This is a genomic window from Neorhizobium sp. S3-V5DH, assembly GCF_004343065.1.
GTDB lineage: Bacteria > Pseudomonadota > Alphaproteobacteria > Rhizobiales > Rhizobiaceae > Neorhizobium > Neorhizobium huautlense.
In genome coordinates this window covers 1-57,671 of record NZ_SMCL01000019.1, presented here as the reverse complement: position 1 = coordinate 57,671, position 57,671 = coordinate 1, and the positions used below count along the sequence as shown (strand labels likewise).

47 protein-coding genes and 1 other RNA gene (1 of these 48 running past the window's edge) are annotated in these 57,671 nt (G+C 61.8%); 25 read left to right on the top strand and 23 right to left on the bottom strand.

Annotation, left to right across the window (positions count from 1 at the left end; genetic code table 11):
* Both serB and EDE09_RS21550 read left to right on the top strand, forming a co-directional pair.
* A protein-coding gene (gene serB, locus EDE09_RS21555; RefSeq protein ID WP_132412841.1) for a phosphoserine phosphatase SerB crosses the window boundary here: on the top strand, positions 1–396 show its end. It extends 495 nt beyond the left edge of the window; the window shows 396 of its 891 coding nt (coding positions 496–891); the start codon falls outside the window, past its left edge; the stop codon is at positions 394–396.
* Complete coding sequence (locus EDE09_RS21550; protein WP_132412839.1) at positions 393–986, top strand: GNAT family N-acetyltransferase; 594 nt, start codon at positions 393–395, stop codon at positions 984–986. Before serB ends, EDE09_RS21550 begins: the two co-directional genes overlap by 4 nt.
* Before the next feature lie 4 nt (positions 987–990).
* On the opposite strand, the gene EDE09_RS21545 is transcribed toward EDE09_RS21550, so the two are convergent.
* From EDE09_RS21545 to EDE09_RS21525, 5 genes are all read right to left on the bottom strand, one after another.
* Entirely contained in the window at positions 991–2,625 is a 1,635-nt protein-coding gene (locus tag EDE09_RS21545; RefSeq protein ID WP_132412837.1) for a Do family serine endopeptidase, read from the bottom strand.
* A gap of 225 nt (positions 2,626–2,850) precedes the next feature.
* The gene (locus EDE09_RS21540) at positions 2,851–3,789 is read right to left on the bottom strand and encodes a protease modulator HflC (protein ID WP_105373811.1); all 939 of its coding nucleotides are present in this window, start codon (positions 3,787–3,789) and stop codon (positions 2,851–2,853) included.
* Positions 3,786–4,880, bottom strand: coding sequence for an FtsH protease activity modulator HflK (hflK, locus tag EDE09_RS21535; RefSeq protein ID WP_105373812.1), 1,095 nt, complete (start codon positions 4,878–4,880; stop codon positions 3,786–3,788). Before hflK ends, EDE09_RS21540 begins: the two co-directional genes overlap by 4 nt.
* A 136-nt stretch (positions 4,881–5,016) precedes the next feature.
* On the bottom strand, positions 5,017–5,547 hold the full coding sequence (locus tag EDE09_RS21530; RefSeq protein ID WP_132412835.1) for a dihydrofolate reductase: 531 nt from the start codon (positions 5,545–5,547) through the stop codon (positions 5,017–5,019).
* Positions 5,548–5,729: 182 nt separating this feature from the next.
* On the bottom strand, positions 5,730–6,179 hold the full coding sequence (locus EDE09_RS21525; RefSeq protein WP_112798111.1) for a hypothetical protein: 450 nt from the start codon (positions 6,177–6,179) through the stop codon (positions 5,730–5,732).
* A gap of 188 nt (positions 6,180–6,367) precedes the next feature.
* Between EDE09_RS21525 and adhP the strand changes: the two genes are divergently transcribed.
* Entirely contained in the window at positions 6,368–7,405 is a 1,038-nt protein-coding gene (adhP, locus tag EDE09_RS21520) for an alcohol dehydrogenase AdhP (protein ID WP_132412833.1), read from the top strand.
* A gap of 37 nt (positions 7,406–7,442) precedes the next feature.
* Here adhP and EDE09_RS21515 read toward each other — a convergent pair whose 3' ends face one another.
* Both EDE09_RS21515 and EDE09_RS21510 read right to left on the bottom strand, forming a co-directional pair.
* Positions 7,443–8,948, bottom strand: a complete 1,506-nt coding sequence (locus EDE09_RS21515; RefSeq protein ID WP_132412831.1) for a bifunctional aminoglycoside phosphotransferase/ATP-binding protein — start codon at positions 8,946–8,948, stop codon at positions 7,443–7,445.
* 89 nt (positions 8,949–9,037) lie between these two features.
* A complete protein-coding gene (locus EDE09_RS21510) occupies positions 9,038–10,540 on the bottom strand; it encodes a pyruvate kinase (protein WP_132412829.1) in 1,503 nt (500 codons plus the stop codon).
* Positions 10,541–10,704: 164 nt separating this feature from the next.
* On the opposite strand from EDE09_RS21510, the gene EDE09_RS21505 reads away from it, so the two are divergent.
* The 8 genes from EDE09_RS21505 (at position 10,705) to EDE09_RS21470 (ending at position 22,865) form a co-directional block, all read left to right on the top strand.
* Positions 10,705–10,881, top strand: coding sequence for a hypothetical protein (locus tag EDE09_RS21505; RefSeq protein WP_348631330.1), 177 nt, complete (start codon positions 10,705–10,707; stop codon positions 10,879–10,881).
* Entirely contained in the window at positions 10,878–12,074 is a 1,197-nt protein-coding gene (locus EDE09_RS21500; RefSeq protein WP_132412827.1) for an acetate/propionate family kinase, read from the top strand. The genes EDE09_RS21505 and EDE09_RS21500 overlap by 4 nt, the downstream gene beginning before the upstream one ends.
* Positions 12,075–12,097: 23 nt before the next feature.
* Positions 12,098–14,488 (top strand): phosphoketolase family protein, encoded by a 2,391-nt coding sequence (locus EDE09_RS21495; protein ID WP_132412825.1) that lies wholly within the window; start codon positions 12,098–12,100, stop codon positions 14,486–14,488.
* Between the two features lie 116 nt (positions 14,489–14,604).
* Positions 14,605–17,271, top strand: coding sequence for an HAD-IC family P-type ATPase (locus tag EDE09_RS21490; RefSeq protein ID WP_132412823.1), 2,667 nt, complete (start codon positions 14,605–14,607; stop codon positions 17,269–17,271).
* 27 nt (positions 17,272–17,298) lie between these two features.
* A complete protein-coding gene (locus EDE09_RS21485; RefSeq protein WP_132412821.1) occupies positions 17,299–17,778 on the top strand; it encodes an NUDIX domain-containing protein in 480 nt (159 codons plus the stop codon).
* A gap of 181 nt (positions 17,779–17,959) precedes the next feature.
* A complete protein-coding gene (locus tag EDE09_RS21480) occupies positions 17,960–18,985 on the top strand; it encodes an HlyD family efflux transporter periplasmic adaptor subunit (RefSeq protein ID WP_245422978.1) in 1,026 nt (341 codons plus the stop codon).
* A 16-nt stretch (positions 18,986–19,001) separates the two neighbouring features.
* Positions 19,002–21,749: a ribosome-associated ATPase/putative transporter RbbA gene (gene rbbA, locus EDE09_RS21475; RefSeq protein WP_132412819.1), complete on the top strand. Its 2,748-nt coding sequence runs from the start codon at positions 19,002–19,004 to the stop codon at positions 21,747–21,749.
* A gap of 3 nt (positions 21,750–21,752) precedes the next feature.
* Positions 21,753–22,865, top strand: coding sequence for an ABC transporter permease (locus EDE09_RS21470; protein WP_132412817.1), 1,113 nt, complete (start codon positions 21,753–21,755; stop codon positions 22,863–22,865).
* 30 nt (positions 22,866–22,895) lie between these two features.
* On the opposite strand, the gene thyA is transcribed toward EDE09_RS21470, so the two are convergent.
* Both thyA and EDE09_RS21460 read right to left on the bottom strand, forming a co-directional pair.
* Positions 22,896–23,810: a thymidylate synthase gene (gene thyA, locus EDE09_RS21465; RefSeq protein WP_105373824.1), complete on the bottom strand. Its 915-nt coding sequence runs from the start codon at positions 23,808–23,810 to the stop codon at positions 22,896–22,898.
* A 162-nt stretch (positions 23,811–23,972) separates the two neighbouring features.
* Positions 23,973–24,866: an NAD(P)-dependent oxidoreductase gene (locus EDE09_RS21460; protein ID WP_132412815.1), complete on the bottom strand. Its 894-nt coding sequence runs from the start codon at positions 24,864–24,866 to the stop codon at positions 23,973–23,975.
* A gap of 350 nt (positions 24,867–25,216) precedes the next feature.
* Between EDE09_RS21460 and EDE09_RS21455 the strand changes: the two genes are divergently transcribed.
* The 7 genes from EDE09_RS21455 to EDE09_RS21425 all read left to right on the top strand — a co-directional run bounded on the left by EDE09_RS21455 (position 25,217) and on the right by EDE09_RS21425 (position 30,541).
* Positions 25,217–25,930 carry an AprI/Inh family metalloprotease inhibitor gene (locus tag EDE09_RS21455; RefSeq protein WP_105373826.1) on the top strand — a complete coding sequence of 238 codons (714 nt, stop codon included), beginning with the start codon at positions 25,217–25,219 and terminating at the stop codon, positions 25,928–25,930.
* A 223-nt stretch (positions 25,931–26,153) separates the two neighbouring features.
* A complete protein-coding gene (locus EDE09_RS21450; RefSeq protein WP_105373827.1) occupies positions 26,154–26,585 on the top strand; it encodes a hypothetical protein in 432 nt (143 codons plus the stop codon).
* 88 nt (positions 26,586–26,673) lie between these two features.
* Complete coding sequence (locus EDE09_RS28740; protein WP_132412813.1) at positions 26,674–26,895, top strand: hypothetical protein; 222 nt, start codon at positions 26,674–26,676, stop codon at positions 26,893–26,895.
* Positions 26,895–28,355 (top strand): TolC family protein, encoded by a 1,461-nt coding sequence (locus EDE09_RS21440; protein ID WP_132412811.1) that lies wholly within the window; start codon positions 26,895–26,897, stop codon positions 28,353–28,355. The genes EDE09_RS28740 and EDE09_RS21440 overlap by 1 nt, the downstream gene beginning before the upstream one ends.
* A 14-nt stretch (positions 28,356–28,369) precedes the next feature.
* Positions 28,370–29,728, top strand: coding sequence for a copper oxidase (locus EDE09_RS21435; RefSeq protein ID WP_132412809.1), 1,359 nt, complete (start codon positions 28,370–28,372; stop codon positions 29,726–29,728).
* A gap of 34 nt (positions 29,729–29,762) precedes the next feature.
* Positions 29,763–30,239: a plastocyanin/azurin family copper-binding protein gene (locus tag EDE09_RS21430; protein WP_105373831.1), complete on the top strand. Its 477-nt coding sequence runs from the start codon at positions 29,763–29,765 to the stop codon at positions 30,237–30,239.
* A gap of 17 nt (positions 30,240–30,256) precedes the next feature.
* On the top strand, positions 30,257–30,541 hold the full coding sequence (locus EDE09_RS21425; protein ID WP_105373832.1) for a copper-binding protein: 285 nt from the start codon (positions 30,257–30,259) through the stop codon (positions 30,539–30,541).
* A 37-nt stretch (positions 30,542–30,578) separates the two neighbouring features.
* Here the strand turns inward: EDE09_RS21425 and EDE09_RS21420 are convergent, their stop codons facing one another.
* Positions 30,579–30,944, bottom strand: coding sequence for a hypothetical protein (locus EDE09_RS21420; protein ID WP_132412807.1), 366 nt, complete (start codon positions 30,942–30,944; stop codon positions 30,579–30,581).
* Positions 30,945–31,147: 203 nt separating this feature from the next.
* Between EDE09_RS21420 and ssrA the strand changes: the two genes are divergently transcribed.
* The 4 genes from ssrA to EDE09_RS21400 all read left to right on the top strand — a co-directional run bounded on the left by ssrA (position 31,148) and on the right by EDE09_RS21400 (position 32,711).
* Positions 31,148–31,529: a transfer-messenger RNA gene (gene ssrA, locus EDE09_RS21415) on the top strand.
* A 124-nt stretch (positions 31,530–31,653) separates the two neighbouring features.
* Positions 31,654–32,172, top strand: a complete 519-nt coding sequence (locus tag EDE09_RS21410) for an SspB family protein (RefSeq protein WP_105373834.1) — start codon at positions 31,654–31,656, stop codon at positions 32,170–32,172.
* A 16-nt stretch (positions 32,173–32,188) separates the two neighbouring features.
* Positions 32,189–32,401: a DUF4169 family protein gene (locus EDE09_RS21405; protein WP_112798133.1), complete on the top strand. Its 213-nt coding sequence runs from the start codon at positions 32,189–32,191 to the stop codon at positions 32,399–32,401.
* A gap of 94 nt (positions 32,402–32,495) precedes the next feature.
* Positions 32,496–32,711: a ribbon-helix-helix domain-containing protein gene (locus tag EDE09_RS21400; RefSeq protein WP_132412805.1), complete on the top strand. Its 216-nt coding sequence runs from the start codon at positions 32,496–32,498 to the stop codon at positions 32,709–32,711.
* A gap of 15 nt (positions 32,712–32,726) precedes the next feature.
* On the opposite strand, the gene EDE09_RS21395 is transcribed toward EDE09_RS21400, so the two are convergent.
* The 4 genes from EDE09_RS21395 to EDE09_RS21380 all read right to left on the bottom strand — a co-directional run bounded on the left by EDE09_RS21395 (position 32,727) and on the right by EDE09_RS21380 (position 43,075).
* Positions 32,727–36,422 carry an AsmA family protein gene (locus EDE09_RS21395; RefSeq protein ID WP_132412803.1) on the bottom strand — a complete coding sequence of 1,232 codons (3,696 nt, stop codon included), beginning with the start codon at positions 36,420–36,422 and terminating at the stop codon, positions 32,727–32,729.
* Between the two features lie 74 nt (positions 36,423–36,496).
* Positions 36,497–37,912 (bottom strand): FAD-linked oxidase C-terminal domain-containing protein, encoded by a 1,416-nt coding sequence (locus EDE09_RS21390; RefSeq protein WP_112798137.1) that lies wholly within the window; start codon positions 37,910–37,912, stop codon positions 36,497–36,499.
* 772 nt (positions 37,913–38,684) lie between these two features.
* The gene (locus EDE09_RS21385; RefSeq protein ID WP_245505216.1) at positions 38,685–41,885 is read right to left on the bottom strand and encodes an efflux RND transporter permease subunit; all 3,201 of its coding nucleotides are present in this window, start codon (positions 41,883–41,885) and stop codon (positions 38,685–38,687) included.
* A complete protein-coding gene (locus EDE09_RS21380) occupies positions 41,882–43,075 on the bottom strand; it encodes an efflux RND transporter periplasmic adaptor subunit (protein WP_132412801.1) in 1,194 nt (397 codons plus the stop codon). The genes EDE09_RS21385 and EDE09_RS21380 overlap by 4 nt, the downstream gene beginning before the upstream one ends.
* Before the next feature lie 277 nt (positions 43,076–43,352).
* Here EDE09_RS21380 and EDE09_RS21375 point away from each other — a divergent pair, with 277 nt between their 5' ends.
* Positions 43,353–45,830 carry a UvrD-helicase domain-containing protein gene (locus EDE09_RS21375; protein ID WP_112798141.1) on the top strand — a complete coding sequence of 826 codons (2,478 nt, stop codon included), beginning with the start codon at positions 43,353–43,355 and terminating at the stop codon, positions 45,828–45,830.
* Between the two features lie 3 nt (positions 45,831–45,833).
* On the opposite strand, the gene EDE09_RS21370 is transcribed toward EDE09_RS21375, so the two are convergent.
* From EDE09_RS21370 to EDE09_RS21360, 3 genes are all read right to left on the bottom strand, one after another.
* A complete protein-coding gene (locus tag EDE09_RS21370; protein ID WP_112798143.1) occupies positions 45,834–46,595 on the bottom strand; it encodes a phage Gp37/Gp68 family protein in 762 nt (253 codons plus the stop codon).
* Positions 46,595–47,485: a three-Cys-motif partner protein TcmP gene (tcmP, locus tag EDE09_RS21365; RefSeq protein ID WP_165924252.1), complete on the bottom strand. Its 891-nt coding sequence runs from the start codon at positions 47,483–47,485 to the stop codon at positions 46,595–46,597. Before tcmP ends, EDE09_RS21370 begins: the two co-directional genes overlap by 1 nt.
* Before the next feature lie 84 nt (positions 47,486–47,569).
* Complete coding sequence (locus EDE09_RS21360; RefSeq protein ID WP_112798147.1) at positions 47,570–48,433, bottom strand: NmrA family NAD(P)-binding protein; 864 nt, start codon at positions 48,431–48,433, stop codon at positions 47,570–47,572.
* 114 nt (positions 48,434–48,547) lie between these two features.
* Here EDE09_RS21360 and EDE09_RS21355 point away from each other — a divergent pair, with 114 nt between their 5' ends.
* Positions 48,548–49,693, top strand: coding sequence for an amidohydrolase (locus tag EDE09_RS21355; RefSeq protein ID WP_112798149.1), 1,146 nt, complete (start codon positions 48,548–48,550; stop codon positions 49,691–49,693).
* A gap of 10 nt (positions 49,694–49,703) precedes the next feature.
* On the opposite strand, the gene EDE09_RS21350 is transcribed toward EDE09_RS21355, so the two are convergent.
* From EDE09_RS21350 to rpiA, 6 genes are all read right to left on the bottom strand, one after another.
* The gene (locus EDE09_RS21350) at positions 49,704–51,083 is read right to left on the bottom strand and encodes a DUF2778 domain-containing protein (RefSeq protein WP_112798151.1); all 1,380 of its coding nucleotides are present in this window, start codon (positions 51,081–51,083) and stop codon (positions 49,704–49,706) included.
* Between the two features lie 309 nt (positions 51,084–51,392).
* Positions 51,393–52,019 carry an isochorismatase family cysteine hydrolase gene (locus tag EDE09_RS21345; protein ID WP_112798153.1) on the bottom strand — a complete coding sequence of 209 codons (627 nt, stop codon included), beginning with the start codon at positions 52,017–52,019 and terminating at the stop codon, positions 51,393–51,395.
* A gap of 164 nt (positions 52,020–52,183) precedes the next feature.
* Complete coding sequence (locus EDE09_RS21340; RefSeq protein WP_105373846.1) at positions 52,184–53,557, bottom strand: 3-deoxy-7-phosphoheptulonate synthase class II; 1,374 nt, start codon at positions 53,555–53,557, stop codon at positions 52,184–52,186.
* Positions 53,558–53,763: 206 nt separating this feature from the next.
* Positions 53,764–55,152, bottom strand: coding sequence for a glutathione-disulfide reductase (gor, locus tag EDE09_RS21335; protein ID WP_112798155.1), 1,389 nt, complete (start codon positions 55,150–55,152; stop codon positions 53,764–53,766).
* Between the two features lie 113 nt (positions 55,153–55,265).
* Positions 55,266–55,970, bottom strand: coding sequence for a DUF2059 domain-containing protein (locus tag EDE09_RS21330; protein WP_112798157.1), 705 nt, complete (start codon positions 55,968–55,970; stop codon positions 55,266–55,268).
* 18 nt (positions 55,971–55,988) lie between these two features.
* Entirely contained in the window at positions 55,989–56,684 is a 696-nt protein-coding gene (rpiA, locus tag EDE09_RS21325; RefSeq protein ID WP_112798159.1) for a ribose-5-phosphate isomerase RpiA, read from the bottom strand.
* A 180-nt stretch (positions 56,685–56,864) separates the two neighbouring features.
* On the opposite strand from rpiA, the gene EDE09_RS21320 reads away from it, so the two are divergent.
* Complete coding sequence (locus EDE09_RS21320; protein ID WP_112798161.1) at positions 56,865–57,578, top strand: HAD family hydrolase; 714 nt, start codon at positions 56,865–56,867, stop codon at positions 57,576–57,578.
* Positions 57,579–57,671: the final 93 nt, after the last annotated feature.

Here is a 57,671-nt window from a genome sequence, read left to right as displayed (position 1 = left end):
GCCAAAGGGTTCTATACGGCGCTGGTTTCCGGCGGATTCACCGTCTTCACAAGCCGCATCGCGGAAACATTGGGTTTCGACGAGAATCAGGCGAATATCCTCATTGAAAGAGACGGCATTCTCACCGGCGAAGTCGCCGAACCCATTCTCGGCAAGCAGGCCAAAGTCGATGCACTTCTGGTGATCAGCGAGAAACTCGGCATTTCGCCGGACGAAGCCCTAGCCGTCGGTGACGGCGCAAATGATCTCGGCATGCTCGGCATCGCCGGTTCGGGTGTTGCGCTGCATGCCAAGCCGACCGTTGCGGCCCAGGCAAAAATGCGGATCGACCATGGCGACCTCACCGCCCTTCTCTATATCCAGGGCTATCGCAAAACGGATTTCGTGATGCCGTGAAAGAAGCAAAGATCATCCTCGAAACGGAACGCCTCCGGCTGCGGAGTTGGCTCGACACGGACCGCGACCTGTTTCGCGAGATCAATGCCGATTCCAAGGTCATGGAGTTCTTTCCGTTTCGACGAACCCATGAGGAGGCGGATGCGCTTCTCAAACGGCTGAACGCGTCGATCATCGAAACCGGCCTCGGCTTTTATGCGCTGGAACTGAAGGCGACCGGCGAGCCGATCGGCTTCTGCGGCCTGTCGCTTGCCAACATGCCGGAGATCTTTCCGGCGGAAACAGTGGAAATCGGCTGGAGGCTTGCCACGCGTTTCTGGGGCAAAGGCTATATTTCGGAAGCCGCTTGCGCGCTCCTCGATTTCGCCTTCGACAAGAAGCATCTGGACGCCGTCGTGTCCTTCGCAGTCGCCGAAAATCACCGGTCGACCGCGGTCATGAAGCGGCTTGGCTTACACCGTGTCGCAAGCCTCGACTTCGATCACCCACGCGTGCCCGACACCCATCCGCACTTGAAGCGCCACATCGTCTACGCTGTGACGCTGGACGAGTGGCAACGCCAGAAGCAGCATAGGCGTAGAAACCCGTAGCGGGCTATTCCAGCGGCAAGGCCACGAAACGGAGGTTGCCGGCAGAATCTGCGATCATCACATGCGCGTTCCGGCGGCCTTCCGCCTTCAGTGCATTGATCCTCTTGACGACATCGGCGGGGTTCTCAACGAAGTCCTGCCCCACTTCCACGACAACTTCGCCGACCTTCAGGCCTTTCTGTGCCGCAGGCGAATTGGGTTCGACAGCGGTAATCACCACGCCCTCGACGCTTTCGGCGATGCTGAAAGCCTTACGGCGTTCCTCGTCCAGCGCCGCAAGCGTCATCCCGAAGGTCGCCGCAGGTTTTTCAGCTGTCTCGCCGCCCTTCTGATCCCCCGGCGTGCCGTTGTCGGGTTCGAGGTTCTCGCCCTGTCCCTCGGGCAGGCTGGGTTGCTCGGCATTCTCCTCAGGCTCGGCGCTGTCCTCCAGGCGTCCAAGCGTCACCTTGACGGTCTCTTCCTTTCCGTCCCGCATGATGACGACGTCGACTTCCTTGGCGACGGGGCTTTCGGCCACGATGCGTGGCAGGTCGCGCATCTCGTTGACCGGGTGGCCGTCGAAGGTCAGGATCACGTCGCCCGCCTTGATCTCGCCCTTCTGAATCGGTCCGCCGTTGACAACGCCAGAAATCAGCGCGCCGCGTGCGCGATCGAGACCGAGGCTCGCCGCCACGTCGTCGGTTACCGGCTGGATGCGCACACCGAGCCAGCCGCGGCGCGTTTCGCCGAATTCTATGAGCTGGTGGACGATATTTTCCGCGAGTTCCGTCGGCACGGCAAAGCCGATGCCGATCGAGCCGCCGGATGGAGAGATGATGGCGGTATTGATGCCGATGACCTCGCCGCTCATGTTGAACAACGGGCCGCCCGAATTGCCTTTGTTGATCGCCGCGTCCGTCTGGATGAAATTGTCATAAGGCCCGGCGTTGATGTTGCGGCCCCGGGCCGAAATGATGCCGAGCGTCACCGAGCCGCCGAGACCGAAGGGATTGCCGATCGCCATGACCCAATCCCCGATGCGCATCTTTCGGGAATCGCCGAAACGCGCGGCCTTCAACGGTGTCTTCGGCTCGACCTTCAGGACGGACAGATCGGTCTTTGTATCGGTTCCGACCAATCTTGCTTTGAGCTTGCTGCCGTTCGGGAAGATCACTTCGATGTCGTCGGCGCCTTCGATGACGTGGTTGTTGGTTACCACATAGCCGCTCGGATCGATCACGAAGCCGGAACCGAGCGAAGAAACCTTCTGATTTCCGCCCTGGTTGCCCGGGCCGTCGAAGAAATCCTCGAAGAACTCCTGGAAAGGCGAGCCTTCCTGGATTTGCGGCTGCGGGCCTGCGCCTTGATCCTTGACGCTCTGCGAGGTCGAAATGTTGACCACCGCATCGAGCAGCCCTTCAGCCATATCGGCGATCGACGCCGGTCCTGCCGGGGCTATCGGGCTCGGCGGCGGTGGCGGATTGATCGTCGGAGACGCTGTCGGCGGAGCTGGCAGCATCGGGCCGGGCGAATTTCCATTTTGCTCGGGTGCCGGAGGTGTCGGCGCCTGCGCGACCGCCTGCAGAGGGTTCGCCAATACGGCAAGAGAGGCCGTCAACGTGACGAAGCGCGTGAAGGACGATCGAACCGTCTGGGCCATCTGGCATCCTCGCTATTGGATTTGCTGCATCGCCCCCGACGAGCGACACTCACCCGGGAAGATCATTGGAGCCTTTGAATCGGGCAGAGTTTCGACAAAGCATAAGGCGGAATGCATGCCGGGGAAATTACCTTTTCGTGAGCATACTGCGACCGAGCGGGTGTCGCCTGCCGATCATCCCGAAACAAGAGGGGCACCTCGCCGCCGCCCCTCTTGCGCAGGATGTCAGTTGGCAGGTGCTGCGGGTACTGCAGGTGCCGCCGGCGCTTGCTGCTCCGGCCGCGTTCCCGTCGGAGAATTGAAGAAGCGCAGGAACTCCGAATTTGGCGACAGGACCATGGTCGTCCCGGTATCGGCAAGCGAAGCCACATAGGCCCGCATCGAGCGGTAGAATTCGAAGAAGGCCGGGTCGCGCTTAAAGGCTTCGCCGAAGATCCGGTTGCGTTCCGCGTCGCCTTCACCGCGCAGGATTTCCGAATCCCTTTGCGCCTCGGAGACCAGTTCGACGACCTGACGATCGGCAATCGCCCGCCGACGCTGCCCCTGTTCATTGCCGCGCGCACGGATCAGTTCCGCCTCCGCAAGTCGCTCCGCCTTCATGCGCTGGAAGGTCTGCGCCGAGACTTCCTGCGTGAGATCGGTGCGACGGATCCGCACGTCCCGGATGGTGAGGCCCAAGGTCTCGGCCGCCGCGTTGAGATCGGTGTGAACCTCCTGCATCATCGAGGAGCGTTCGTCAGATAGCGCAGCATCGAAGTTGCGCAGGCCGTAGACTCGGCGAAGCGCCGCATCGAGACGAGTGCGCAGCCGAGATTCCGCCGATTCCCTGTCGCCGGACACCGTTTCACGGAACCGGCGTGGATCGGTGATCGAATAGACGACGAAGGCGTCGACCTCATAGAAGGCGCCGCCGCGCACCTGCACGCGGATATTGTCGAGATCGAAACGCAGCGCGCGGTCTTCGAGATACTGAACGCGGTCCGCATCCATGAAGGCGAAGGGCAGCTTGAAATAGATGCCCGGCTCGCGCTTGACGTCTTGAATCTGGCCGAACCGGACCACGATCGCCTGTTCCCGTTCGTTGACCACGAAGACGGATGAATAGAGCAGGACAAGAATGACGGCGAGGCCGATCAGAATTGCCGGAAGTCGATTGGAGTTCATCGTGCAGCTCCCGGCTGGGCCTGGGGCCGGTTGATCTCGTTGAGCGGCAGGTAAGGAATGACGCCCTCCTTGTTCTCCAGGATGATCTTGTTTGAGCTCTTCAGCACCGCTTCCATCGTTTCGAGGAAGATGCGTTGACGGGTGACGTCGGGCGCATTGGCATATTCCTGATAGATGGAGATGAAGCGTTGCGCCTCACCCTGAGCCTCGTTCACGACACGGTCCTTGTAGGCGGACGCTTCTTCGCGAACCTGGGCGGCCTGTCCGCGGGCTTGGCCGAGCTTCTGGTTGGCGTATTGGTTCGCCTCTTCCACGAAACGGTCTTCGTCCTGTTCGGCGCGCTGCACTTCTTCGAAGGCATCGGCCACTTCACGCGGCGGCGCCGCATCCTCGATCGGCACCGCATTGATGGAAATGCCGGAACCGTAGGTGTCCATCGTGCCCTGGATGATGCCTCGCACCTCGGTCGAGATGTCTTCGCGGTTGTCGCGGAAAATGTCCTGCGCCGGACGGCGGCCGACAACTTCGCGCATGGCGCTTTCTGCGACCTGCTGCAGCGTCGAAGCGGGGCTTTCCAGGTTGAAGAGATAGGCCTTGGGGTCGGTCACCGTGAACAGCACGGAAAACTGCACGTTGACGATGTTAGAGTCGCCCGTCAGCATCCAGCCGGCATTGGAGCTCGAACCCCGCGCCGCGCCGATATTCTGTTGCTGCTCCGTGACCTTGACGATCTCGACGGACTCCAGCGGCCAGAGATGGAAATGCAGGCCCGGCATGGAAATCTCGTCCTTCGGACGGCCAAAACGCAACTCGACGCCGCGCTCGTCCGGCTGGACCGTATAGACAGACTGGAATGCAAGAAACGCCACGACGATAAGAAGCACGATGACGAAGGCGCCGCCGTTGAAGCCGCCGGGCATTACGCCACGCAGGCGATCCTGGCTGCGCCGGATGATGTCCTCCAGATCAGGTGGACCACCGCTGCCTCCCCCGCCGCGTGGGCGGTTCGGTCCCTGCCCCCAGGGTCCTTGATTATTACCGCCACCGCCGCCCCAAGGGCCGCCGCCGCCATTCTGATTGCTCCAGGGCATCAAAACCTCTTTGTTCGTACCACTCCCATGCCGCGACATACCGCGTGACGGCAGCCGGGCCTTGCCGTTATAGGTATCCCGCGCCCCGCTTTCAACGCAGCTTCAATAACTTCCCGTTGTTCGGTAACGAAATGTCTCAGTTTGTCGCGCTTCGGCGCCGATAGGTGACGAAATGCGTCGCATAGTTGTCCTTCTCGCCAGCCGGGACAGCAACCTCTTCCACCTTTTCGAAAACCTGCGGATCTATGTCCGGAAAGAAAGTATCGCCGTCTGAAATGTCCGCGTCGACATGCGTGACGTACAGCTTTTCCGCGAGTTTGATCGCCTGCGTATAAATTTCACCGCCGCCCAGCACGTACACCTCATCGGCGCTTATCTCAGCCGCCTTCTCCTCGGCCATGCGCAGGCCCTCAGAGAATGAGGGCGCGACCGCTACGCCGTCGGGCCGAAACTCGTGGTTTCGGGTCACCACCACATGCGGACGTCCGGGCAGCGGCTTTCCGCCGAAGGAATCGAAAGTCTTGCGTCCGACGATGACGGGTTTGCCGAGCGTGAGCGCCTTGAATCGTTTGAGATCGGTGGAGAGCCTCCATGGCATATCGCCATCACGCCCGATTACTCCATTGCGGGAGACTGCAACGACAATGACAAGGCGTGGTTTTGCCATATAGGCCACTTTCAAAACGCCGGCGAGAGCGCCGATTGGCAACAAGGACGCCCAGCCGTATTGAAGCCTGCCCCTATGCGCAACAGGTTTTGAAACTGAAAATCCGGTTTTCAGACGCTATTGTCCGCGATGCCCGGGCAGGAGTATCGGCCGGGGGCCTGGCACTGAGTAGGGCTACCCCTTCAGCAAAGAAAAGTCCGGTCGGTCTTGAGATGATACATCACGCCATCGTCCCACGGCGCAGCCTCCCTGAGTTTCGCGAGGCTTTCCCAGTCCGTGGAGCCGGCGGCCCAGAAGTGGATGGTTTCGACACCCGCCTGTTTTGCGCGCGATTTGGCGAGTTCGAAAAGCTGGCGGGCCACACCGTGTTTGTCGACGAGGCTGACTGCCGCAAAGATCGGAACTTCCAGCTGAGACCCGCGTACCGGATGCTCCCGGGTGAAGACGTAACAAAGCCCGCGGATATAGCCGCGCGCATCCGTCACGGTCAGCCAGTCGTGACGGGAGGCGGCGGTTGCCGTCAGGGCCTTCCACTCCTCCAGATCGATACCCGGAATTACATGTTGAATGACTGCGTAGGCGCGATGCACATCCGCCGCATCGAGCCCTCCCACATCGTATTCCATTTTCATCTTGCCGTTCCGCCAAATGCTGAACCCAGGCCTTCGCCTGTTGTTCTCAACTTCGCAGATCCGGGGACATCGGCATTGATCGGCGTCAACGGATAGCAATCCTCTCCTCATTGCGCTGCGTCAATGAAACCACGGCAAAGTTGAGGACAATCGCCGCCGGACTTTATCTTTTTGCAAAGGAGCAATTGATGGCAAGAACCATGAAAGCCGCGATAGTGCATCAATTCGGCAAGCCTCTTGCCATCGAATGCGTGCCGGTACCCGTTCCCGGCCCCGGCGAAATGCTGGTGAAGGTCATGGCCTGCGGTGTCTGCCACACGGATCTTCATGCCGCCGACGGCGATTGGCCCGTCAAGCCGACGCCTCCCTTCATCCCCGGACATGAAGCTGCCGGCATCGTGGTCGAACTCGGCCCCGGCGTCACGGGTTTCAAGGAGGGCGATGCCGTCGGCGTCGCCTGGCTGCATGATGCCTGCCTGCGCTGCGAATATTGCGAAACCGGCTGGGAGACCCTTTGCGAGCATCAGCACAATACCGGCTATAGCTGCAACGGCGGGTTCGCGGAATATGTGATCGCCGACGCGGCCTTTGCCGCGCGATTGCCGCAGAACGTCGATTTTGCTGCTATCTCCCCGATCCTTTGCGCCGGTGTCACGACCTATAAAGGTCTCAAGGAAACCGAAGCCAGGCCGGGCGAATGGGTCGCGATCTCGGGTATCGGCGGTCTCGGTCACGTCGCCGTCCAATATGCCAAGGCCATGGGTCTGAAGGTCGCAGCGCTCGATGTCAGCGCCGATAAGCTCGAACTTGCCCGCAACTTAGGCGCCGATCTCGCCGTCGATGCTCGTGCCCTGACCGCCGTCGAGGAGGTCATGACCGCCACAGGCGGCGGTGCCCATGGCGTGCTGGTGACGGCGGTCTCGCCGCCGGCGTTTTCCCAGGCGATCCGCATGGTGCGACGCAAGGGCACCGTCAGCCTCGTGGGGCTGCCGCCCGGTGAATTCCCCACGCCGATCTTCGACGTGGTCTTGAAGCGCATCACGGTCCGTGGCTCGATCGTTGGAACGCGGCGTGACCTCGATGAGGCCATCGCCTTCGCGACCGAAGGCAAGGTCAGGACGGAAATCCACAAAGCGCCGATCGAGGACATCAACGACATCTTCACCCGCCTGAAGGATGGCAAGATCGAAGGGCGGATGGTGCTCGATTTCTCTTCCGCGGGTTGATCGGATGTAGGCGCCGGTCCAGGAGCCGGCGCCTTTTTCAGCGGCAAATGAGCTCGACGACCTCCTCCAGCGGCAGGGATGCATCGACATGCCGCCAGGAGATATCCGACGGTTTGCGGGCAAGTTGTGCTTCCAATACGCCGGCATCCGCATCCGACGGGCCGCCGACGCGGCTGCGTACTCGCTGCAGGAGGATTGCCGGAACGGCATCCAACCAGACACCCAGGAAATCCGCGCCGGCTGCGGCGCCTTCTATCAGCTTGCGGTTGGCCGGGTTGTCGAAAACGGCATCCGCCACCACGCAGCCGCCCTGCTCCAGAATGAGTTGGGAATGCCGCGCCATCTCCTGGTAGACTTTCCGCGAAACCTCCGGATCGTAGGCAGAAACAGGCAATCTCGTTTCCACCGAAACCCCGTAGAGGGCTTTGCGGATACGGTCGCTTTCAAGAATCCTTGCGCCTGCGGGTGCTCCGACTCTCGCCGCCAGGCGGTCGGCCACGGCCGTCTTGCCGGAACCGCTCAAGCCGCCGATCGCAATCAGGCGGGCCGGCCTGTCCTGCAGCAGGACGTCGATCATATCGAAGTAGGATTTTGCCTCCGCCGTCAACCTGGAGAGATCCTGCCCCGGCTCTTCGGCCTGCGTCGCGGTGACATGCGCGCGGACGGCTGCCCGGATGGCCATGAAGAAAGGCAGCAGGCAGAAACCTTCCGCATCGCCGGTTTCGTCGAGATAACGGTTCATCGTGAGGTTGGCGAGTTCCGGGAAACCCCGGTGCCACAGATCCATCAGAAGGAAGGCCAGATCGTAGAGCACGTCGATGGTGGCAATCTGCGCATTGAATTCGATGCAGTCGAAGAGGCGTGGCTCGCCCTCCAACAGGCACAGATTGCGCAGATGAAGGTCTCCATGGCAGCGGCGGACCTTGCCGGCGGCCGCCCTTCTGTCCAGCAATGCAGCGTGACGCCGCAATCGTGACCGGAACGCCTCGCCGACCGAGGCCAGCGCGGTCCTGTCGAAGACCCGGCTGGTGGCGAAACCCGCGTCGTTGATGTCCAGAACGGCTGCGATATTGTCGGCGCCGCCTCCGGCAGCAACCACCGGCGCCTTTGCGTGGTAGACGGCGATCATGCGCGCGGCGGCGCTCATGAGTCCGGGCGTCAGTTTCCCGGACACCGCCATGCGGTCGAAAAGGTTCTCCTGCTTGAAACGAACCATCTCGACGACGCAATCCACCGGGTCCCCGTCGCCGTCCCACTCGAGCGAACCGTCAGCCGCAGATGTGATCCGGCGAACTCCCAGGTAGAGGTTGGGTGCTGTCTCGCCATTCAGAGCGACCTCCTTGCGGCAGGCCTCTTCGCGGATTGCAGCGGTGGAAAAATCCACATAGGGAAGCTTCAGCGCCTTCTTCAGCTTGTATGCCCGTTCGCCGGCCAGCACGACCACCGAAATATGCGTTTCGATCACCTCGACCGGACCTGTCAGGCCATAGGTGGCCGGATCTGTCAGGAAGGCGATCGTGCCGCTCTGATCTTCTGTCATCATCGTGCATTCCCTCACAGAATCGCTTCATCCAAAGAAGCCGTGCGACCCGACGCCACCTTTCATGGGTCAACTGCGAGGCTCCGCTTGCTCTACCAAGACTTCAGCGCCCGCAGCGTCGGGGTCTTCTTGAAGATATGTTCGTCCATACGGGCGAGAAGGCTGTCAAGCAGGCTGACTGCCTCACCAACGGCAGGTCCCTTATTGAGCATGACGCATTCCGCGCGGGCAGCCATGGCTGCGTCGGTCATCTCGCCGCGGGATGGCAGGCCGTCTTTTACCAGATCCTCCAGAACCTGCGTCGCCCAGACCGTCGGCACGAAGGCGGCCTCGCATATCCAGAGGATTTCCTCCTGCATTTCCGCCACCCGCTCGAAGCCGATCTCGGCGGCAAGATCGCCGCGGGCAATCATCACGCCGAAGGGGCGATTGCGGCAGCGGGCACGTGCGATCAATGCCGGCAGATTTGTGACCGCCTGCGGCTGCTCGATCTTGGCGATGAGGCCAAGCGCATGTTCGCGCGGGGGATGTTCGCCAAGCGCCTCCTCCAGGAGGTCGATGTCGTCGGCACGGCTCACAAAGGAATAGCCGAGCATATCGGCATGGCGAATGATGGTGGCGAGATCGCTCTGATCCTTGGCGGTCAAGGGAGACAGACCAAGCGCCGTATCCGGCAGGTTCAGTCCTTTCTCTGCCTTCAACTTGGCACCGACCGTTTTTGTATGCGTTATCCGAACGAGTGCCTCGCCGTCGCCAACGCTTTCGATCACGCCTTCCAGCTTGCCGTCATCATAGCGGATCCGGTCGCCGACCGAAACGCGTGTGACGATCTCGGGCAGCGAGACAGCCGCGCAGAAAGCGACCTCGGGCGTTGCGTAAGGCGTGCCCTTCGCCACCAACCGCAACAGATCGCCTGTCTCGATCCGCGATCCCTTTTCCGTCGCGACGGCTTCCGTGCGGATTTTCGGGCCTGCTATATCCATCAAGATCGTCAGGCGGCGACCGATGTCGGTTCCAGCGGCGCGCACGTGTCGTGCCATCTCCGTCCAGGCCTGCTCATCGTCATGGGCGCAGTTGATCCGCGCCACATCCATTCCGCGCCTGGCGAGATCGAGGATGAAGTCCGGCCGGCTCGCGGCCTCGCTTGGAAGCGTTACCATGATACGCCCGCGCCGGTTGGCGCGGGGCAGCCCGAAAAGCTCGTCCGTAGCCTGCGCCAGAAGATTTTCGCCCCGGAAGAACTCGCCCTCCGACGGCGACGCAAATTGCGGGTCGACGCCGCGCATCGCCGCAAGCGCAGCCAGAACGGCATCGATCGTCGGCAAGACCCGGCTCTCCAAGCGACCGAGCGAGGACAGCCCCCGCCGCATCAGCTTTCGCTGCAGGGGCCTCAGATCATGGTGACGCAGCGAAAGATAGTGGCAGAGGTTTTCCAGCCCCGCCCGCTTGTCCCCGGCCAGTGGGTCTGCGCCCAGCAATCCGCCCAACATCGGTGCCCCTTGTTTGGCTATGTCGTGGCGCAGCGCAGACAGTTCTTCAGACAGATCGGCCAGGTCATCAGGCCTGAGAGCATTTTCCACCGCATGCTGCAGCATCGCTATTCTCCTTTGGATGATTTCCTGCAGCCTGCATCGCGAAGATCAATTCTTCATGACGGCCGGCCGCACCTTGCGCTGCGTCAAGGAAGCCGAGAACCCGGCATGCGACACAAAGGCCAAAGCCAGCCTCGCCTGGCGAATTCTTCGTTGGGGCCGGTAACATGCTTGCCAAACAGCCGATCTATTTTGCCGAAGCCGACGCGGCGGGACTGGTCGGAGCCGCCCGCGTTCCTATCCTTCTGACAAATCGCGCCGAGCCGGCCGAGGTTCGCACTGCACCGGCAGCTCTTGTGGCGCTCATGGCGGCCGGAAATCGCAAGACAATGGATATCCCATGACCGACAAACTCCTCCTGACCTTCAATGCCGGTTCATCGACGGTGAAGATCGGCATCTTCAGGTTGGACGGCCATGGGGCCGCTCGTGTCGGCAAGGCGGTCGTCGATTTTGCAGATCAGCCCCCGGTGCTGCATCTCAAGGAAGGTCCGGAGCAATTTGAACTGCCTTTGAAGGGCGCGGCCGGCGACGATCTTGCGGAACTCATCGGCGAAGTCTTCCGGGAACTCGGCAAGCATTTCGATCTCGAGGCCGTTATGGCCGCAGGCCACCGGATCGTCCACGGCGGCGATATGTTCGACGGGCCGGTGGAACTGGAAGCAGAAACGCTCGAAAGCATCAGGAAGCTGACCGAGCTCGCGCCCTTGCATCAGCCCCAGGCACTTAGGCTTATCAGGGCCGTGAGGCATCTCCGCCCGTCGCTTTTCCAGACCGGCTCCTTCGATACGACCTTTCACGCGAGCCAGCCTGACCTCGTTCGGCGTCTGGCCATTCCGCGAGCCTATCACGACCGGGGCATCAAGCGGTACGGGTTCCACGGTCTTTCCTACCGTTACGTGAAAGGCGCTCTCGTGAAAAAGGCTCCCGACATCGCCGATGGCAAGGTGGTCATCGCCCATCTCGGCAGCGGCGCCAGCCTTTGCGCCATAGAAAACGGTGCGAGCCGCGATTCCAGCATGGGCTTTTCAACGCTCGACGGCGTTCCGATGGCGACACGTCCGGGCTGGCTTGATCCGGGTGTCCTGCTGCATTTCCTTGGCCCACTCGGCAAGTCCGTCCGGGAAGTCGAGGAAATGCTCTATCACCATTGCGGTCTTCTCGGCGTCTCCGGTGTCAGCGGCGACATCCGCGAACTTGTCAAGGACGATGGCAAGGAAGCCCGGGAAGCGGTTGATCTCTTCATATTCAGGATCGCCGGAGAAATCTGCCGCCTGGCCTCGACGCTCGGAGGATTGGACGGCCTCGTATTCACCGCCGGCATCGGCGAAAACCAGCCGATTATCCGCGAACGCGTCGCCGACCGACTGCTCTGGTTGGGTGTCGAACTCGATGCCGCAGCCAACGGCAGGAACGCCTCTAAAATCAGTACCCCAACAAGCCATGTCGCAGTCCATGTCATTCCGACGGACGAAGAACAGATGATCGCCGACGAATGTCTTTCTGTTCTGAAAGCGAACGATCGCGTGCCGGCCTAACGGCCCAGCCCAAGGAGAAGTCGATGCAGCTTAACGTGCCCCTTCCCACACAGCCCGAGATCGGCCCGCAAGAGCTGGCGCTGCTGGACCGCTATTGGCGCGCCGCCAATTATCTTTCCGTGGGGCAGATCTATCTGCTCGACAATCCCCTTCTGCGCGAGCCGCTGAAGCCCGAACACATCAAGCCTCGCCTGCTCGGCCACTGGGGCACGACGCCCGGCCTCAACTTCATCTATACCCACCTCAACCGCGTCATCCGTCACCGCGATATCGGCATGATCTATGTCTGCGGCCCCGGACACGGCGGGCCTGGCATGGTCGCCAGCACCTATCTCGAAGGCAGCTACAGCGAGATCTATCCGGATATCGGCCAAGACGCCGAGGGCATGAAAAGGCTCTTCAGGCAGTTTTCCTTTCCAGGCGGCATTCCGAGCCACGCGGCGCCTGAAACACCCGGCTCCATCCACGAAGGGGGCGAGCTCGGCTATGCGCTGGTGCATGCCTATGGCGCCGCCTTCGACAACCCCGATCTCGTCGTCGCCTGCGTCGTCGGCGACGGCGAGGCCGAGACCGGACCGCTTGCGGCAAGCTGGCAGTCGAACAAATTCATTAATCCGGCTCGCGATGGCGCGGTTCTGCCGATCCTGCATCTTAACGGCTACAAGATCGCCAATCCGACCGTGCTGTCGCGGATGAGCGACGAAGACCTCGACCATCTCTTCCGCGGCCATGGCTACGAGCCTTTCTTCGTCGAAGGGCACGAGCCGGAAAAGATGCACAGGCAGATGGCTGCAGTACTCGATCAGGCATTCGACCGCATCAGGACGATCCAGAGCGAAGCCCGCGAAGGCAAGGCCGGCGACCAGTGCCCGCGCTGGCCGATGATCGTGCTGCGCAGCCCCAAGGGCTGGACGGGGCCAAAGGAGGTGGACGGCAAGAAGGTGGAGGACTTCTGGCGGGCCCATCAGGTGCCTGTCGCAAATTACCGCGGGGACGCCGGGCACCGCAAAATCCTCGAAGACTGGATGCGGAGCTACAATCCGGACGATCTGTTCGATGCGGACGGGCGACTGAAGGAGGAGTTGAGGGCGCTGGTACCGACGGGTGAACGCCGGATGGGCGCCAACCCGCACGCCAACGGTGGTCTCCTGCGCAAGGAGCTCGTCGTGCCGGACATCGGCGATTACGCCGTGCCGGTGACCGAGCGCGGCGCGCTGATGGTGCAGACAACGGAGATCCTCGGCAAATACCTGCGCGACGTGCTGAAGCTCAACGACGCCCACTCGAATTTCCGCATCTTCGGCCCCGACGAAACGGAGTCCAACCGGCTAGGTGCCGTCTTCGAGGCCACCGATCGTGTCTGGATGGAGAGGATCGAGCCTTATGACGTGCACCTTGCGCGCGACGGCCGGGTGATGGAGGTGCTCTCGGAACATCTTTGCCAGGGCTGGTTGGAAGGCTACCTGCTGACCGGCCGGCACGGCTTCTTCTCCTGCTACGAAGCCTTCATCCATATCGTCGATTCGATGTTCAACCAGCACGCCAAGTGGCTGAAGGTTTCCCGGGAACTGCCCTGGAGAAAGCCGATCTCTTCGCTTAACTACCTGCTGACCTCGCATGTCTGGCGGCAGGACCATAACGGCTTTTCCCATCAGGACCCCGGTTTCGTCGATCTCGTCGCCAACAAGAAAGCGGATATCGTGCGCATCTACCTGCCGCCGGATGCCAATACCCTTTTGTGGGTCGGAGACCATTGCCTGAGGACCTGGGACCGCATCAACGTCATCGTTGCCGGCAAGCAGCCGGAGCCGCAATGGCTGACGATGGACGAGGCCGTTGCGCATTGCGAGGCCGGAGCCGGTATCTGGGCCTGGGCCGGTAACGAGGACGGCGCAGTCGCGCCCGACGTCGTCATGGCATGCGCCGGCGACGTCCCGACCATGGAAACGCTCGCGGCCGTCGCCCTCCTGCGGGAGGCGATACCGGAACTCAAGATCCGCGTGGTCAATGTCGTCGACCTGATGGCCCTGCAATCGAAGGAACACCACCCGCACGGCCTTGCCGACGAGGAATTCGACCGCCTCTTCACCACCGACCGGCCGGTGATCTTTGCCTATCACGGCTATCCTTATCTCATCCACCGGATGACCTATAAGCGCATCAACCACGGCAATATCCACGTCCGCGGTTTCGTGGAGGAAGGTACCACGACCACGCCCTTCGACATGACCGTGTTGAACGAACTCGACCGGTACCATCTTGCGATCGAGGCGATCGAACGCGTCCCGGGCCTCAAGGCGAAAGCAGGTCACGTCGTGGAAGCCCTGCAGGCCAAGCTTGACGAACACCATCACTATGTCAGGGAATACGGAGAAGACATGCCGGAGATCCAGAACTGGAGATGGAAACGTTAGGCGGCGCATCCGAATTGATGGATGTCAATGGCCGGTGATTTGCGTCAGGTATTGTCTTCAGAAAAGCCGCTCGGACCCGCCACGGGTTCGAGGTCGGTTTTTGCTGGAGCCCATATATGTCCGTCCCGTCTCTGCGATTCAGTGATCCTCCTCTCCATGAAAGCTGCTTATGGGGATTATCGGCCGAGGAGGCGGAGGCGCGGCTCGCCGAGCATGGCCAGAACCTATTGCCGGCCCCGCAAGCACCGTCGCTGTGGGTCATTTTCCTGCGCCAGTTCCGCAGCCCGCTGATCTATATCCTGCTGCTTGCAGCCGCCGTATCCTTGGCGGCGGGCGAAGCGGAAGATGCCGCCTTTATCGGCGCCGTGCTCCTCCTGAACGGTATCATAGGAACCATGCAGGAATACTCCGCGGGCCGTGCCGCAGCGGCGCTTCGCGCGCTTGAACAGCCGTATGCCGTTGTTATCAGGGATGGCCAGGTGCAGGAGATCGAAGCACGCCTTCTCGTCCACGGCGATCTTGTGCAGCTCGAGGCAGGTGGAAGGGTTCCGGCCGATGTCTCGCTGGTCGAAGCCAGTGATCTTCTCTGTGACGAATCGCTGCTGACCGGCGAGTCCCTTCCCGCGCGAAAGAGACTTCCCCTGCCGGGCACGCCGCCCGAAGGTCGGGAGGCCGCGATGGCATTCGCAGGAACCTTGATTACGCGCGGCCGCGGCAAGGGCGTCGTTACTGCGACGGGACTTTCCACCGAGATCGGGCGGATCGCTTCCGAGATCAACAAGGCGTCCATCTCGCAACCGCCGCTGATGATCCGGCTTGCCCGCTTTTCGAATATCATCGCCTGGACGGTGGGGATTGCCTCGATCGTGCTCGTGGCCGTCGGGCTTTTGCGCGGCATGGCCTGGAGCGACCTGTTCCTGATGTCCGTCGGCCTCGCCGTCAGCGCCATTCCGGAAGGGTTGCCGATCGCCATATCGATTGCGCTCGCAATCAGCATGCGTCGCATGGCCAGGCGAAATGTCATCGTCCGACGAATGCCGGCGGTCGAGTCGCTTGGATCCTGCACGATGATCGCAACCGACAAGACCGGAACATTGACCCTGAACGACCTGACGGTGACGGATATCCGCCTGCCCGAGGGCACCGACCTGCTGCTCGACGCCGGACAGGATCTCGACGCATGCGAGATCCGGGGCTCCGATCTGAGTCCTTCCGAAGCACGCAACCGGGCCGCGAGACTGCTGCAGGCGGCATTGTTACCGAACGAAGGCTCGCTCTCACGCGATGGCGACGGCTGGAAAGGCGTCGGCGATACGGTCGACGTCGCGCTGCTGGCAGCCGCCCATAAAGGCGGTCTTACCCAGGATACGATGGTGGAAACCTATCCCCTCGTCGGCCGCATTCCCTACGAGCCGGATCTCAAATATGCGGCGTCCTTCCATCGAAGCGGCGAACGCATTCGCATTTTCGTCAAGGGCTCGGCTGAAATCCTGATCGACATGGCCGATCGGATGGATACGGGCAAAGGCGTCGTGCCGATCGAACGTCTAACGCTTCTACGGCAGAAGGAAAAAATGGCGGAGCGCGGCCTGCGCGTACTCGCCTTTGCCGAAGGAGAAATCCGAAGCGGCGCGGACGAGACCTTTGGCCACCACCACCTCGTCGATCTTGTTTTCCTTGGTCTGGCAGGTATGCAGGACCCCATCCGTCCGGAAGTTCCCCAGGCGATCCGCGACTGCCACGCGGCGGGAGTCCAGGTCGCAATGGTGACAGGCGACGATCCGAAAACGGCAGCGGCCATCGCCGCCGAAGCCGGATTGGCTTTCAGGCAGGATCAGGTGACGACGGGTGAAGAGGTAGATCGCGCCGAAGCGGCGGGACAGGCCGCCCTCGACGAGTTGACGCGCCGCGTCCGGATTTACGCCCGCGTCGCCCCCGCCCAGAAGCTGTCGATCGTCCTTTCGCTGGCGCGCAACGGCCATTTCGTCGCCGTCACGGGAGATGGCGTCAACGACGCGCCGGCGCTCAAACATGCCCATGTCGGCGTGGCAATGGGCCGGAAGGGTACGGAGGTCGCCAAAGAGAGCGCCGACATCGTCGTCACGGACGACAACTTCGCCTCCATCGTCAGCGGGATCCGCGAGGGGCGCACCGCCTATTCGAATATCCGCAAAGTTATCCTGATGCTGGTCGCCACGGGTGCGGCCGAAATCCTGCTCTTCCTGCTGGCGATCCCGCTCGGCCTGCCGATGCCGCTGCTGCCGGTGCAGCTCCTGTGGCTCAATCTCGTCACCAACGGCATCCAGGACGTCGCACTTGCCGGAGAGAAGCCGGAGGGAGACGAGCTCACCCGGCCGCCGCGGCGCCCGAAGGAGCCGATCTTCGACCGCCTGATGATCCGCCGCATCCTCCTGTCCACCCTCGTGATCGGCGGCGGCGGTTTCGCCGCCTTCTATTGGCTTCTCGAACAGGGATACGAAGTGTCCGCAGCGCGCAACATGCTGCTTCTGCTTTTCGTCATGTTCGAGAATGTTCAGACCTTTACCTGCCGATCGGAACGACGCTCGGTTTTCTCGTTCAACTTTTTCGGCAATCCGCTGCTCATCTTGACCGTCGTCGCAGCGCAGGCCCTGCATATCTCGGCGATGTATATCCCCTGGTTTCGGGATACGCTCGAGCTTGCCCCGATATCCCTTTCCGAATGGGCCTTGATGCTGCTTGCCGCATCGTCAATCCTGCTGGTGAGCGAACTGGACAAATGGCGTTGCCGCAAGGCAGCATGAGCGCTCGATCGTCGGGAGTTGCATCTGATGCCGAAGCGCAGCGCAGGTCTCTTGATATTTCGCCGACAGGGTGGGGATCTGCAGGTTCTCCTGGTGCATCCTGGAGGACCGTTCTGGGCGCGCAAGGACGATGGCGCCTGGTCCATTCCGAAGGGCCTTGTGGAAGAAGGCGAGGACGAACTTGGCGCCGCCATCCGCGAGGCGGCGGAGGAAATCGGAACCACCATCGAGGGCTCCTTCGAGCGACTGGGGGAATACAGGCAACCCGGCGGCAAGAGGGTTCTGGTCTGGGCAGTCGAAGCCGATCCCCCGATCGATGAAGGCCACCTGGTCAGCAATCTGTTCTCGCTGGAATGGCCACCGCGCTCGGGTGTCTTTAGACAATTCCCGGAGGTGGACCGGGCCGGCTGGTTTTCCATTGCCGAGGCAAGGCAGAAAATCTTGAAAGGACAGGAGCCGATCCTCAACGATTTCATGGATCCGGCCACGACCGCTCGGCAACATTGATCCGCATCAATGTCGTCTGGACGGTGACGGGCGATCAGATAGCACCGCAAGACGAAGCCGAGAGCGTCGGCAACAGCAATCATACTCAAGGCTTTCGCGCCTGCCGCAAACCCCAGATGTCCGATGGAGCCATACAGTGAATCGCACCGGGAAAATTGCCATCGTCCTCGCCATTGTCGGGTTGGCCGCAGGTTCTGCGTGGAAATATCTACAGGACCGCAGCGCCGAACAAGCGCTGCGCGGTATCGCCAGCGGCAATGGACGCATTGAAGCCACAGAGATCGATATAGCCGCACGGACAGCCGGCCGCCTTTCGGACGTGCTCGTCAAGGAAGGCGATTTTGTCGAAGTCGGGCAGATTCTGGCCCGGATGGATATCGAACAGCTGACCGCCGAGAAACGGGAGGCCGAGGCGCAGCTTTCAAGGGCGAGGATCGGCATCGACACGGCCCGAAGCTTCGTCACCCAAAGGGAAGCAGAAAAGGAGGCCGCGGCCGCGGCCGTTGCACAAAACGAGGTGGAACTCCAGTCGGCTCGAAAGAGGCTTGCCCGCAGCGAGCAGCTTTCCCGCAGCGGCTCGGTCTCGGAGCAGGTTCTTGACGACGACCGCGCTCGCGTCGACACATCGGTCGCAACCGTCGCAGCCGCCAGGGCGAGGCTTGCGGCAACCGACGCAGCCATCGGTTCGGCCAGATCCCAGGTGATTGACGCAGAAGCATCGGTCGAAGCGGCGCAGGCGACGATCGCCAGGATCGAGGCGGACCTGCGCGATTGCGAACTCAAGGCGCCGCGCAGCGGCCGGATCCAATACCTGGTCGCCCGGCCTGGCGAAGTTGTCGCCGCCGGAGGACGGGTTCTCAACATGCTGGATATCGGGGATGTATACATGACCTTCTTCCTGCCGACTGCCGAGGCCGGGCGAACCGCCATCGGCAGCGAGGCGCGCATCGTTCTCGACGCCGCACCCCAATACGTCATCCCGGCCAGGATATCCTTCGTTTCGGACATCGCGCAGTTCACGCCCAAGACGGTCGAGACGGAGGAGGAGCGCCAGAAGCTGATGTTCCGCCTGCGCGCCCAAGTCCCGCGGGAACTCCTGCAGAAATACGTGGCGCAGGTGAAGACCGGACTTCCGGGTCGGACCTATGTCAAAATCGATTCCAACGCCGCATGGCCGGCCGCGCTAGCTCAACCGCTTACGCCTTGATTTGGAGCAGTCAGCCATGGTTGATCCCGCGGAACCAGCCTTCGTCGCCCGTCTGACGGGCGTCAGCCACACCTACGGCACTACCCTCGCGCTCGACGGGATATCGCTGGATATACCGCAAGGGCGGATGGCCGGCTTCATCGGCCCGGACGGGGTCGGCAAGTCGACGCTTCTTTCGCTGATCGCCGGCGCTCGTTCGATCCAGCGGGGCGATGTCCAGGCGCTGGGCGGCGATATGCGCGCCGGCCGCCACCGCCGCCGCGTCTGCCCGGCCATCGCCTATATGCCGCAGGGCCTCGGCCGCAATCTTTATCCAACCCTGTCGGTCTTCGAAAACGCCGATTTTTTCGGAAGCCTGTTCGGCCAGAACAAGGCCGAACGCCAACAGCGCATCCGCACGCTCCTGAAGCGCACGGGCCTTGCCGGATTCGAGGATCGGCCTGCCGGCAAGCTTTCCGGTGGCATGAAACAGAAGCTCAGCCTCTGCTGCGCTCTCCTCCATGATCCTGATCTCCTTATTCTCGACGAACCCACAACCGGCGTCGATCCGCTGTCGCGGCGTCAATTCTGGAACCTGATCGACGACATCCGGGCCGCGCGGCCGCAGATCAGCGTCATTGTCGCAACCGCGTATATGGAAGAGGCCGCACGCTTCGACTGGCTGGCAGCCATTGATTCGGGAAAAGTCCTCGCAACCGGCTCCCCACAGGAGATCCTGGCGCAGACGGGCGCCGCTACCCTCGATGACGCCTTCATTGCACTGATGCCCGAGGACAAGCGATCTGCGCATCACGCGGTGGAACTTCAGCCGCCGCCCTCGTTTGACGAGGCGGATTTTGCCATCGAGGCGCAGGATCTGACCATGCGTTTCGGCGCCTTCACCGCCGTCGACAATGTCAGCTTCCGTATCCGTCGCGGCGAGATCTTCGGCTTTCTCGGCTCCAACGGATGCGGCAAATCCACCACCATGAAAATGCTGACCGGGCTGTTGCCGGCAAGCGAAGGCACGGCCAAGCTGTTCGGCAGGCAAGTCGACCCGCGGGACATGGATATCCGCAGACGGGTTGGCTACATGTCGCAGGCATTTTCACTCTATACCGAGCTGACGGTGCGACAGAACCTCGACCTGCATGCGCGCATCTTCCGGCTCCCGCCCGAGACAATTCCGACGCGCATCGAAGAAATGGGGCGACGGTTCCAGCTGCTGGAAGTCATGGATACGCTGCCCGACGCGCTACCGCTCGGTATCCGGCAGCGGCTGTCGCTCGCCGTAGCCCTTGTCCATTCGCCCGAGGTTCTGATCCTGGACGAACCGACGTCCGGGGTCGATCCGATCGCCAGAGATCAGCTCTGGGCAATGCTGATCGAACTCTCCCGCAAGGAGAAAGTGACGATTTTCATCTCCACCCACTTCATGAACGAGGCAGAGCGCTGCGATCGCATCTCGCTGATGCATGCCGGCAAGGTATTGGTGAGCGATACACCCGCCGCAATCCAGGAGAACCGCCAGGCGGCCACGCTTGAAGAGGCCTTCATCGGTTATCTCGAAGACGCCACGATGGAGACACCCGACGTGGTGGCGACGGAATCGGAGGAAGGCTCCGACACGCCGGTGCCTGCCGCCCCGCCGCATCGACGGCTTTTCGACCTGCGCCGGATCTTGAGTTTCAGCCGCCGTGAAGCCCTTGAGCTGCGCCGCGATCCGATCCGCGCCACACTGGCGCTGATCGGCAGCGTGATCCTGATGTTCGTCGTCGGTTACGGCATCAACATGGATGTGCAGAACCTGACCTTCGCCGTGCTCGACCGAGACGATACGGTCGCCAGTCGGGACTACGTCGCCAATATTGCCGGTTCCCGCTACTTCATCGAAGAGCCGCCACTTCAAGACTATGCCGATCTCGACGGGCGCATGCGAGGGGGAAGGCTGAAACTTGCAATCGAGATACCGGCAGGTTTTGCCGAACGCGTCGCGCGGGGCAACGACGTGGAGATCGGAGCGTGGATCGACGGGGCGATGCCGCAACGGGCCGAGACCATTCGCGGCTATGTCCAGGGAATGCATGCGGCCTGGCTTGCCCGGCATATGCGGGAAACCTACGGTGACGCGGCGGCTGCGTCGTTCTCGATCGAAACCCGCTTTCGCTACAATCCCGGCATCGAGAGCCTGGTTGCCATGGTGCCTGCCGTCATACCGTTATTGCTGCTGTTGATCCCGGCGATGCTCACGGCCTTGTCCGTCGTTCGGGAAAAGGAACTCGGCTCGATCGTCAATTTCTACGTGACGCCGGTCACCAGGCTCGAATTTCTTTTGGGCAAGCAGATTCCGTATCTCGTCCTCGGCTTGGCGAATGCCGCCCTGCTCTGGCTCTTCGCCGTCCTCGTCTTTCAGGTACCCTTTACCGGCAGCCTGCTGCCATTTGCGGCCGCCGCCCTGCTCTACGTCGCCTTTTCCACCGCCTTCGGCCTCCTGGTTTCCAGTTTCATATCGAGCCAGATCGCCGCGATATTCGGAACAACGCTGATGACCATCATTCCGGCGGTTCAGTTTTCCGGCATGATCGACCCGGTCTCATCGCTCCAGGGTCTCGGCGCGCTGATCGGCCAGATCTACCCGACCACCTATTTCAACATCATCTCGCGCGGCACTTTTTCAAAGGGACTGGCGTTCGAAAACCTCGGCAGCGCCTTCCTGCCGCTCGTCGTCGCAGGCCCTCTGCTCATCGCTGCGGCAACCGTCTTTCTCAAGAAGCAGGCAAGGTGAAGCATGCGGCCCGGAACAATCTTTTATCTCGGGATGAAGGAACTGCAGGGACTGGTGCGCGATCCGATCCTCATCGGACTGATCATCTATGCCTTTACCATCGCCGTCTATACCGAAGCAGAGTCGGTACCCGAAACCCTGAACAATGCCCCAATCGCCCTCGTCGACGAAGACAATTCGCCGCTCTCGCGACGGATCGGGGATTCTTTCCTGAGCCCCTATTTCAAGCAACCGGTCATGATCACGGCGGGCGAGATGGATGCGCGCATGGATGCCGGCACCGATACTTTCGCGCTCGACATCCCGCCGAATTTCCAGAGCGACCTCATCGCGGGCAAGGCACCGGTCATCCAGCTCAATGTTGACGCCACGCGGATGACCCAGGCCTTTTCCGGCTCCGGCTATGTGCAGAGCATCGTGACTACGGAGGTCTCGGATTTTGCGCGTGCGAGCACTGTCGAGCAAACTCCCGACGTGGAGCTCACGCTTCGGTCCCGCTTCAATCCGGAGCTGAACCAGAGGTGGTTTGCGTCGGTGATGAGCATCATCGACAACGTGACCATGCTGTCGATCATCCTGACCGGCACCGCCCTTATCCGCGAGCGCGAACACGGCACGATCGAGCATCTCCTGGTCATGCCGGTAACGCCGATCGAGATCATGCTGTCAAAGGTTTGGTCGATGGGCATCGTCGTCTTCTGCGCCACGTTGTTTTCGCTGATCGTCATCGTACAGCTCATGTTGCAGGTTCCGATCGAGGGGTCGCTGGCGCTCTTCATGGCGGGAGCGGCGCTGCATCTTCTTGCAACCACCGCCATGGGGATCGCGCTTGCGACGATCGCCGGATCGATGCCGCAGTTCGGGCTTCTGATCATGCTCGTCCTCCTGCCACTGCAAATCCTTTCTGGAGCGACGACCCCACGCGAAAGCATGCCGGCAATGATCCAGACGATCATGCTCGCGGCCCCCAACACACATTTCGTCCTGATGGCGCAGGCAATACTCTATCGCGGCGCCGGCCTATCCGTCGTTTGGCCGCAGCTCATCTGGCTTGCGGGGATTGCAACGATCCTGTTTACGTTTTCGCTGCGCGGCTTCCGCCGTTCGCTGAAGTAACCACACCTGCCTGCGTCCGCATCTGGGGTCTCAGACCGCGACCGGCGCCTCGATGGCGGGGTGCGGATCGTATCCCGTCACCTCAAAGTCCTCGATGCGGTATCCATCGATGCTATCCGGCCGCCGCAGCAGGCTAAGCTTCGGAAACGGCCTCGGCTCTCTCTCAAGCAAGGTGTTCGCCATGTCGATATGATCGAGATAGAGGTGAACGTCGCCACCGACCCAGACCAGTTCGCCAGGCACCATATCCACCTGCTGCGCGACCATGGCGAGCAGGGCCGCCTGCTGGCAGACGTTGAACGGGTTTCCAAGTCCCATGTCGCTCGATCTCTGAAGAACGAGAAGCGAAACCTTTGGGCGCCCCTCGCCCATGCCGGAAACGTAGAACTGATACGTCATGTGGCAAGGCGGCAATGCCATCTGGTCCAGCTCTGGGACATTCCAGGCATGGAACAGCATCCGGCGGCTTGACGGATTCTTTCGAAGCGTTTCAATCACTCCCGAGATCTGGTCGTATTCCTTGCCGTCTGCGCCCTTCCAGCGACGCCACTGCTTGCCGTAGACAGGGCCGAGATCGCCCCATTCTTCAGCAAAAGCGTCGTCGGCCAGAATTTTGTCCTCAAAATCCTTCTGCGAAATCTCGGAGCCCGTTGCCTTGCGATATGCGGCGAGCGGCCAGTCGGTCCAGATGCGCACGTTTTCCTTCAGAAGCGACTGGATGTTGGTCTGTCCCGTCAGGAACCACAACATCTCCTTCACCGCGGTCTTCCAGAACACCTTTTTTGTCGAATAGACGGGAAACGTTCCGTCCGACAGGTCGAAACGCATCATCGCGCCGAACATGGAGAGCGTGCCGACACCCGTGCGGTCGATCCGCTTGTCCCCCTTTTCGAGTAGGTGGGTCAGTACATCGAGATACTGGTATTCCGGGTGTCTCAACGTCAAGGCGATGTCCTTTCGCGATGATCCACCGCCATGCGTCCGTTCGCGCGAGGGCCGGTGAGAACCGCCGATTCTTTAGCCAGAGATCTACATACTAGCACGGCAAGCCGCGGCCAATCTCGTTGCACCGCTTTCCCCGGCATTTCACCAGAGGCCTAATATGGTTCACCTGGGCACGTAATTGCGCCAGTTGTGCTTCTCGGAGAAGTTCAGAACCTCGCGGATCTTGCGGTTGCTGATCGGAGCTTCGAATTCGTCCAGCTCGCGCGTGATCGGCGTATTGGCGGCCCATCGCTCAAGGAATGGCCGCGTCGGCTCCCAGGCGGTGATCGTGTCGTTGACGGTGTTGAAGACCTGGAAGCCGAGGCCGTCCTTTTCGACGCAGAGATGGACGATCTGGCCGAGATCGCGGGCGTCGATATAGCTCCACGCATTGCGTTTGCGGGACGGCGGATCCGCAAGGAAGGCGGGAAAGCGGGCATAGTCTTCCGGCGAGATCACGTTGCCGATCCTCAGCGCATAGATATCCGCGCCGTAGCGCATGGAAAAGGCGCGTGCCGTCTTCTCGTTGACGACCTTGGAAAGACCATAGCTGTCCATCGGGTCGACGTCATAATCTTCCGTCAGCGGAAAGGAGCGATAATCCTTGTCTCCCTCGGCAAAGCAGACGCCGTAGGTCGTTTCACTGGAGGCGATGATCACTTTGCGGATGCCGAGTTTCATCGCCGCTTCGATGACATTGTAGGTCGATATCGTGTTGGCCGCGAATGTCGTATTGTCCGGCCGCATCAAGATTCTGGGAACCGCCGCGAAGTGCACCACCGCATCGACCGGCGCCGGCCCCTTCCCGGTCTGAAGCCCTTCGAACCCGAAATGCATGGAAAGCGCGTTGAAGGTCTCACCGCTGTCCGTCAGGTCGGTGATAAGGGTATTGACGCCCGGGCAATCCAGCGGCACGAGATCCAGGTTGAAGACCTCGTGTCCTTCGCCGACCAGATAAGGCACCGCATGCCGCCCGGCCTTGCCGCTGCCCCCGGTGAATACGATCCGCTTGCCCATGATGCCGCCTCCTCAAATCCCGTCCGGCCCGCCGCGTCTGTCGACATCGCCTGCCTGCTGCGACGAGGCATAGTCGAAACGACGTAACCAGTCCGATGATGAAGCATGGCACCGCCTGCCCGTCAATGTCGATCGCGGCAGCCGATTGCCGCTCCGCTTCGCAAGGAAGTGCGGTCAAGCGCTTCCCTTGGGCGTTGCCCGAACGAAAACGTGCCTCACGAACTTCACAAATCGACGAGGAGGAGCGCGCTCCATCGCTTGCCTCCCTGTAGGTTATCGGCCTGTTGAGTCCTGTTCAGCCAATCGCGAATCGGGCAGAAAAAGACCATTCCTCAGCCCGGAGCCTCGACATGCGTTTCCGCCACGCCCTTGCCGTCATCGCCTCTTTCGTGATCGCGGGGCCAGCTTTTCCGCAGGACCATCCTTCGGCCTTCGTCGGTTCGTGGGAGGTGGAAACAGGCAGCGCGGCCGGCAAATGCAACGTCGAACTCAAAAGCACGAGTTTCGCAGGCAAGCTCTCCGCCCGCAGCATCATGTGCCTGGGCCCTTTGGGCTTCCTGAACGGATGGACGCCGAGCCGAGAAGGCGTCACGCTGCTCGACGCCGGCGGCAGGGAGATCGGCAGCTTCGGACCGTCCCGCGGCAACCTCGTCGGACGTCTGAGCGACGGCAGCATTGTCACCATGAGACCGACGAGCGGCCAGCGTTTCGGCGGCAGGCGCGACGATGATCGCTGGCGGCCCGGCCGGGACGGAAACGATCGCGCGGACTGCTATCTGCGCGAAGATACCGGCCGTTGCGCCGATCCCGCCGACATTCCGCCGCCGCGGGAACGCCGTCTCGTCCGCTCGATCGGTCCGCTCAATGTCCGCAGGCAGGAAGATATGAGCAGCCCGGTCGTGACCCACACCGAGGCGGGCGAATGTTTCACCGTCTACGGCTGCCGCGATACCCGGTGGGGGCCCCGTTGCGAAGTCCGCTGGGGCAAGAACCAGATCGGCTATACGGTCAAGTATTTCGAGAAGAACGGGAAAAACTATATCGGGTTTCTGAACCGCTGCTGAAAACCCGGCCGCTTTCCCACGCCGTCGTCTGTTTCGAGGGCCGGTCTTCATCACCACGATGGGCCGTGGGGAGGATTGCGGCGCGAGACGCGAAAAGTCTCAGCAGTGCGCAACCAATGCGAAGCATTGCCCGCCGATGCTTTGCCCGACCCTCCTATCCCGCCTTTGACTGTGTTGCCGTGCCACACAAACGACGTGAAATGGTGGTTGGAGAAGGCGGCGGTTGACAAGCATCAAGGCTCTGGCGATCCTCACAGATATGAGCGGGATGTATCGAATCACATCTAAAGCGATGGCACTGATGTTCCGACTGGTGATGATCTTGTCACTGGCTGGCTACAGCTTTTCTGCCGTCAGCGCCGCGATGCATCCGGAAAGCTCCGCCCAGATCGCGCAGATCGAAGAGGTCTATTCCTCTCACCATGGCGACGACCACGTCGCGATGGCCGATACCGATCACCACGGCAACCAGCACGACCACAGCAGCCCGGAGAAGTCCAAGAACTCCTGCTGCAAGGATTATTGCGGCATTGCGGCCATCACATGCTCCGGCTCTTCGTTGAGCCATCCGCGCGTGGTTTCCATTCGCGAGTTCATCAACGACACGGACCCCCGGGGCCAGCCGCCGAGCCTGCATCGTCCGCCCAACATCTGAGAACGCGCACCCGCACGGGCGGGTATAGCCGTGCTGCGAGCCTTATCGGTCGACAGCGCGATCATGCATTCATTCTCGGAATTTCATTATGAAGCACCTGTTTCTGGTGGTCGCAATGCCGCTGTTCGTCAGCGGATGCGCAGCCACCCTTCCAGAGGTCGTCGCCTCCACGGATCATCCTGATTCCGCAACGGATATCAGGCCTGTACGTTATCAAAATCCGGTTGGCGCCTACATCCATCGCCTGCCTGTCGACCCTAAACCCTGGCGTGGTCTCAATGATGCGCAAGCTCCGAAGGGAGGCGCATAATGATGCCTCGGACGATCAGGCTGATCTCCTCCATCGTGTTTCCGCTGGTTACGGCGGGCTGTGTGACGACCGACTACGCGGCCAGCGATGCCGGGTTCACCAACGCTTCTCTGAAGAGCAGCGAAGCGACCGGCAAACAGACTGTCTGGGTGCAAAACCAGCAGCAGGCGCAAGCGGTTCGGGAGCGCGTGAAAACGCTGATGGCGAAGAAGACCATCGACGTGGAGACCGCCGTCCAGGTGGCGCTCCTCAACAACAAGGGCCTGCAGGCGGCTTATGCCGATCTCGGCGACAGCGCAGCCGACGCATGGCAGACGCAACTGTCGGTCTTTCCGACCTTCTCCGTCGGCCTTTCGGGCATCGGCACGCCCGGCCTCGAAGCCTATCGCGTGCTGGAAGGGGCGATCGCCGCCAACATACTGGCGCTTGCCACCTACGACAAAAACATCAGGCTTGCCGACACCCGCTTCCGGCAGGCCCAACTCAATGCCGCGCTCGCGACGATCTCGCTTGCTGCAGAAACCCGCCGCGCCTGGGTCAACGCCGTCGCCGCCTGGGAGAATGTCGCCTATCTCAACCAGGCGAAAGCTGCGGCCGACGCCTCATCCGAACTCGCCAAGAAAATCGGCGAAGCCGGATCGCTGACGAAGGCCGATCAAGCCCGGGAGCACGTCTTTTATGCCGAGCTGACCGGCGAGACGGCCAAGGCGCGGCTGGAAGCAAAGCTTGCCAAGGAGGAACTGATCCGGCTGATGGGCCTGTCGGGGACCGCCATCGATTTTCAGATCCCGAATCGCCTGCCCTCCCTGCCGAAGGCGTTGATCAAGCGTGACGATATTGAAGCGGAAGCCATCCACAAGCGGATGGACTTGCAGGTGGCGCGCCTGGAGCTTCAGGCAACCGCGCAGTCCTACAAGCTGGAGGACGTAACCCGTATCGTCACCGACATCGAGCTTGCGGGCACTTACGAAAAGGAACGCGAGCGCGAAGACGGCAGGATCCTGTCGGACGTCTCGAAGACCGCTTCGCTGGAGTTCACGATCCCGATCTTCGACTCCGGCCAGGCGCGGCTGCGAAAGGGCGAACTCGCCTATATGCGGGCCGCCAACCGGCTGGCCGAGCTCGCGGTCAACGTCCGCTCGGAAGCCCGCTCGGCCTACCTTGCATACAAGTCGAACTACGATATCGCGCGCCACTACCGGAACAACGTGCTGCCGTTGCGCAATGCCATCGAGGAACAATCGCTCCTCACCTACAACGGCATGATCACCAGCACATTCGAACTGATCGCCGACACGCGCGAGAAGATCGACTCCACCATCCTCGCCGTCAACGCCAAGCGTGACTTCTGGCTCGCCGAAGCGAACCTCGCCCCCGTCATCTACGGCGGCAGCACAGGTTCGGCCTCGGCGCAAACCGAGGTTGCGTCCGCTGAAGAAGCGACACGTGGCGGTCACTGAGAAAGGAAACGAGAATGTTCAGTAGAAGACAACTGCTTGGAGCAGGTGCCGCCGGTGCCGCGCTCGTCTCCTCCCAGGCCTGGGGCCAGACCTCCAACATGGGCCTGCCGGAAGCGGCCGTCATGGACACCGCCGCAACCCAGACGCCGGTGCGTCCGTCCGTCGGACCGGACTATAATCCGGTCGTCACCCTGAACGGGTGGACCCTGCCCTTCCGCATGAACAACGGCGTCAAGGAATTCCATCTGGTCGCCGAACCGGTCGAACGCGAGATGGCGGAAGGTATGACCGCCTACCTCTGGGGCTATAACGGCCAGTCGCCGGGGCCGACCATCGAGGCGGTCGAAGGCGACCGGGTCCGCATCTTCGTTACCAACAAGCTGCCGGAGCACACGACCGTTCATTGGCACGGGATGATCCTGCCGTCGGGCATGGATGGCGTCGGCGGCCTGTCGCAGCCTCACATTCCCGTCGGCAAGACCTTCGTCTACGAGTTCGACCTCGTGAAGTCCGGCACCTTCATGTACCACCCCCACTCGGACGAGATGGTCCAGATGGCAATGGGCATGATGGGTTTCTTCGTCGTTCATCCGAAGGACCCGAAGTTCATGCCTGTCGACCGCGACTTCGTCTTCCTGCTGAGCGCCTATGACATCGATCCCGGCACCTATGTGCCACGCGTCATGGAGATGACCGACTTCAACCTCTGGACCTGGAACAGCCGCGTCTTTCCAGGCATCGATCCGCTGGTCGTTTCCAGGAACGACAAGGTCCGCGTCCGCGTCGGAAATCTGACCATGACCAACCACCCGATCCACATGCATGGCTACGACTTCGAAGTGACCTGCACTGACGGCGGCTGGGTCCGGCCCGAGGCGCGCTGGCCGGAGGTCAGCATCGATATTCCCGTCGGGGCGATGCGGGCTTACGAGTTCGACGCAAAACATGTCGGCGACTGGGCGATCCATTGCCACAAGTCGCACCATACGATGAACGCGATGGGTCACGACATTCCCACCTTTATCGGCGTCGACAAGAAGGAGGTCGCCAAGAAGATCAGGCAGTTCCGTCCCGAATATATGCCGATGGGCACCGCCGGCATGGCGGATATGGGCGAAATGTCGATGGAAATACCGGAAAACACCGTTCCGATGATGACCGGATGGGGTCCGCACGGCCCCATCGAGATGGGCGGCATGTTTTCCGTGGTGAAGGTTCGCGAGGGTATCTCGGCGGGCGATTACACCGATCCGGGCTGGTACGAGAACCCGCCCGGCACACAGGCCTGGGAGTGGACGGGAAGTCTTCCCGACGCGCCAAAGGCAAAAGACGCAAAGACTTCGATCATGCCGGGACACCCCGATCACGGCTGATTGCCAACTTTCGAAACAAATAAAGGACCTGATCATGAAAACTGCAATTCTCGGCCTGTTGCTGGCCACCCTTGCGACGCCCGTTCTGGCATCCGGCAGTCATGCTGGCGGTCATGGCGAAATGGCCGTTGGCGAACCGGGCGACAAATCGAAGGTCAGCCAGACCATCCGCGTCAGCATGAAGGAGACGCCGGACGGCAAGATGATCTTCACCCCGAACGACTTCAAAGTCCGCAAGGGCCAGACCATCCGCTTCACCATCAAGAACGAAGGCGAACTCGATCATGAATTCGTCCTCGACCAGGAAGACAAGGTGATGGAGCACAAGGCAGTCATGGAGAAATTCCCGGACATGGAACATGACGACCCGAATGCGGTGCGGCTTGCTCCCGGCAAGTCCGGCGAGATCGTCTGGAAATTCACGAACGACGGCGTCTTCAAGATCGCCTGCCTCGTTCCCGGCCACTACGACGCCGGAATGCACGGCGACGTCACCGTCGCCAAGAAGTAAGAAGGAAGGATTAATCCATGAAAACCGTTTTCAAACTTGCTCTCGTTACAGCGCTCGCCCTGACCTCGGTGTCTGCCGCGTTCGCCCAGGAATTCACCAAGGGGACGGTCAAGAAGGTCGATGCCAAGGCCAAGAAGGTCACGCTCATCCACGAGGAGTTGAAGAGCCTCGAAATGCCCGCCATGACCATGGTCTTCAACGTCTCCGACGACGCATTGCTGGCAAAGCTTAAGCAAGGCGCGAACATCCAGTTCGTGGCGGAACGCGTCAACGGCAAGCTGACCGTCACCCAGGTGAAGTGACAACGACGCCCCGCTTCCCCGGAAGCGGGGCCTCCCCTCAAGAGACGGGTTGAAGGCACAAGGCCTTCCACAGGTCCTCTTTCCAGTCGCCCATCACAGGTGGGTCATGCAGCCTGTAAACCGTAGCGCCGATCAATACCGTTCGTGGCGCCTGACACCGGATGCGCATGAGGTGGGTGCCGTTGTCGACAAAGATGGGTTCGCCGCCGGTCTTGTGCTCGGTCAACCCGATTGCGACGTCGTAATCATATTCGATATCTTCCGATATCGCCGCCGACGTGATCGTGAGGCTCACGGTCCGGCTGTCGGAGAACTGCGCAATGTGAAACGGCTGACGTTCCTGGGCTTCCAGACCCGAGGCCACGATGACGAATGCTGCCACAGATAAGCAGAGACGGCCCATCGGCCCCTCCCAAGGCACGATACTTCAGTAGTTTAGCATCGATTGGACTGGCGGGACAGCGATTGTCAGATACTGCGACGGCGGGTTGTTATTTGCACGAAGAAACCGGCGGATTGCGCCGATCCTGCCCGCCTGCCCATATCCCTGTTGACCAGCGGCAAAAGTGACCGATGGACGATTTATAGGAGCCTTCACGCTTGTCACCCCTTTTCACCGGGGGTGGAAACGCCTATATCACGGTTGCCGGACTTCGGTCCGGCTATGGCAATAAACGGTCGGTGTAATAAACCTATTGGACCCGGGGGCGGTACCCGGCGCCTCCACCAAAAACCGGTCGGTCGCATGGGAAATCGCTGCGGACCGGCTTTTGATGGGGGCGAAATAGGATCGACAAGGGTGTAAAGATCGAACTTTTGCTCGGCATGATACCACCGTTATCGGGTCAAAAAGTGTAGTTGCAAACGACAACAACGCTAAGGGTTATGCTCTCGCTGCCTAATGGCGGTGCGGGAAATCCGAACTAAGTCCTTGGAGGTAGCACTTTAAGGCGGGGTCCGAAGGCACCTGGCAACAGAAGCCTTCACCTTCACGCCTCAGTCGAATATTATGAACTCTGACTCGGAAAACTTGGACGGGACTTCCCCGTGCCGAGCCGACATGGCATAACACGTCTGACTAACAGACGAGATAAATGGAAAGACAGGACCGTATGGGGCAGGATCACATCCGTTACGACATTCTGGCGCAGGACGCCTTGCGCGGCGTCATCCGCAAGGTTTTGTCAGAGGTTGCGGCAACCAGCCGGCTGCCGGGTGATCATCACTTCTTCATCACCTTCCTGACCGGTGCGCCGGGGGTGCGGATTTCGCAGCATCTGAAGTCGAAATATCCCGAACAGATGACCATTGTGATCCAGCACCAGTTCTGGGATCTCAAGGTCTCGGATACGCAGTTCGAAGTCGGCCTTTCCTTTTCCGATACGCCAGAACGTCTCGTCGTGCCTTTCAATGCCATCCGCGGCTTTTACGACCCCTCGGTGAATTTCGAACTGGAATTCGAGGTGCCGCTCGCCGACGAAGACGACGAGACCTCCGCAGAGATCACCGCGATCCCGGTCGAGGCCGTTTCGAAACCAGCCGACGGGGAAGCCTCGGCCAAGCCGAAGACGGACGAGGAAAAGAAGCCCGGTTCCGTCGTTTCGCTCGATTCATTCCGCAAGAAGCAATAGCGGGGAGGCGCTGCCCATGAGCGCCGACATCGTCAACCTGCGCCAGTTCCGCAAGGACAAGGCGAGGCTCGAAAAAGAGAAGGAAGCGGAGCAGAACCGCCTCACATTCGGCCGCACCAAGGCGGAAAAATCACTCACCAATGCGCGGAATGAGAAGGCCGAGAAGACCCTTGATCAGGGCCGGCTGGACAAGCCGTCACACGGCGACGAAAGTCCTCCGGACCGTTAACCTCCCGCTAACCAACACCCGGCCCATGCGCTTGACCTTATAAACGTCGCAGTCTGTATAGGCGAACCTCGTACCGTCCATCCCGGAGAGCTTCGTGATCCGAAAACATTCCGCGACGCTTCACGGTCATCGCACCAGCTTTTCTCTTGAAGACGAATTCTGGCTGGAATTGAAGGCGATCGCTGCGCAGCGGGGCATCAGCCTCGCCGGCCTCATCGCCGAGATCGACGACCAGCGCTCACCCGAAAGCAACCTCTCCTCGGCCTTGCGGCTGCACGTTTTGAAGTGGCTGAAGGCGCCGCGACGTTAGCAGCGCTCCCACCGGCTATTGTTGAACGCCGGGCAGGCCCGGCAAATCGGACGGCGGTATTGCGGGGAGGTTCTCCCGAAGCATGTCTTCGGTGGGCGAGACGATGAACGGCGTCCGGTCGATCTGCCGCTGCCGCTCTTCCTCGGCGGCGCGGGCCGCGGCTTCGGTCGCCTGTCGCTGACGCTCCTCTTCGGCGGCCTGCTGGCGCGCCCGCTCCTCGGCCGCCGCCTTTTCGCGTGCCACCTGCCGTTCTGCCGCCTGGAAATTATAGAGGGCTACTTCCCGGCGAAGCCGCTGCTTTTCGAGAACGCTCGCCTGCAGCGTCTCGACGCGCCGCCGCTCCTGCTCAAACGCACGCTGGGACAGGAAGTTGCCGATCGCGGTGATGTCGATCCGTTTGGTCGGCCGCGTCAGCCGGCCGGAATAGTCGAGCCGAACGGTCGGATCGCCGCCGGCGAGCGCCTCCTCGCCGGCATCGTAGGTGATGGCGAGGTCCGCCGACAGGGCGTCCTCCAGAAGATCGAAGCGGCCCTCGCCGGCGAGCTTCGTTGTGCCTACGGCCGCAACAACGTTCTGCGCTCTCGCCTCTCCCGCCGTAATCGTCATCGGAATGGTGAGACTGCCGATCCTGGCATTTCCCTGATGCACAAGACCAGTGACGATGGGCCGAACCTTCTCCTCCGTCACCTCGCCGCCGAGCTTGTCCACCTGCGCCATCAAGGGCTTCATCGCGTCGGGATTGAGACCGGCAACGGTCAGATCGCGGAGCCTCAATTCGGCCGAACCGCTCACGCCACCGAGCAATTCGGCGAAGCTTCTGCCGGTCGATTCCGCAGAAAGATCGAAGTCCAACTTTCCTGTTGCGACCGGCTTTTCCTCGACTGCCCAGACGAGCGGCCCAAGATCGGCATTCTCCGCCGACGCCCGGGCCTGCAAAAGTCCCATGCCGTCTCCGGTGGACATCATCAGGCGACCCGCAAGCCTGCCCCCCTGCCAGGCGCCTGCCGCGTTCTCGACGACGATGCCGCCGCTGCGATGGGTGATCCGGCCGGAAAAATCCGCAACGTCACCCAAGGCATCGGTGCGGAATGCGCCAGCCTTCACATCGAGAGCGATATCCAGGTTGCCGAAGATAGGCTGCGCAAAAGGTTTTGACGAAAGTCCCCCGGTCTGCGGATTGCCGAGCGGGCCGAAGATTGCCTCTCCCAACCACGCAAGATCGAGGGTATCGACCTGGAGCGTACCGGTTGCGGGCATTCCCGGCGCCTTGCGGTCCATCGTGATGCCGCCGCTCACCGAATTGCCGTCCACATCGCCTCTGATAGCCGCGACTTCGACGGCGCCGGGCGTCATGCTGATATCCGTATCCAGGGTGAGCGGCAAACCGGTCCCGAACTGCGGCAGGCCGATGCCGTTCATCAGCAGATAGGGTTCCAGATCGACGCTCTTCAACGTCACATGGCCGCGGCCTTCGCCGAAACTCTGATCGCGGATGTCCACGTCACCGTTCAGGTACAAAGAGGTCTTGCCGGTCTCGAAGGCGAGATCCGCTTTCGCAAGTCCCTCGGGACCTTGCCTGAGGTCGAGTGAAAGCCGCCCCGGACCATCACCATCGAAAGGCAGAGGTTCCAGCCCCGCCTGCCCGAAAAGCACCATCGGTTCAGCATTCTCGAGAGATGCATTGAGCGTCAGCGCCGTATCGCCGGTAAGGTCGAAGAGACCCGAAAGCGTCAGGGCTCCCACAAGCGCGCTGCCGTTCGATGTCCCGCTGACGCTCACGCCCACGCCGCCCGTCTCGCCGCCCACGCTCAGATTAGCAACCAAACTCGTATTGGCGAACCACGTGGAGTTCCGGGAAAGCCGTTGCAAAACCGGATGCGGCGGCAGCCGGTCGCGCAGCATGGCAAGGAATGCCGCGGGATCGGCGGAATGGAAATTCAAGGTGCCGTTGCCGGAATAGGAGAGCAGGGAGCCTTCCACCCGGCCCTTGGCCGAGATCGTCGCACCTTCGAGATTGCCGACCGTCAGCCGCTCCAGCGACAGCGCTCCGCCCGCCACCGTAAAGGCGGTGTCGACATTGTTTGCGGCGACGCCGAAGGCGGTGAATCGGTCCGCCTTGAGTGTCGCGGCAACCTTGTGATCCAGGACGTCCCGTCCCGCATCCTCACCGGTCACCAGCGAGGCAAGCGCACGCATGGCATCGATATCGATCTCGTTGCCGGCAAGGCTGACGGAAAGGTTCGGCGTCTGGTCATTGGGCGACTGACGCTCCAGCCGACCCTTGAGCGTTGCCGGACCGATCGCCAGTTCGAGATTATCGAAGCGCTGCAGCTCCGGCGTCAGATTGACCGCCGCTGAAAAACCCGTCGAACGGAGCTGGCGGATCTCCGGTGCGACATTGCCCGACAGCCAGTCCGCAAGCCCGGACGGCTGGTTGGAGGCGACGAGCATGTTCCCGACAAAGGAAATCCGGTCGCGCAGAAGAAGATTGCCCTTCGCTTCGAGATGCGTGCGGCCCGGCAAGGTCGCCACGACATTGTCGACCGTCCAGCCCCGTCCCGCCGGGCGGATATCGAGCTTGATATCGCGGATGGTGGTGTCGTTTGCCACGATCGCCGGCAGCCTGAGACTGGCCCGCCCCGGCACCTGCGGGATCGGGATCGATGCGGCCATGCGGATGAAATTGTTGATGCGGCGTTGCGCCGAGGCCGCCGGGTCGCGGCCGGTCTTTGCCCGGACGCCCTCACCGAGCCGGTTGACATCGATCTGCTGGCCATCGGCCGTCAGCAGGAATTCCGGCTTCTGGCCGGTGTCGAGCGTCGCCTCGCCGGTGACGACGTAAGGATTGTCGAGGACGCCGACCTCCAGCCGGTATTGCGGGATACGGATGCGATCATTGGTAAGCTCGAAGCCGCCCTTCACCCGAGGCCCAGGCGGCGGTGCGGTCACAGGTTCGGTCTCGTCTTCCTCCTGCAGGACATCGAGGGTGAAATTGCCGTTATAGGCCGGTCTATTGTCCGCGAGCGTCAGTTCGCCGTCGAGATTGATCTCGACCGGCTGTGCGTCCGGCCACAAACGCAGGCGCAGCGGCATCCGCTTGGCCGCGGCATCCGCGGTGCCGCTGGAGAGGTTGAACCGCGCCTCGTAACCATCCAGCGCTGCATTGCCCTCGCCCCGCCAGGGGCCATTCAGCGAGGCTGCGGAAAGATCGGCTGAGAGATCGGTTATCTGCCGCGAGCGGCCGGACTGTTCATCGATCAGATCGATCTCGCCGCCCGTCACGTGGATGTCTTCGATCACGACGGTTCGTGCGGGAATAGCGGCGCGGCTGCCGCGCATCCAGTCGAGCGTACCGTCCTGCAGAAGGCGGATGCGGGCCTTGGGTTCTTCGATGCGCATGTCGAAGATCCTGGCCTCGCCGGAGAGAAACGGCGCCAACTCCATGTCCATGGAAAACCGCGCCACCTGCACCAGCGGCTGGCCGTCCGTATCCGCACCCACCCGCACGTCGTGAAGGGTGACGGAGGGAAACGGCAATATCCGCGCATCGACTGCGCCGTGGACGGAAACCTTCTTCCCGAGGATGCGGCTCGCCTGCTCCTCGAAACCGACGCGGAAGCTGGACCAGTCGACAAAGAACGGCGCCAGCAGTGCCGTGAACAGCGCCACCACCACCAATCCGCCGAATGCCAAAAGGATGCGACCGAGCAACAGGTATCTCCGTGATCTCGACTAGAAGTGTAGTTCCATCGGGTGCTTAAGCAAGTCAAGCTTCAGGGAGCGTCTCATTCGCCATTCCGGAAGATCTTGCCGGGATTGAAGATATTGTCGGGGTCGAGGCTCTTCTTGATGGAGCGCATCAGGCCCACGGCACTTCCCAATTCCTCCTCCAGGAAAGCCATCTTGCCCTGGCCGATGCCGTGTTCGCCGGTGCAGGTTCCATCCATGGCGAGCGCCCTCCGGTTGAGACGCTCGATGAAGGCCTCCACCTTTTCGACGGAAGCCTGTTGCTTGCCGTCGAAGAGCACCAGCACATGGAAATTGCCATCCCCGGCATGGCCGACGATCGGCGCGAGCAAGCCCTGTTCGGCAATGTCCGCCTGGGTTTCGGCAACACATTCGGCAAGCCTCGAGATCGGCACGCAGACATCGGTCGACAGACCATCGAGTTCCGGCGCCAGAGCCCGGCTCGCCCAATAGGCATTGTGCCGGGCGTTCCAGAGTTTTGCGCGCTCCTCGGCATTGGCGGTCCAGCGGAACTCGTCGCCGCCGCACTCGGCCGCAATCTCCGAGAACTGTTCCGATTGCAGGGCGACGGTTTCTTCCGTGCCGTGGAATTCGAGGAAGAGCGTCGGCTTTTCCGGATAGGAGAGTTTGGAATAGGCATTGCAGGCGCGCATCTGCACGTCGTCGAGCAGCTCGATGCGGGCAACGGGAATGCCCATCTGGATGGTCATGATGACCGCGTCGCAGGCGGCTTTTACGCTTGGAAAGGCGCAGACCCCGCCGCCCACCTTTTCCGGGATGCCCTGCAGGCGCAAGGTGACGGAGGTGATGACGCCGAGCGTTCCTTCCGAGCCGACGAAAAGCCGCGTCAGATCGTAGCCTGCGGAGGATTTCCTGGCGCGCTGTGCCGTGCGGATCTCTTCGCCATCGGCGGTGACGACCGTGAGCGAAAGGACATTGTCCTTCATGGTGCCGTAGCGGACCGCATTCGTGCCGGAAGCCCGTGTCGCCGTCATACCGCCGATCGTGGCATTGGCGCCGGGATCGATCGGAAAGAACAGGCCCGTGTCGCGGAGCTCCCGGTTCAGTTCTTCGCGCGTGATGCCCGGCTCTACCGTAACGTCAAGGTCGGCCGAGCTAACCCGAAGAACCTTGTTCATGCGACTGAAATCAATTGAAATTCCGCCGGACGGCGCATTGACCTGGCCTTCCAGGGAAGAGCCGATGCCGAACGGGATGATCGGTACCCGATGCGCCGCGCAGGCTTTTACGACCGCCCTCACATCCTCTGCGGTTTCCGCAAAGACGACGCCGTCCGGCAACTGCGCCGGAAGATAGGTGGTCGTGTGCGCGTGCTGCTCCCGAAAGGACTGCCCGGTCTGGAAACGCTCGCCGAGGGACTGTTTCAGGATGCCGAGGACAGTCTTGATACCTTCCTCGTTGCGAAGGCCCGCCTTCACGTCCTTGACCGCCATGCTCAACTCCCACCGATTTCAGAGATTGGTTAGGCGACGGGTCCTGCTTTGTCCAGAAGAATAGCATCGGGAGATGGTCTGCGGAGACAGACTCCTCCCTTGGTGATGCTCGGATTTTTCGTTCGGACGGGGCGCTGGGAGCTGCCTCGTAAGTTTTAGTTTAGGCGGCACCTCTCAGCGCCCCGTTCGGCGGTTTTTATCCGCGACTCCGGTCCCTCTGCAACGGCCTTTCCGGATGGTGTTCGTTTGACCCGCAGCACCCGTCCGGATCCTCGGGTTTAACCCGAGGACCACCGGCAAGGGTTGCTGTGGGCCGCCGCCGGACTTTCCGGATCCTCGGTGATCCTCGGATCAAGTCCGAGGACGAGGGCGGACGGACTTCAAACAGTCCGGCGAAACCATCCTTCGGGCCACCATGTGTGCCGCACAGGCACGCCCGGCGCGCTCTTTCGGGCATCAAGAGACGAAGGCTCGGTCCGTGTGCCTTCACCTCTCCCCGTGTCGCCGGAGGGAGACCATTTTCCGCGGACCCGGATGATGAGGCTTTGCGTCTTACCCCCACCATCCGCACCGGCCCCGCCTCGCCGGAACGCCTTCCGGTGTATCCGATGCGGGACGGGGAAATTGTAGGCATGAGGTGAGAAGGCGGGGATAAACGCCTTCGGAATTTCTCCTAACCGATTGATTTTTGGCGAGGCGGAGGGGCGCAACTTCCCCAGCCTGTCACCAGCCGGAGACCCAGGTGGGCAGATGTCGCGGCCCCGTGCCCTCTCTACTCGGCGGCGAGCAGCGGGCGTTCCTTGTCCTTCTGGTCCTCGTTGGCCATTTCTTCCTTGTGCCGGACAGCATGCGCCAGTTCCTGGTGGAACCGCTGTTCCTCCTGGATATGAGGTTTGGCAAAGCGGGCGATCAGGAGATAGGCGACAGGGGTGATGAACAGCGTGACGGCGGTGGCGAGACCGAGGCCGCCAACGATGACCCAGCCGAGCGCAATTCGTGCTTCGGCGCCGGCACCCTGAGCCAGCACCAGCGGAACGCCGCCGATAATCGTTGCGATCATCGTCATCATCACCGGACGCAGTCGTGTGGCGCAGGCCTCTTCGATCGCCTCGCGGACGCCGGCCCCGCGATCGCGAAGCTGGTTGGCGAATTCCACGATCAGGATACCGTTCTTCGCCATGACGCCTACCAGCAGGACAAGGCCGATCTGGCTGTAGACGTTAAGGCTCGATCCGGTGAGCACGAGCGCGATCGCCGCGCAAGCCAAGCCAAGCGGCACCGTCGACATGATGATGATCGACGACAGTACGCTTTCGAACTGGGCGGCCAATACCAGGAAGATAATCGCAATCGCAAAGCCGAAGGTCAGCAGCATCGCGTTGGAGTTTTCGCCGAGCGTCTTGGCCTCGGCCATCGGCATAAGCCGCACGCCGGCCGGCAGCAGCGGCTGGGCAAGCGCCGTCACCTCCTTCACGGCATCCCCAAGCGCCACCCCATTGGCGAGGTTGGAGGAGATGGAGACGGAGGCGAGCTGCTGCTCGCGGTTGAGCTGCGGTGCGACCGCCCCTTCCTTCAACGTCGCAATGGTCGACATCGGGACGATCTTTCCGTCGCCAGCCTTCAGGAAGATGTTCTCGAGATCCGTCGGATCGTCGACAGGCCGGGTGGTCGAGGTCAGCTTGACCGGAAGAGCGTCGCCTCCGACGAAGACATCCACCACCGAGCGTCCCTCGAGCAGCGCCTGCATGGCAGTCGACAGGCCGGTGATATCGATGCCGAGATCGGAAGCCCGCTCGCGGTCGATCGAGACCGACAGCTGTGCCTGGGTCGGCTCATTGGTGAGACGCGGCGTATCGAACAGCCGGCTCTGCTCCATCTGCGACACGAGCTTCTGGGCGGTGGAGGTCAGGACATTGTAGTCATTGCCGACAAGCGCCATCTGCAATCCGTTGCCGGCGCCGCGGATCTTCAGGCTGTTCGATTGCATGGCGAAACCACGCAGCGCCGGAACGCGTTGCGCCGCTGCGTTGATGTCGGAGGCAATCTCGTCCTGGCTCCGCGTCCGCTCATCCCAAGGCGCCAGCGTCAGCACCATGAAGCCGCTGTTGGTGCTGCTGCCGAAGCCGGAAATCGAGAAGATATTGGTGATTTCGCCGGATTGGCGGAGCGGCTGCAGATTTTCCTCGATCCGCTGCATCTGGTCGCGGGTGAAGTCCAGGCTGACGCCTTGCGGCGCCGTCACCCGCAGCATGACGGAGGCGCGATCCTCGCGCGGCGTCAGCTCGCTCTTGACGAGACCGAAGACATTGTAGGCCGCAACCGCGAAGATGACCGAAAAGACGATGACGACAAGCGGCGCATTGAGGCAGGCCCTTAGCGCCCGGGCATAGAGACCGGCAAACGCATTGCCGAACGAGCCGAGAAGTCCGTGATGCTCCTTGATCGGCTTCGTCAGCATGCGCGAGGCCAGCATCGGGCAGAGCGTCAAAGCGGTGACGGACGAGAGCGCCACCGAAAAGGCGAGCACGAAGCCGAATTCCTTGAACAGGCCGCCGATCTGGCCCGGCAGGAAGGAGAGCGGAATGAAGACGGCGGCAAGCGTTGCAGTCGTCGCGATGACCGCGAAGAAAACCTCCTGGGTGCCGAGCACCGCCGCCGCACGCGGACCCATGCCCTCGGCCCGTCGCCGGACGATGTTTTCCAGAACCACGATGGCATCGTCGACAACAAGGCCAGTCGCCAGCACCACGGCGAGCAGCGTAAGGATATTGATCGAGAAGCCGACCAGGTAGATCGCGACAAGCGTGCCGATCAGCGCCACCGGCATGGTCAGCGCCGGGATGAGCGTCGCCCGCCAATCCTGCAGGAACAGGAAGATAACCACGACGACGACGACCGCCGAAAGGATCAGTGCAATTTCCACCTCGTGCAAAGCGCCCTTGATGAAGGTCGCGTCGTCGCTGCTGACGGCGATACGCGTGCCTTCCGGCAGCGTCTTCTGCATTTCCGCAACGGCATTCCTGACGCCTTCGGAAATGTTGAGGGTGTTCGACTGCGCCTGGCGGATGATGCCGAGGCCGACGCCCTGCACCCCGTTCGAGCGCAGCACGGTGGTGCCGTCATCGGGGCCGAGCGAGACGGTCGCCACGTCGCGGATCCGCACGTTCGGCGCGATCAGGACATTCTCGAAATCCCGCGGCGTCGTAAGGTTTGCGGTGGCGCGCACGACGATGTCCTGAGTGGTGCTTTCGATCGATCCCGCCGGCACGTCGAGTGCGGCGCTGTCCAGCGCCTTGGAAACGTCGGCCACCGTCAGGCCCCTGCCGGCCAGCGCCGCCTGATCGACGTCGACGCGGAACACCTTGTCCTGGTCGCCGTAGAGTTCCACGTCGGCGACGCCTTCGACGGCGGCGAGCCGATCGACGATTTCGTTGTTGACGAGCTGGGTGAGGTCGTCCATCGACAGCTTCGACGAGGTGACCGCAAGCCGCATGATCGCCTCGGAATCGGCATCCGCCTTGACGATGCGCGGCTCGTCGGCGTCGTCGGGCAACTGGTTGACGACGCGGCCGACGGCATCCCGGACATCGTTTGCGGCGTCGGAGAGATCGACAGAATCGGAAAATTCCATGGTGACGCGGCTGGAGCCGAACTGCGACTGCGAGGAGAGCGCCTTCAAGCCGCTGACGCGAGCGACCGCGCCCTCGATGACCTGGGTGACCTCCTGGTCCATGGTCTGCGGCGAGGCGCCGTCATAATCGGTGCGGACCGTGATAACCGGCTGATCGACATCCGGCAGTTCGCGCACTTCGACGCCTGCGAGCGCGGCAAGGCCCGCAACTACCAGGAGCGTGTTCAGAACCGCGGCGAGGATCGGCCTGCGGATGAAAAGCGCGGTGAAGGAATCGCCGGCCTTTTCCGCGCTTTTGTGTTCTGCGCTCTCGTCGCCAGCGCCTGGAAGTTCGATCCTCATTGGCGCGCCACCTCTGCCGTTTCCGGAGCTCCGGGGACGCGGACCGGCGCCCCTTCCCTCACGCGCTGCAGTCCTTCCGTCACCACCCGGTCGCCTTCCTTCAGGTCTGATTCGACAAGCACCGTATCGGGATTGCGCTGAACGACACGCACGCGGGTCTTGACCGACTTGTTGTCCTTGACCTGCCAGACATAGGAACCTTCGCCATCCCACTGGACGGCGAGCGGATCGACGGCGGGGTAGGTTTCACCCGGAAAGCGCATGCCGACGCTGAAGGCCATGCCTGCGCGCAGCACATCGCCCGGATTTTCGACCCGGGCGCGAATGCGCATGGTGCGGCTTGCCGGATCGACACGGTTGTCGATCGCCTCGACCTTGCCGGTGAAGACCTGGCCCGGGCGGGCGATCGATGTCGTCTCGACCGGCTGGCCGGGCTCTATCGCGACGGCGAAACGTTCGGGCGCCCAGAAATCGACGAGGATCGCCGACCGGTCGTCGATCGTCACGACGCTGGTCTGGGTGGTGACGTTGTCGCCGATATTCACCGCCACAATGCCGGTTATGCCGTCGATGGGTGCGACGATATCGCGACGCCTGAGATTGAGCTCGGCCGTGGAGAGCGCGAGCTTGGCCGCTTCCTCCGCGATCTGCGCATCCAGCACATCGAGGCGGGAAACCGATTGCAGGTTGCGGTAGGAGGCGGATTTTTCCTGCGCGCTTCGCAAGGCAACCTGGGCCTTGTCGCGCTCGATCACCTGCTCGTCGTCATCGAGCCGGGCGAGAACCTGGCCCTTCACGACCTTCTGACCCGACGTCACCCTGATCTCACCGACCGTGCCGGTCGCCTGCGGCATCACGACGACCGACTGGATCGCCTCGCCGCTGCCGATCGCCGAAAGCCGGTCGTTGACCGTGCCGATGGTGACGGGCTGCACGGCGACGAGCGTCGCCCGATTGCCGCCCTGGCCACCTTGTCCGCCCTGACCGCCCTGGGCTGCTTGCGTGCGTTGACCGCCGGCCGCCGGTGCCGCAGCCCCGCCTGCCGGCTGCGGACGAATGGCGGCGACGACCTGCCCCGGCACTCCGTATCTTGTCAGCGTCTCTCCCGCGCTCGGAACCATGAAGACCCACAGGCCGAGGGCAAGGACGATGACACAAAGACACAGAAGGAGTTGTTTCCAAATCCGCATTCAATACTCCGGCAAGGCAGGCGGGATGCAAGTCGTGCGCCAAGTATCCTTTTTTGCGTGTGCACAAGCAATGGAAGAATGCCGACCTTACGGAAATGTAACCTCACGGGATTTCACGCTTTTGTTAGATCGGATGCATACATGGACTGCCAGTATCCGGTGCCGATCGAAACCTCCGCCGCCGCTTCTCCACAATTTGGCCCTCTCCCTCGCAGAGACTGGGAATAAAAGAGGAACATTTTCTGGTCTTTCGGGTCCGAATCATTACATTGGCCGCATGAGTAACAGTTTCGACGATATTCCGTTCTTCGATGAGGAACCGGCGCCGCGCAAAGCGCCCGCTCCTCAGGGGAACGGCGGGCTTGGCATCGCCGCCCGCGCCATGGCAGCCCGCGACCAGTCCCGCGCGGCACCCGACTATCTCTCCGGCCTCAATCCCGAACAGCGCGAGGCGGTGGAGACCATCGACGGCCCGGTTCTGGTACTCGCCGGCGCCGGCACCGGCAAGACCCGGGTGCTGACCACCCGCATCGCCCATATCCTTGCGACCGGCCGTGCCTTCCCCAGCCAGATCCTTGCCGTCACCTTCACCAACAAGGCGGCGCGCGAGATGAAGGAGCGGATCGGCGTTTTGGTCGGCGGCGCGGTCGAGGGCATGCCCTGGCTCGGCACCTTCCACTCGATCGGCGTCAAGCTGCTCCGCCGCCACGCGGAACTTGCCGGCCTCCGCTCCGACTTCACCATTCTCGACACCGACGACGTGATCCGGCTGATCAAGCAGCTGATCCAGGCCGAGGGGCTGGACGACAAGCGCTGGCCGGCCCGCCAGTTCGCGGGCATGATCGACACCTGGAAGAACAAGGGCCTGCTGCCCGCCGACATTCCCGAAGGCGACGCACGCGCCTTTGCCAACGGCAAGGGCCGCGAGCTTTACGCCGCCTACCAGGCGCGGCTGAAGACGCTGAACGCCTGCGATTTCGGCGATCTCCTGCTGCATCCGATCGCGCTCTTCCGGCAGAACCCTGATATCCTGAAGGACTACCACAACCGGTTCCGTTATATCCTCGTGGACGAATACCAGGATACCAATACGGCGCAATATATGTGGCTGAGGCTGCTCGCGCAGCGACCGAAGGGTGTGGCGCAGAACGTCTGCTGCGTCGGCGACGACGACCAGTCGATCTATGGCTGGCGCGGCGCGGAAGTGGACAACATCCTGCGCTTCGAAAAGGATTTTCCGGGCGCCAGGGTGATCAAGCTGGAGCGTAACTACCGCTCCACCGAACATATCCTCGGCGCCGCCGGGCATCTGATCGCCCATAACGAAGGCCGGCTCGGCAAGACGCTTTTCACCGACCGCGTCAACCCGGACGACGAGAAGGTGATGGTGCATGCGGCCTGGGATTCAGAGGAGGAGGCGCGCGCCGTCGGCGAGGAGATCGAACAGCTTCAGCGCGGCGATTCCGACGGCAGGAAACATGCGCTGAACGACATGGCGATCCTGGTGCGCGCCTCCTTCCAGATGCGCGAGTTCGAAGATCGGTTCGTGACGCTCGGCCTCAACTACCGGGTCATCGGCGGCCCGCGCTTCTACGAACGGCTCGAAATCCGCGATGCCATGGCCTATTTCCGGCTCGTCTGCCAGCCGGCCGACGATCTGGCCTTCGAGCGGATCGTCAACACGCCGAAACGCGGCCTCGGCGACACGACCGTGCGCTACCTGCACGACTATGCCCGCGCCCGCGACGTGCCGATGCTTGCCGCCTCCACCGAGATCATCGAGACGGACGAACTGAAGCCGAAGGCGCGCAAGGCGCTGTTCGACGTGGTTCAGAGTTTCAGGAACTGGCAGACGCGCCTCGAAACCACGCCGCATACCGAGCTTGCCGAACAGATCCTCGAAGAGTCCGGCTATACGGACATGTGGAAGAACGACAAGTCGGCGGAAGCGCCGGGCCGGCTCGAAAACCTCAAGGAACTGGTCCGCTCGATGGAAGCCTTCGAGTCGATGCGCGGTTTCCTCGAACACGTCTCGTTGGTCATGGATGCCGAGCAGAACGAGGACATGGATGCCGTCTCGATCATGACGCTGCATTCGGCCAAGGGGCTCGAATTCGACACGGTTTTCCTGCCCGGCTGGGAGGAAGGGCTTTTCCCGCACCAGCGGGCGCTCGACGAAGGCGGCCGCTCGGGGCTCGAGGAGGAACGCCGCCTCGCCTATGTGGGCATCACCCGCGCCAAGCATCGCTGCCACATCTGGTTCGTCTCGAACCGCCGCATCCATGGCCTCTGGCAATCCACCATGCCGTCGCGCTTCCTCGACGAACTGCCGCAGGCGCATGTTGACGTCGCGGTCGCCGAGAGCAATTACGGCGGCTACGGCGGGCGCGGCGGCTACGGCCAGTCGCGCTTCGATAAGGCCGATCCCTTCGCCAATTCCTATTCGACGCCGGGCTGGAAACGCGCTCAGGCGAACAAGACCGACGCCACCCGCGACAACTGGGGCACCCGCTCCGGCCATGCGGTCGAACGCATCGGCTACGGCGAAAGCGGCCCGCGCGGCCGCACGATCGAAGGCGAACTGGTGGCGAAATCCGTGGCCGACACGCCGTCCCAGTTCTCGGTCGGCGACCGCGTCTTCCACATCAAGTTCGGGAATGGGAATATCTCGGCCATCGAAGGCAACAAGCTGACGATCGATTTCGACCGGGCCGGGCAGAAGCGGGTGCTTGAGGGGTTTGTGGAGCGGGTGTGAGGGTTATCCTACCACCCGCAGCCTAGGCAACTGGTCCCACGTCTGGCCTTGGTATTCTCTGCCGGTCTTCTTCTTGTTGACCCCGCCCCATTGCTTGAAGAAGAATGCCGTCTCGGCACTGTCGCACGCGGCTTTGATCTCATCCACCCAAGCCACATCCATGGGGCGGGCGCCAGGCCCGGATTCCCCGCCAACAATCGCCCAGTCGATTCCCGCAAGATCGACAGAACCTACCGCACGAATGAGCGGCTCGAATGAAATGAACCTGACAGCTGCCGGGGTATTCTTTAGGTGATCAATCCTGTCAATGTAGTCGCGGCCTTCAACCGACGTACCAAGCCAGACATTCTCAAGCACCGGTAGACCACGGCTAGACAGTACGCGCGCCATGTTATCTGGTCGCTTCGTCAAAATTTGGAATATGTGCCAATGAGCTTCGCTCATTGTTTCCCAGACTTGCTCAATAAAATCCTCCGGCACCGCATCCTGAAAAAGGTCTGACATCGAATTGACGAAAATCATGCGAGGTTTTCGCCAGGACACAGGGGCTTCAATGACGCCGTCGTTGAGGATCACCTTGCCCGTCCACACTTGGCGGCGCCCGCTCTTTCGGGTAGTGCCGCGGTAGCTTGGATGTCCCATCGCTTCCAGTCTCGCAGCCATCCGCATCGCATAGCAATTGGTGCAACCGGGAGAGATGATGGTGCAACCGGAGACCGGATTCCACGTCGCATCGGTCCATTCAATATCTGAGAGCCCAGCCATCACTTCCTCGTCATTATATGGTCCACCACCTTTAGCGCCAGCGTTCGGGCACTTTCCCGGCGATTCGCGCACGCAAACAGCAGCGAATAATAGTGCCTGCCGTTCCGTCCCAGTGGAATCCAGCGCTGTGACACGCCCTTATCGAAAATCGTCCCCATACATTTGATCATATATCGCGTGATGCCATCGGCTGTAGCAATCTTCTGGAGGTCAGGGGAATCCGGGCCAAACATATCGGATTGCGCTGGCGGCACCGCCGCTACCACTTCACTTCTCCAGTTGAAGGGTCCGAACATTTGGTCAATCGAGGCCTCTGCATCGCTAAGCACCAGCCCATTGCTTTTGACCTCCCTTGCAACTCCGAGCCAAGCCGGAAACAAATACCAGAGATCTATTTTTCCCGTCCTGGCAATCACTTCCAGCGTCTGCCACTTAACTTGATTGCCAAAGGGGTCCAAGAAGACAAGCGCTCTATCTTTGCTTGTAAGGTTCGCACAAAAATCCTGCACAACGGCGTTAGCGTCGGAGTGAGTTATCTCAATTCGCTCCCGCAGATGCGGAAACTCATTCAGCAGTTTCGACAATTCCCGGGTATTCTTCTTCTTCGCGTCGGCGAAAACATATCTTGAAAAAGGTATCTGCACTGATAAGGCACGACGAGCAGACCCCACCATAATCTCTGAGGCATCAATCATTTCAGAGAGTAGCGGCATGTCAGTGGCTGCTACTGGGATTTCGCCAGTTCCCGCAAATGCATCAAGATAGTGTAGCCGATAAGGATCGGTTGGATTCGGCTTCTCCCGCAAAGCTCTCGTGTAGAAATTTGCATAGTCAAAGACAGACTTTAGCTTAACTTCAGTATGTTTGTGCGCGAATGGAACTTGTGCCATCACCCCTCCGGAACATAGAGGGAACATACCGCAGAGCGGAGGAATTGCAACCATAATTTGCAGCTGAGACACTGCGAAAATTGCCTATTCGGTGCACTTAAATTCTGAATCCGCCCACTCCCTTAATCCTACCCGCCCCCTCCTCACCTCGCTGATCGGCGGCACGGGGGTGTCCATCGCGAGGGCCGTCATGCCGGTGTAGGATTTGGCGGCTGGGGCGGAGAAGCCGAGGGAGCGGAAGGTTTCTTCCCATTTGTCGCGCGGCGTGGTGACGACCTTGACGGGGCGTTCGAGCCATTCTGCAAAGGCGGCCGCGACATCGGCTGGGGTGTAGCGCTCGGGGCCTTCGACATGGAGCAGCCGGGTTTCGCCGGCCAGCTCGGTCATCAGGTCGGCGGCGGCCTCTCCCAGATCCTTGGGCGCAACCATCGGCAGGCGGAAATCCTTCGGGAAGAACGAGTTGAGCACGCCGTCTGTCTTCGCCGTTTCGAGGCTCATCTCCCAGTTGGTCATGTAATAGGCGGCGCGCAGGATGCTTGAGGGGATCGGCTGGCGCTTCAGGCCCTCCTCCAACTCATAGAGCGTGCCGAGATCGCCGATATGTTCGCCCTTGCGGGCGCCGTAGGTGGAATGGCCGACGATCTTTTCGAGGCCGGAGCCTTCGATCGCCGCGAGGATCGAAGCGATCGTCTTCTTTTCCCCGGCATCGGTATCGGTCTTCGGCGAGGCCGACGGGTTGAGGATGTAGAGCCGCCTGCCCTGAGCGAAAATCCTCTGGAGAGCTTTGGTGTCGTGAACGTCCGCGACCGCCACTTCGGCGCCGCGCTGCCGCAACTTTTCCGCCTTGTCGGCATGGCGAGCAACGACCGTGACCGCTTCGCCGCGCGCAAGAAGAGCTTTTGCAGTCGCCGAACCTGCCCGGCCCGTTCCGCCGAGAATGATGTGCATCGCTGCCTCCTAAACTTTGCGATGAAAATCGCTGAAGCGCCTCCTTGTTCCCCCCGCTTGCGGCTTTGCCTCCGCCCGGCTACCTCTGTTTCAGCACGGCACCGAGGAGGCAGCATGTATCTCACCAATCACGACCTGATCGAGCTTACCGCCTGGCGGCAGAGGCTGCATGCGATGCCGGAGGTGTCCGGCCAGGAGATCGCGACGGCTGCCGAAGTGCAGGCTTTTCTCGCAGGGACCAGCCCGGACCGGGTAGTCTCCGGCCTTGGCGGCACGGGCGTGGCTGTCATCTACGACAGCGGTGCGCCCGGGCTGACGGCGCTCTTCCGCGCCGAGCTCGACGCGCTACCGATCGAGGAGACGGGCAAGCCCGCGCATCGCTCGCGATTGCCTGGCAAGGGCCATATGTGCGGCCATGACGGGCATATGGCGACGCTGGCGGCGCTCGGGCGCCATTTCGGCCGGCAGCGACCGGCGCGAGGGCGGGTCATCCTGCTCTTCCAGCCGGCGGAGGAGACCGGCGCAGGTGCTGCGGCTGTGCTTGCCGACGAGCGGTTTGCCGAGCTTTCGCCGGACTACAGCTTTTCGCTCCATAACATGCCGGGCCTGCCGCTCGGCCACGCCTGGCTGAAGGACGGGGTGGTGAACTGCGCCTCGCGCGGCCTGAAGATCACGCTGTCAGGTCGGACGGCGCATGCCTCCGCACCGGAGACGGGCATCTCACCGGTGCCGGCGGTGGCGAAGCTGATGCCGGCGCTGACGGGCTTGAGCGGCGGAAGGATCGCAACCGAAGATCTGGTGCTCGCGACAGTGACGCATGCGTCAGTCGGCGAGCCCGCCTTCGGCATCGCGCCGGGTCACGCGGAGATCTGGGTGACGCTCAGGACGATGACGGACGGCAAGATGCAGGCCCTGGTGGATGCCGCCGAGGCGCTGGTCGGCCAAGCTGCCGCGGAAGGAGGCCTGGAATACGGTTTCGAATACCACGACATTTTCAGCCATTGCGAGAACCACCCGGAGGCTGCCGCATTGCTGAGGGTCGCGATGGAGGCGGAGGGCGTATCGCACGAGCCGGGAGAAGCCTTCCGGGCTTCGGAGGATTTCGGCCGGTTCGCGGGCGTGTCGAAATCGGCGATGTTCTTTCTCGGCGCCGGCGAGCGCCATCCGGCGCTCCACAATCCCGACTACGACTTTCCCGACGACCTGATCCCGATCGGGGCCAAGGTATTCCTACGGGTGGCGCGGGATATTCTCGGATGAGCGACGCCGATCAGGCGTCGCTGCCGCTGAAGAGCTTGGCGATGAAATTGTCGCCGCCGCCACCGCTGCCCGGGCGCTTGCCGTCCCACTTGGGCACGATCACCATATGGGTGATTTCGCCGCGCTGGAACGCCTTCAGGAAGCGGTCATAGTCGGCAAAGGCCACGCAGCCGTGCGAGTCGCCGCGCACACGCAGCAGAAAGCTGTGCGCCAAAAGCCCGGTGCGGTTCTGCGGATGCCTGCCGTCGACGGATGTCAGGCGGATCGCGGCCACCCCGTGGAAGAGCTTTTCGCGCATGGAGAGCTTATAGGTGCCCGGAGGGGTCGGGCCGCGCATCTTCACATGCGTGAATTTCGGGTTGTCGCGCATGCTGCCAATGCCGGAATGCGCTTCGAGCTTCGTGCCGTTCGGCATGTGAACGACGGCATTGCTGATGTCGTAGATCGCGACCTTGGTGCCGATACCCGGCCATTTCGGCGCAGGACCCGGACGCGCAGGCGTGTCGCGCAGGGGATTGTCGGGCTTGGCGAAGGCAAGCGCCGTCGGCTTGTCGTCTTCGGCAGGCTGCGCCGGCTTCTGCGGCGCGACGGCGGCAATCGCAGCCAGCGCGCTCGGCTTGGCCGGCCGGCCCGGGAAGGCAGACGACGGGCGGATGACCGGAAGCGGACCGGCCTTCGGAAGCGCATGGGCTTCGGCGGGCGCCGGCTCGTCGGTCGCCTCGACGGCGGCCTCTTCCAAGGCGTCGGCATTGTCTTCGACAGCCGTTTCCTCGAGCGCGGCCATCTCGACCGGCTTCATGTCCTTCAGTTGTGCAACGGAGGTGGCAGGCGCGGCATCCTGGATGAGGTCAGGCATGACCTCGTCGCCGCGCGGGGCAACCACGACCAGGCTTTCCATCGCCGGTGCCAGCGCCGCGCGGATGGCCTCGGCGCCAGGGCGCCGGTTTGCCAGCGCTGCGAACTGCCGTTCGCTCTCGGCGTGACGGTTGGCCTTGGCGAGCAAGGCGCCCAGCATCTGCCTGGCGCTGGAGCGATCCGGCTTCCGCGCTTCGAGCGCCGCAACATCGGCGCCGTCGAGACGTCTGCTCTTCGGGCTGGCCGGAGAACCGTCGGAGAGACGGGAAAATTTGGAAACATCGATCTCGCGCGCGCCTGGCGCCGCGGGCGCAACAGCAGGAGCAATCGGCTTGGCGAGGGCAATCTCGAACTTGACATCCGCCGTGGATTTGACCGCAGTCGCCATGGTTGCCACTGAAGCGCCCACAAGCGCCACCATCGTCAGCCCGAGGCCGACTGCGACATTCGTCAGGAGAGAGCGGGATTTCTTGCGGCGTTTCGGCGCCTTGCGTGCCTGTTTGCCATTCGCGGAAGCCTGGACCGTACGCGCCATCACTTGTTACCCGAACCGTTACCCACACGGGCGGAGAACACTTGCGTGTCGCCGCCGATACAACCGAGGCAGGACACAGCCGGAGAAGATGTGTACCGGTCCATGCCTGAGGACTGCCGGTGAGAATGAACGATTATGGTAACCAATGTCTTTACGCCCGCCCCGATTTGGTTTCGGTGGTGCACATAAAAGCGCATGCCGCCAGAAGTTTAGCCGAAATATGGCGTTAAGGTGTTTGTGGTATGCGAAACTGTGACAGTCAATACTTCGGCCACTGCAGGATGGGCCAAATCCACAGCCAGTGTTGCCTTATTGCCGCATGGCAGCCACAATCTGTGCCGTATCGGCCAGGATCGAATCACCCATAAACGCAATATTTTCCATGGCGCGCTCAGCCGCTTCCGCATGACCTGCTCCGCAGGCATCGCGGATGACGATCGGGACAAGCCCCAGATCGCATCCGTGACGGACGGTCGGGTCGATGCCGATTTCGGTCGCGACGCCGCAGATTGCAAAAGAGGTCAGGCCGAGATCGCGCAGGATGATCGCCAGCGGCGTGCCTTCGAAGGCGGAAAAGGTGATCTTGTCGAGAACCGCCTCGTCGGCGGTCGGTTCCAGTTCCGGGGTGATCTCAAAGCCCGGCGAATCGCGCAGGAACCACGGATGCACGGCATCCGGATCCTCGGTCCGCTGCCAGGCCATCGCCTGACGCATCTGGAAATGTCCCATCAGCGGCTTCGGCATCGACAAATGGCGAAAAAAGATGACCGGGAAGCCGGCCGCACGCGCCGCGTCCAAAACCGTCTTCACCTTGGCCGTGATGGCCGTCCCATCCTTGAGCTGGTGCAGGATACCGACCTGCATGTCGTAGACGACGAGCGCCATCCGGTCCGGGCGACAGAAATCCTGAAGCGTCTTGCCTATCTTCTGCGCCATCGTCACCCTCCCGTTTTGTTCCGGATGGCTCAATAGCAAAGAAACGGAGAAGGCGCGATAGGGAGAGGCGCAAGGTCAACCGGCGCGGCATGCGCCGGTCCGATTCGGATAGCAGTCCAAGACGTCGATAAGACCTCCCGGACTGTGCAAAAGCAATGATGATGTCAGCCGTTCACGACCATGCGCTTCTCGTCGCGGCCGCTCTTCATCCGCTCGGCGAGCAGGAAGGCGAGTTCGAGCGCCTGGTCGGCGTTGAGGCGCGGATCGCAGTGGGTGTGATAGCGGTCGTGCAGATCCTCAGCCGTGACGGCCCGGGCACCGCCGGTGCATTCGGTCACGTCCTTGCCGGTCATCTCGACATGGATGCCGCCCGGATGGGTGCCTTCGGCACGATGGATCTGGAAGAAGCTCTCGACTTCCGACAGGACGCGCTCGAAGGGCCGCGTCTTGTAGTTGTTCAAGGTGATCGTGTTGCCGTGCATCGGATCGCAGGACCAGACGACTTTTCTGCCTTCCCGCTCGACCGCGCGGATGAGCTTCGGCAGGCTGTCGGCGACCTTGTCGTAGCCGAACCGGCAGATGAGCGTCAGGCGACCGGCCTCGTTGGTCGGATTGAGGGCATCGATCAGTTCGATCAGGTTGTCGGGCTGCAGCGACGGGCCGCATTTGAGGCCGATGGGGTTCTTGATGCCGCGGAAATATTCCACATGCGCGTGATCGAGCTGGCGGGTGCGGTCGCCGATCCAGATCATGTGACCGGATGTGGCGTACCAGTCGCCGGAGGTCGAATCGACGCGGGTGAGTGCTTCTTCATAACCAAGCAGCAACGCTTCATGGCTGGTGAAGAAGTCGGTTTCGCGCAGGCTCGGATTGTTCTCCGAAGAAATCCCGATCGCCTGCATGAAGTCCATGGTTTCGCTGATGCGATCGGCGAGCTTGCGGTAGCGCTCGCCCTGCGGGCTGTCCTTTACGAAGCCCAGCATCCATTTGTGGACGTTTTCCAGGTTTGCGTATCCGCCCATCGCGAAAGCGCGCAGGAGGTTCAGCGTCGCGGCCGACTGACGGTAGGCGTCGAGCTGGCGCTCCGGGTTCGGCGTGCGTGCGTCCTTCGTGAACTCGATGCCGTTGATGATGTCGCCGCGGTAGGACGGCAGTTCGACATCGCCCTGCTTTTCGATGTTCGACGAACGTGGCTTGGCGAACTGTCCGGCGATGCGGCCAACCTTCACGACAGGCAATTGCGCGCCGAAAGTCAGCACGACGGCCATCTGCAGGAAGGAGCGGAAGAAGTCGCGGATATTGTCGGCGCCGTGTTCGGCGAAGCTTTCGGCGCAATCGCCGCCCTGCAGGAGGAAGGCGTTGCCTTCCGCGACGTTTGCGAGCTGCTTCTTCAGGCGGCGGGCTTCACCGGCAAAAACGAGCGGCGGAAAGGTCGCGAGCTGAGCTTCCGTCGCCGCCAGCGCGGCCGCGTCCGGATAATCGGGGACCTGCTGGATCGGTTTCTGCCGCCAACTGTTCGGGGTCCAATTCTGTGCCATCTCACTCACCTGTTACGGCCCGGCACCGAAGGCCGGGCGACCGCCCGTTAAAATAGGGGCGGCTTATAAACCTTAATAGAGGGTTTGCATAGCCGCCCTCGGCCCTAGAGCATCTCCGTCTTTCTGCGCGCCACCGACATGCTCTATCTTGTCGTTTTGACGCACTTCCGGACGGAAAACCGCTTCGCACTTTTGCCGGAACCGCTCTAGATACGCTCGCCGTTTTTGACCCGGTAGCTCGGGTTGTACATCGTGACGAGCTCTTCGGATGCCGTTGGATGCACGGCCATTGTACGATCGAAATCGTCCTTGGTCACGCCCGCCTTCAGGGAGATACCAAGAAGCTGCGCCATTTCGCCTGCGTCGTGGCCGAGCACATGCGCGCCGACGACCTTGCGGCTTGCCGCATCGACGATGAGCTTCATGATCATCTTCTCTGCCCGCCCGGAAAGCGTCGCCTTCATCGGCCGGAACTCGGCGCGATAGACTTCCAGTTCCGGGTAACGCTTCGCCGCTGCCTCTTCCGACAGGCCGACCGTGCCGATTTCCGGCTGCGAGAAGACGGCGGTCGCGATCAGATCATGGTCTGGGGTCGTCGGATTGTCCTTGTAAGCGGTCTCGATGAAGCACATGGCTTCGTGGATCGCCACCGGCGTCAGCTGTACCCTGTCGGTGACATCGCCAAGCGCATAGATATTCGGAACGCTCGTGCGGGAATATTCATCGACGACGATTGCGCCGCGTTCATCCATCTCGACCCCTGCCGCATCGAGCCCGAGGCCGGTGGTGTTCGGATCCCGGCCAAGCGCCAGCATCACAGTGTCAACAGCTATGGTTTCGCCGCAGAGCGTCCGTGCCAAGAGGCCGCCGGCCGGCGCCTTCGTCACCTCCTCGATGACGTCCGTCAGAACGATGCGGATGCCCTTTTCGACCATCGCCTTGTGCAGGCCCTGGCGCATGTCCTGGTCGAACCGCGACAGGATCTCCTTGCCCCGGTAGATGAGCGTGGTGTCGACGCCGAGACCGTGGAAGATGTTGGCGAATTCGACGGCGATATAACCGCCGCCCGCAATCAGGATCGAGCGTGGGAGCTCTGGCAGATCGAAGGCCTCGTTCGAGGAAATGCAGAGCTCGTGTCCGGGCAAGGCGACGTGCGGATTGGGCGCTCCGCCGGTTGCAATGACGATCTTTTCAGCCGTCACGGTCCTGCCGGTCTTTACCAGCCGGACGGTATGGGCATCGACCAGTTCGGCGCGAGTTTCGAGAATCTCGGCGCCGTTGTTTTCCAGCCCGCGACGATAGAGACCCTCGAGGCGCGCGATTTCCTTATCCTTGGCAGCGATGAGTTTTTTCCAGTCGAAGGTGCTTTCTCCGACCTGCCAGCCGTATCCGGCCGCATCCTCAAAATGCTCATGATATTGCGAGGCGTAGACGAAAAGCTTTTTGGGCACGCAACCGCGTATAACGCAGGTGCCGCCGAAGCGGTATTCCTCGGCGATAGCGACGCGCTTGCCGAGCGAGGCGGCGATGCGCCCTGCCCTGACCCCGCCTGATCCGCCGCCGATTACAAACAGATCATAGTCATAGGCGGTCATCGGCAATCTCCTTGAGGCAGGCGGCGGGACGGCTCCCATATAAGTTCCCGCTCTGAAAAGCAAAAGCCCGGATCGCTCCGGGCTTCGACAAAATTATCAACCGGCGAGAAGCCTCAGGGCTTCGGAGCGGGTGCCGGAGCCGGCTTGGCGGCGGGTGCCGGAGCAGGCTTTGCCGGGGCAGCAGTCGGAGCGGCGGGCTTGGCCGGTGCGGCAGCCGGAGCAGCCGGTTTGGCGGGAGCCGCAGGCTTTGCCGGTACCGGTGCGGCTGCCTGTGCTTCGGGCTGCACAGGTTCAACAACCGGCGCCTGGATTGGCGTCGCGTCGATGATACCGCGCAGCTTTTCGGTGCTCTGGTTGGTCAGGTCTCGCGAAATGCCGTTTGCCCAGATTTCGGCGGCCTTGGCCATTTCGCGGGACACAAGCGGCTGGGCCGTGAGAAGCTTCTTGCCGCCTTCGGTGTTGAAGAAGGCCGCGATCGCCTTCAGTTCGTCGATCGAGAAGCTCTTGGCGTAGATGGTCGCGGCTTCCTTTTCAAGATCGGCGCGACGCGGCGCCAGCGCCAGCGCCTGTTCGTCGACAACGCTGCCAATCTGTTCCTGGAAGTTCGGAGAGGCCTGAATATACTGCGCCTTCAGCCGCTCAGCGAGGTTCGGCAGGATATTGTCGTAACGATCCGTGACGTTCAGCGAAGCGATCGCCTCCCGTGCAGCGGCGAGCTGGGCCTCCGACACTTCTTGCGCGCGGGCGGATACCGTAAGGGCGCCGGAGAAGAGAACCGCCAATGCGGCGGCACGGCCGAGAACCGCGAATCTGATCATAAGTTGGTTGCTCCTAGTTTACTTCGCCTTAAGCGTCCGCGCTCCTGCCGGACCGGCAATGATCGCAAAGGACGCCATATGGATGAACAGCCCGTGTTCCACGACACCGGGAATGGAATTCAGCTCTCTCGAGAGAGCCTCTGCATCAGGAATGCGGCCAAAAGATGCGTCGAAAATATGGTGGCCACCATCCGTCATGAAGGTATCGTCGCCCGATTTGCGGAGCTTCAGCTCGCCGCTGAGGCCAAGCTTTGCCGCCACTTTTTCGATCGCGATACGGGTCGCAGCCTCGCCGAAGGGATTGACCTCGATCGGCAGAGGAAAGGCGCCGAGTGCCTCGACGAGCTTGCTCTCGTCGGCAATGACGATCATGCGGCCCGATGCTGCCGCGACGATCTTCTCGCGCAGCAATGCTCCGCCGCCACCCTTGATGAGGGTCAGGTTTTCATCGACCTCGTCGGCCCCGTCGATGGTCAGATCGAGTTCGGGAAGCTCGTCGAGCGATTTCAGCGGGATCCCCAGCTCGACGCAAAGCCTGGCCGTCCGTTCGGAAGTCGGAACGCCTTCGACCTTTAATCCCTCATGGACCTTTTCGGCCAGCAGCCTCACGAATTCCTCGGCTGTCGAACCAGTACCGATGCCGAGCCTCATGCCGTCTTCGACATACGCCAGTGCAGCCTCGGCCGCCTTGACCTTCATTTCCCGGGCGTCCATCCGCCACAAGCTCCCCGCTGTTTTCGCCGAGAGGCTGTTTACACGCCTCCTCCCGCAAGCGAAAGTCCCCCTGCCCGGTTTTGGACCGGCTTTTAAGGCGGGCGCGAATCTCGCATATTTGCTTTTCGCAACCGCATTCCTTAAGGCGGGCAATGTCCCGACACCATTTGCGAGGTTTCATTGACCGCTCCACTCGTCATTTTCGACCTCGACGGCACGCTGATCGATACCGCGCCGGACCTGATCGACAGCCTCAATCATACGATCACCGGGGCCGGACTCGCCCCTGTCACCTTCGATGATCTGACGCATCTTGTCGGCCAGGGCGGACGGGTGATGATCCGGCGGGCCTTCGATCTCAGGAAAACGCCTATCGACGAGCGGGAAACCGACCGGCTGTTTGCCTATTTCATCGACCACTACAAGAACCATCTGCCGGGCAAGAGCCGCCCCTATCCAGGCATCATCGAATGCCTCGACCGGCTGGCGGATGCCGGGATGCGGCTTGCGATCTGCACCAACAAGATCGAGCAGCTTGCGTTTCCGCTGATGGAGCGTCTGGATTTGTCGAGGCGGTTCGCGGTGATGACGGGCGGCGATACGTTTTCGGTCCGTAAGCCGGACGGCCGTCATATCCTCGGCACGATCGAGCGGGCCGGCGGCGAACCCGCGCTCAGCGTGATGGTCGGCGACAGCATCAACGACATCATGGCCGCACAGAATGCGGGCGTTTCCTCGATAGCGGTCGATTTCGGCTATTCAGACGTGCCTGTCCAAACCCTCAATCCGGATCACGTGATCAGCACCTATGACGACCTGACGGCGGATGTGGTGCATGCCCTGATCGGCGTCGACACCAAGCGCGCGGCCCTGGCCAAACAAGCGGTCAAATAAAAAGCAACGGTGTTAGGTGTCAATCGCGTTAGCGTGGTGTTCCCGCATTCTTGCGTTGAGGATGATGATCATCTTTCGCATGACGGCGACGAG

Bases quoted from the DNA above. Each gene is read 5' to 3' on its own strand.
- EDE09_RS21545 (WP_132412837.1), bottom strand. From the start codon at position 2,625: ATGGCCCAGACGGTTCGATCGTCCTTCACGCGCTTCGTCACGTTGACG.
- EDE09_RS21540 (WP_105373811.1), bottom strand. From the start codon at position 3,789: ATGAACTCCAATCGACTTCCGGCAATTCTGATCGGCCTCGCCGTCATT.
- hflK (WP_105373812.1), bottom strand. From the start codon at position 4,880: ATGCCCTGGAGCAATCAGAATGGCGGCGGCGGCCCTTGGGGCGGCGGT.
- EDE09_RS21530 (WP_132412835.1), bottom strand. From the start codon at position 5,547: ATGGCAAAACCACGCCTTGTCATTGTCGTTGCAGTCTCCCGCAATGGA.
- EDE09_RS21525 (WP_112798111.1), bottom strand. From the start codon at position 6,179: ATGAAAATGGAATACGATGTGGGAGGGCTCGATGCGGCGGATGTGCAT.
- adhP (WP_132412833.1), top strand. From the start codon at position 6,368: ATGGCAAGAACCATGAAAGCCGCGATAGTGCATCAATTCGGCAAGCCT.
- EDE09_RS21515 (WP_132412831.1), bottom strand. From the start codon at position 8,948: ATGATGACAGAAGATCAGAGCGGCACGATCGCCTTCCTGACAGATCCG.
- EDE09_RS21510 (WP_132412829.1), bottom strand. From the start codon at position 10,540: ATGCTGCAGCATGCGGTGGAAAATGCTCTCAGGCCTGATGACCTGGCC.
- EDE09_RS21505 (WP_348631330.1), top strand. From the start codon at position 10,705: ATGCTTGCCAAACAGCCGATCTATTTTGCCGAAGCCGACGCGGCGGGA.
- EDE09_RS21500 (WP_132412827.1), top strand. From the start codon at position 10,878: ATGACCGACAAACTCCTCCTGACCTTCAATGCCGGTTCATCGACGGTG.
- EDE09_RS21495 (WP_132412825.1), top strand. From the start codon at position 12,098: ATGCAGCTTAACGTGCCCCTTCCCACACAGCCCGAGATCGGCCCGCAA.
- EDE09_RS21490 (WP_132412823.1), top strand. From the start codon at position 14,605: ATGTCCGTCCCGTCTCTGCGATTCAGTGATCCTCCTCTCCATGAAAGC.
- EDE09_RS21485 (WP_132412821.1), top strand. From the start codon at position 17,299: ATGCCGAAGCGCAGCGCAGGTCTCTTGATATTTCGCCGACAGGGTGGG.
- rbbA (WP_132412819.1), top strand. From the start codon at position 19,002: ATGGTTGATCCCGCGGAACCAGCCTTCGTCGCCCGTCTGACGGGCGTC.
- EDE09_RS21470 (WP_132412817.1), top strand. From the start codon at position 21,753: ATGCGGCCCGGAACAATCTTTTATCTCGGGATGAAGGAACTGCAGGGA.
- EDE09_RS21460 (WP_132412815.1), bottom strand. From the start codon at position 24,866: ATGGGCAAGCGGATCGTATTCACCGGGGGCAGCGGCAAGGCCGGGCGG.
- EDE09_RS21455 (WP_105373826.1), top strand. From the start codon at position 25,217: ATGCGTTTCCGCCACGCCCTTGCCGTCATCGCCTCTTTCGTGATCGCG.
- EDE09_RS28740 (WP_132412813.1), top strand. From the start codon at position 26,674: ATGAAGCACCTGTTTCTGGTGGTCGCAATGCCGCTGTTCGTCAGCGGA.
- EDE09_RS21440 (WP_132412811.1), top strand. From the start codon at position 26,895: ATGATGCCTCGGACGATCAGGCTGATCTCCTCCATCGTGTTTCCGCTG.
- EDE09_RS21435 (WP_132412809.1), top strand. From the start codon at position 28,370: ATGTTCAGTAGAAGACAACTGCTTGGAGCAGGTGCCGCCGGTGCCGCG.
- EDE09_RS21430 (WP_105373831.1), top strand. From the start codon at position 29,763: ATGAAAACTGCAATTCTCGGCCTGTTGCTGGCCACCCTTGCGACGCCC.
- EDE09_RS21425 (WP_105373832.1), top strand. From the start codon at position 30,257: ATGAAAACCGTTTTCAAACTTGCTCTCGTTACAGCGCTCGCCCTGACC.
- EDE09_RS21420 (WP_132412807.1), bottom strand. From the start codon at position 30,944: ATGGGCCGTCTCTGCTTATCTGTGGCAGCATTCGTCATCGTGGCCTCG.
- EDE09_RS21410 (WP_105373834.1), top strand. From the start codon at position 31,654: ATGGGGCAGGATCACATCCGTTACGACATTCTGGCGCAGGACGCCTTG.
- EDE09_RS21405 (WP_112798133.1), top strand. From the start codon at position 32,189: ATGAGCGCCGACATCGTCAACCTGCGCCAGTTCCGCAAGGACAAGGCG.
- EDE09_RS21390 (WP_112798137.1), bottom strand. From the start codon at position 37,912: ATGGCGGTCAAGGACGTGAAGGCGGGCCTTCGCAACGAGGAAGGTATC.
- EDE09_RS21385 (WP_245505216.1), bottom strand. From the start codon at position 41,885: ATGAGGATCGAACTTCCAGGCGCTGGCGACGAGAGCGCAGAACACAAA.
- EDE09_RS21380 (WP_132412801.1), bottom strand. From the start codon at position 43,075: ATGCGGATTTGGAAACAACTCCTTCTGTGTCTTTGTGTCATCGTCCTT.
- EDE09_RS21375 (WP_112798141.1), top strand. From the start codon at position 43,353: ATGAGTAACAGTTTCGACGATATTCCGTTCTTCGATGAGGAACCGGCG.
- EDE09_RS21370 (WP_112798143.1), bottom strand. From the start codon at position 46,595: ATGGCTGGGCTCTCAGATATTGAATGGACCGATGCGACGTGGAATCCG.
- tcmP (WP_165924252.1), bottom strand. From the start codon at position 47,485: ATGGCACAAGTTCCATTCGCGCACAAACATACTGAAGTTAAGCTAAAG.
- EDE09_RS21360 (WP_112798147.1), bottom strand. From the start codon at position 48,433: ATGCACATCATTCTCGGCGGAACGGGCCGGGCAGGTTCGGCGACTGCA.
- EDE09_RS21355 (WP_112798149.1), top strand. From the start codon at position 48,548: ATGTATCTCACCAATCACGACCTGATCGAGCTTACCGCCTGGCGGCAG.
- EDE09_RS21350 (WP_112798151.1), bottom strand. From the start codon at position 51,083: ATGGCGCGTACGGTCCAGGCTTCCGCGAATGGCAAACAGGCACGCAAG.
- EDE09_RS21345 (WP_112798153.1), bottom strand. From the start codon at position 52,019: ATGGCGCAGAAGATAGGCAAGACGCTTCAGGATTTCTGTCGCCCGGAC.
- EDE09_RS21340 (WP_105373846.1), bottom strand. From the start codon at position 53,557: ATGGCACAGAATTGGACCCCGAACAGTTGGCGGCAGAAACCGATCCAG.
- gor (WP_112798155.1), bottom strand. From the start codon at position 55,152: ATGACCGCCTATGACTATGATCTGTTTGTAATCGGCGGCGGATCAGGC.
- EDE09_RS21330 (WP_112798157.1), bottom strand. From the start codon at position 55,970: ATGATCAGATTCGCGGTTCTCGGCCGTGCCGCCGCATTGGCGGTTCTC.
- rpiA (WP_112798159.1), bottom strand. From the start codon at position 56,684: ATGGACGCCCGGGAAATGAAGGTCAAGGCGGCCGAGGCTGCACTGGCG.